Origin of the sequence: Steroidobacter sp. (assembly GCF_036402275.1) — a bacterium.
Lineage (GTDB): Bacteria > Pseudomonadota > Gammaproteobacteria > Steroidobacterales > Steroidobacteraceae > Steroidobacter.
Genome location: NZ_DASWTF010000036.1, coordinates 57,672 through 115,342 on the forward strand (window position 1 = coordinate 57,672; position 57,671 = coordinate 115,342).

Here is a 57,671-nt window from a genome sequence, read left to right on the forward strand (position 1 = left end):
CGGCGCGATCAAGCAGGTCGTCGGGCCAGATCGATATTCCGTGCTGCTGCCCGTGAATGAGTTCGAGCCGTTGCTGGTACTGGGGTTGCAGTTGCCCTCGGAACTGCTGCGCGACGGTGGGCGGTATGGAAATTTTCGCAGTGACGATTTCAAGCGCGCGCTGACGTTCTACGACAGCATGTTCGATCGCGGCTTTGCGCCACGCATGACCAACACTCAGATCTCCAACGTGTGGGATGAGTTCGGCCGCGGGTTCTTCTCGTTCTATATCTCCGGCCCCTGGAACATTGCCGAATTCAAGCGCCGGCTGCCGCCGTCGCTGCAGAACGAGTGGATGACGGCCACCATGCCCGGGCCGGACGGACCAGGGTTATCGAGTGCTGGCGGATCGAGTCTGGTCGTGTTCAAGAGCTCCCAAGCGAAGGCTGAGGCGTGGCTGCTCGCAGAATATCTATCGCGGCCGGCCGTACAGCAACGATTCTACGATCTCACGGGCGATATGCCTTCCCGGCGCAGTTCATGGGCGATGCCGGCGCTGGTCGAGTCGCCTTATGCGCGGGCGTTTCTTGCGCAGTTGGATCGGGTGCGCTCGCCGCCGAAAGTGCCAGAGTGGGAACGCATCGCCACCGAGATGCGCCTCGCTGGAGAGCGAGTGGTGCAGGGCGTGCAGACCGTCGATGAGGCGGTCATCGCGCTCGATCGCAAAACCGATGCGATCCTTGCGAAGCGGCGCTGGATGCTCGAGCGAAACACCTTGCCGGGGACGTCATGAAACGCTCGATGGCTGCCTGGTGGTTCGTCGGGCCGGCGCTGATGGTGCTCGGGGTGTTCTTCTTCGTGCCGGTCATCGGCGCGCTCTTGATGAGCCTGACCGATTTCGATCTGTACGCGCTCAGCGACTGGCGGAACCTGCGGTTCATCGGTTTTCAGAACTACGGGACGTTGCTGCAGGATCCGCTGTTCTGGAAGTCGCTGTGGAATACGCTGTACTTCGTCGTGCTCGGGGTGCCGCTGTCCATCGGCGCCTCACTGGGTGCGGCGCTGCTCGTCAATTCCAAGTTGGGTCGCTTCCGCAGCTTCTTTCGCACCGTGTACTTTGCCCCGGTGGTCACGACGCTCGTCGCAGTGGCGGTCGTGTGGCGCTACATCTTCCATACGCGTTATGGATTCTTGAATTACGCACTGAGCGGCGTGGGCATCGATCCGATCGATTGGATGGGCGATCCCCACTGGGCGATGCCTGCCATCGTCGTGCTCGCGGTGTGGAAGAACTTCGGCTACAACATGATCATTCTGCTGGCGGCGCTACAGAACATTCCTGAAGATCTCTACGAGGCGGCGCGTATCGACGGCGCTTCAGGCTGGCAGGTGTTTCGTCACATCACCATTCCAGGCATCGCGCCCGTGCTGCTCTTGGTCAGCATCCTCACCATGACCGGTTATTTCCAGCTCTTCGCCGAGCCCTACGTGATGACGGAAGGCGGTCCGCTGCAGAGCACGTTGAGCGTGCTGTATTTCATGTACGAGGAGGGGTTCAAGTGGTGGAGCCTAGGGCGGGCGTCGGCAGTCGCGTTCCTGCTCTTCGTGTTGATGTTCCTGGTGACGGCGTTTCAGTTGCGCCTTGGGCGGCAGAGGGGTGATCGATGAAGCGCACGGGCCCCGCGATCATCGTCAATCTGCTGCTGATCATGGGCGCCGTGCTCACGGCGTTCCCGCTGCTTTGGATGCTGTCGGTGTCGTTCATGCCGACGGGCGCTGCGAGCACCTATCCGCCGCCGCTGCTGCCGGCGGAGCCGACGTTGGAGAACTATCGGCAACTGTTCGCCAACCACAACGCCGGCCGCTACATGATGAACAGCGCCATCGTCGCGAGCCTGGGCACGCTGATCGCGCTCGTGCTCAACACGATGGCGGGCTACGCGTTCGCCAAGCTCAAATTCAAAGGACGCGAGCGCATCTTCCAGATCCTGTTGGGCGCTCTGGTGATTCCGGCGCAGGTCACGATGATTCCGCTGTTCGCTTTGGTCAAAGAGATGGGGCTCATCAGTACCTACGGCGGGGTGATCGTGCCCGTCATGGCGAGCGTCTTCGGCATCTTCCTGATCCGCCAGTACGCGCTGTCGTTGCCAGATGAGCTGCTGGAAGCGGCCAGGATAGATGGCGCGAGCGAGGCGAAGATCTTCTGGTCGCTGGTCGTGCCGCTTTTGCAGCCGATCCTGGTGACCTTGGCCATTCTCACGTTTCTTGCCACGTGGAACGATTTCATGTGGCCGCTCATCGTGCTGACCGATCAAAAACTACACACGCTGCCGGTGGCGCTCGCGGGATTGTCACGGGAGCACGTCCAGGATAACGAGCTGATGATGGCGGGCGCGGTCATCACGGTCGTGCCCGTGCTGGTGCTCTTCCTCGCCCTGCAGCGTTACTACATTGCCGGCATTCTGGCGGGGAGTGTGAAGGGATGAGGGCGTTTGCCTGGGCACTGCTGTTGTCGCCTCTGGTTGCGCTTGCGGCCGAGAAGGCGCCGCAGTTGGAGCAGCGGTATCTCGATGAGATGGAGAACGTGGTCGAATGGAAGTCACTGGCCTCCGATGGGGTCGATGCGTCGGTGCATGCCGCGAAGGGCGTGGATCGCAATGCACTCGTGCTCGAATACAACCTCAACAACACGGCCGGCTATGCGGCGGCGACTCGCAAGTTGCCGGTGACGCTACCGGAGGACTACGAGATCTCGTTCTGGATGCGCGGCGAAGCAGGCCGCAATCATTTCGAGATGAAGTTCGTCGATGCGTCGGGCGACAACGTGTGGTGGTTCCGACGCGCGAACTTCCAGGTGTCGGGGGAGTGGCAGCAGATTCGCATCAAGCGCCGGCAAGTGGAGTTCGCCTGGGGACCCACCACCGATCGCACGCTCAAATCGTTCGCCGGCATCGAATTCGTGATCGCGGCCGGCATGGACGGCGGCAAAGGCAGCCTCTGGTTCGATCGCCTCGCGATCAAGCCGATTCAGCGGCCCTCGCAGATTCCGAAGCCGACCTTGACTGCGACCTCGCAGGACGAGGACCACCTCGCCGCGCGAGCAATCGATGGTCAGGCGAAGACGAGCTGGCAGAGCGATGCGAGCGGCAACGATCAGAGTCTCACGTTGGATCTGCAGGCGCTGCAGGAATTCGGGGGACTCGAGATCGATTGGGCGCCGCAGCTGCATGCGCAGCGCTACACCATCGAGCTGTCCGCGGACAGCAAGAGTTGGAACAAAGTTCGCACCATCGAAGCTGGCAACGGCGGCCGAGACTCGCATTTGCTGCCGGAATCGGAAGCACGCTACATCCGGCTCTCGATGCCAAAACCCGGCGGCGCCGTCGGCGTCGCTGAGATTCACGTGCGCGATCTGCAGTTCGGCGCATCGCCGAATGCGTTCATCGAGTCGCTCGCGAAGAACGCACGCAATGGCTGCTATCCGCGAGCGTATTCAAACGAGCAAACGTACTGGACCATCGTCGGCGTCGATGGCGATAGCGAAGAGAGCATGCTTTCCGAAGATGGCGCGCTCGAAGTACGAAAAGGTAGCTTTTCCATCGAGCCGTTCATTCGCGTGCGCGATAAGTGGCTCACGTGGGCGGACATGTCGATTCGACACTCGCTCGCGGACAACTACCTGCCGATTCCAACCGTGGAGTGGAAGCATTCCGATGTGATGCTCGCAACCACGGCGTACGGCGTCGGCGAGCCGGGCAAGGCGCGCACCGAAGCGGTGTACACCGTTCGCAATCCCACCAAGAGCCGCCGCCAGTACACGTTGGCATTGACGGTCCGTCCGTTCCAGGTGAATCCGCCGGCGCAATTCCTCAACACCGCGGGCGGTGTCAGTCCGATTCAGGATCTGTCGTTCGAGAACGGCGCGGTCCACGTCGATAAAGTGGCCAGCGTGTTTCCGAAAACGCCGCCCCAATCCTTCCGTGCCGTGACCCTCGCCGCAGATACGCCTTGCGAGTGGCTCGCAGCCGCCAGCGGCCCGACCAAGATCACCGACGAGAGTGGCTTCGCTTCCGGCGCGTTGCTCTACACACTCGATTTGGGCGCGGGCGAGAGTCGCGAGATCGTGTTGGATCTGCCGCAGCACGCAGGTCCTGGCGGCACGCGCGGCGAAGGAATAATGGCTTCGCAGCAGCGACAGCTTGCGACCAGCTCGCAGTCGCCACAAACGAAGGCGGATGTCGAGCGGCAGTGGCGCGACAAGCTCAATCGCGTCGAGCTGGTCCTGCCCAAAGCAGAACAGGCGCTCTACGACACGCTTCGCACGTCGCTCGCACACGTGCTCATCAATCGCGATGGCCCGGCATTGCAGCCTGGCTCGCGTTCGTATGAGCGCTCGTGGATCCGCGATGGCGCGATGACATCCGAGATGCTTCTGCGCATGGGCCATGAGGACGTCGCCAAGGAGTTCCTTGCCTGGTACGCGCCGTTCCAGTTCGCCACCGGCAAAGTGCCCTGCTGCGTCGATCGTCGCGGCGCGGATCCCGTGCCGGAGAACGACAGCATGGGCGAGTTCCTGTTCCTGATCGATGAGATCTACCGCTACACCGCCGATGAACAGCTGCTGCGCTCGATGTGGCCAGCGGTGATCAAGACGGTCGAGTACATGGACAAGCTGCGGCTCTCCGAGCGTACGCCGGAAAACCAGCAGGCAGAGCGGGCGGCGTTCTATGGCCTGATGCCGGCGTCGATCAGTCACGAAGGCTATTCAGCCAAGCCCATGCATGCGTACTGGGACAACTTCTGGGCGCTGGGCGGCTATGAGGCGTCCATTCGCATTGCTCGCGCGCTGAACGAAAAGAAACAGATGGCTCGATTCATCGAGGCTCGCGATCAATTCCGCTCGGACCTGTATCGCTCGCTCAACACCGCCATGCGCGCACACAAGATCGATTACTTGCCCGGCGCGGCCGAGCTGGGCGACTTCGATGCGACCTCGACCACCATCGCGCTCACGCCCGTCGGCGAGACGCAAATGCTGCCGCCGAACGAATTGAATGCCACGTTCGAGCGGTATTGGAAACAGTTCGTCGCGCGTCGCACCGACACGAGCTGGGATGCGTACACGCCGTATGAGTGGCGCAACCTCGGCGCCTTCATACGACTTCGCTGGCGCGACCGCGGCGAGGAGCTGATCGAATTTTTCATGGACGACCGCCGTCCGGCCGAATGGAATCAGTGGGGCGAGGTCGTGGGGCGCGATGAGCGTGAGAGCCGCTTCATCGGCGATATGCCGCATGGCTGGGTCGCCTCCGATTACGGCCGTTCGCTGCTGGATATGTTCGCGTACGAGCGTCAGGCGGATGAGACATTGGTGCTGATGGCGGGCGTGCCGGAGGCGTGGACCAAGAAGGAGGGCTTCGAGGTGCGCAACCTGCGCACGCCGTTCGGGCCGCTCAACTATTCGCTGAAGATCGAAGGCGGGAAGGCTACGTTGCACGTCGAGCCGCTGAAACAAATGCCCGTCGGCGGCATCGCCATTTCCTGGCCGGGCGATGCGCCCCCCAAGAATCATTCGATTCAGCGCGGCTTCGGACGCTGGCTCGGCACGGACCTGCGCATCAACGAGCTGCCGTTCACCATCGTGTTTCCACGATGAAGCGGTTACTCAGCGAGCGCCGCGCCATTCGTGGCGATCACCTTCGAATAGAAATGCGCGCTCGCCTTGGGCGTCCGCTGCAACGTTTCGTAGTTCATGTGCACGATGCCGAAGCGCTTGGAGAAGCCGAAAGCCCATTCGAAGTTGTCGAACAGCGACCATGCGAAGTAGCCGCGGATGTCCGCGCCACGTTGCATGGCGTTGTACACGGCGGTGATGTGCTTGCGCAGGTAATCGATGCGCAGCGGATCTTCCAGCACGGGGCCTTCGACCTGGGGCGGATCGAAAAAGCAGGCGCCGTTCTCGGTAATGTAGACGGGCGGGTTGCCGTACTTGTCCTTGATCCACAGCAGCGTATCGGTGAGCCCTTGCGGGAAGACTTCCCAGCCGGTCTCCATATGCGTGTGCTGCTTTTGTTTCACCGTGGTGGATCCGAGTGGCCAGGCATTCGGATCGGCGCGCACGACAGCACGGGTGTAATAGTTCACGCCGATGTAGTCGACGGGTTGGCGGATCAGCTTCAGATCGGCCTCCGGCCACTGTGGCCAGGCTTCACCGTAAACCTCGATCAGCTCTTTGGGATACGAGCCGAGCAGCGCCGGTTCGAGATACTGCCGGTTCATATACGCTTCGGCGCGCCGCGTCGCTGCCAGGTCCGCGTCCGCTTGCGACGCCGGATACTTGGGCTCGATGTTGACCACCAGACCGATCTTGTTGCGTCCGCTCGCACGGTAAGCCTGTACCGCCGCGCCATGCGCCATCATGAGATGATGCGCGGCCCTCGGAGCCTCGAACACATTGCGATGACCAGGCGCCAACACACCATGCATGTAGCCGCCATCCACCACCACCCACGGTTCGTTCAAGGTCGTCCAGTATTTGACGCGATCATCGAGCCTGCGAAACACGATATCCGCATACTCTGCGAACCATTGCGCGATGTCGCGATTCAACCAGCCGCCGCGATCGTCCAATGCCGCCGGCAGGTCCCAGTGAAACAATGTCACCATGGGTTGAATGCCGCGTTCCAGCAGCCTGTCCACGAGGCGCTCGTAGAAATCCAGGCCCGCTTGGTTGATGCGCCCGGTCCCTTCGGGAAGCACGCGGCCCCAGGCGATGCTGAAACGATAGGAGTTCATGCCCAGCGAATGGATCAGGTCGACGTCGCTTTGCCAGCGCCGGTAGTGATCGCAGGTAACATCCGCGGTGTCTCCGTCCTGCACGCGACCCGGCGTGTGAGAGAAGCGATGCCACACGCTCGGGCCTGCGCCGTCGGCCAGCGGCGAGCCTTCGATTTGATATGCGGATGTGGCGCAGCCCCACAGGAAATCCTTGGGGAATTGGATGGGCGTGGTCATGCGAACAGTGTAGAGGAGCTTGGGCGCGCGTGGCAGCAGTAAAACTCAAAGCCGTACGTAAGGTTTACAGCAACGGCCACGTCGGCGTCGACAGCGCGTCGTTCGATATCGCCGATGGCGAGCTGCTGGTGCTGGTGGGGCCATCGGGCTGCGGCAAGAGCACTTTGCTGCGATTGATCGCCGGGCTCGAAGTGGCCACCAGCGGTTCCATTCATATCGGCGAGCGCGATGTGACTCATCTGGAGCCGCGCGATCGGGACATCGCCATGGTGTTTCAGAGCTATGCCCTGTATCCGCACATGACGGTGCGGGAAAACCTCGGCTTCGGCCTCAAGTTGCGAGGCCATTCGGAGGCGGAGGTTGCCGATCGGGTTCGAGATGCAGCCGATCGACTCGAGCTCGACTCCATGCTCGAGCGCTTGCCCAAGCAGCTCTCGGGTGGTCAGCGTCAGCGAGTCGCGCTCGGGCGCGCGTTGGTGCGGCATCCGCAGGTGTTCCTGCTCGATGAGCCGCTGTCGAATCTCGATGCCAAGCTTCGCTCGGCGATGCGTACTGAGATCGCGCGGCTGCATCGCTCGCTCAAGACCACGATGGTGTATGTGACGCACGATCAGGTCGAAGCGATGACGCTCGGCCAACGCATCGTCGTGCTCGATCGCGGCATCGTCCAGCAGATCGACACGCCCATGAACATCTATGAGCGGCCGGTGAATTTGTTCGTGGCCGGGTTCTTGGGCAATCCAGCGATGAATTTTTTTCGCGGCATTTTGCACGCGGCGGCGATGGGGCAGGGCTTGCTCAAGGGCGAGGGCGCAGAGCTTCCTGTACCCGCTGGGTTGCCTATTGGCCGCTCCGTCGTGGTCGGCGTTCGGCCGGAGGATTTGCATCGCGTGGATGGAGCGACGCCGCCCGGGAACATCCGGTTGAGCGTGCTGGTGGATTTGATCGAGACGGTCGGCAACGAAGCATTCATTCACGCAAGCGTGGGCTCGTGGCAAATCATCGTGAGGTCATCGCCGTATCACTTGCCGCCGCTCGGGTCGAACATCACGTTACAAGTGGCGCCGGATCGGCTGCACTTCTTCGATGCGGACAGCGGGGCGAGAATCAGGAACAACCCTTAGGCGTCGCGGCTCGGGTAGTCGCAGCCCCGGTGACGCGGTTGAATGAAGCAGCCACTGCGCGTGCCTTCTGCGCACGCACAGTAGCGCTGCTTCAGCGCGGTCTTCAACAGCATTCAAATACCTCATGCGCCGTACGGTCACTCAGCTCCGCTCGAATTCTTTTTGCCACGAAGCGCCGAGAGTGTATCGGCGTTGAAGCGGAACGTGAGCCCGAAGTAGACGGTGCCGCCCCACTTCTTCTCGGTCAATTGGTCCTCATCGAGCTCCTCCTGGATAATCTGACCGTTCCTGTACTTCCCGCGAAGTTCGGCCTGTTGCGTCACTGCGCCACCGAGCGTCACCATGATGTTGTCCCCATACAGGAGGCCGAGGCCCAAAAACACGGAGACGTTTTCGAAGTCGGTGCCGACCCCGAATGCCGGGACGATCCGGCAATCCAGACACCAGGCATGTTCTTTTTGATCGTCGGTGCGTCGCGAAAAGAAAATCGATGGAGCGAAATCGTATCCGTCGCTCGACCGACCCTTGGTGATGGCGAACGCACCTGCCGGATCTCCGACAGCCGTTGAAAAGTAGTCATCGTCCTTGTTTTGCACGAACGTAAAGCCGTATGAGATCAGCCATTCGCTGCCCGGCGTATAGAAGTTATAAGTGCTCACCACTGCCCCGTCTCGAACCACCTGGACCGAGATTTCGCGCCCCGCCTCGAGCGGGAATACGTTCATGACTTCGAAACTCGTGACTGCTCGCAGCGAGTCCACATGCGCCTTCTGTGCACTCTGAGAACAGCCTGCCTTGGTGAGATCCGCTGGCGCCGCGACCAGCGTGTCTTTCACTGCTTTTTCGCTTGCTGCGTCGAGCAGCTTTGCGCGTATGGCGTTTGACTTTGCCGTGCAGTCGTCGACGTCGCCTTTCGACCCGCCGAGAAAGGACTTCAGATCCAGCTCCGGCTCGAGTCTCATTCGCTCGACCACGCGAATTTCATACTTCACGCCTTCTTTGGGAATCAGATTCACGACTCTGAACTGCAACCAGGTCGGCGGGAGCGTGAGACTTTGCCCGTTGAGCGATGCATCGATCTGTTGTACCTGCGCAGCTGCGAGGGACGACGAATCAGCGGCGCAGGCCGCCCCTGACACGAAGATCATGACCGCCAATAAATGCTTGAACGATTTGTGCGGCTTCGGTTTCACAGTTGGGCCTCCGGTCTTTCAGACTTGCTAAGAATGACGTGCACGACTCGACGCGGATGGGGTTGCCCTCTCGCGTGAGCGCTGACTCAGGCCAGCTGATGACAACTCTTCGGTTTCTACCTTCTGCTGCGCTATCGCGTGTGAGCACGCTTGGCCAGTTCTCGCCGTAGCTCTCGACACCAACGCTGGCGCTCGGGATTCGCGCGCACAGAGCTATGGCTGTAGCGGTCGCACGTCGCCAGGCGAGGGCACAGTTGTCGCTCTCTTTTCCCACTCGATCCGCGTAGCCCTCCACGTAGAGGGTTCGTTTCAAAGAAGGTGCGGTCGGAGCGCTTTGCGTCAGCGCTTCTATCCCGAAGTGAAATTTCAACTCATCGAGAGCAACAGCATCCTCCGCCGAGAGGAACGGGTGGTCTGCGAAGGGATAGCCCGTTCGAAAGTAGATGGTGCGCTGTGCATCCCGAGGATTCCCGATCGGAGCGGAGCGATCCGCCAGCGCCGGCCCCGCCAATGGCGCGTCGAAGGGACCTGGTGGATCTTCACTCACTTCCAATCCGGGCAATTGTGGCGAATCGATCACGGATGCAGTGAAACTATCCTCCGGGGCCGAGAGGAATCGGGAAGCGCACGCCGCGTATGAGGCGATGACACGCCCTTCGTTGGACGACGGCGGGTCGGAGCTGAGATCGGACAGTAGAAAGGGCTTGGGTCCGGAGTAATCGGGCGGCGGATCCGTCGAGACTAACTTCGTAGGAACAATCGACCACCGCGGCAGGCGTTGTGTGCGGACGACCTCGTCGAACGTGGGCGAAAAGTCGCTCGTCATGGTCCCGAGCATCACGTGCTTGTCCGACACCCTCGGTGCGCCGGTTGCGAATTGTGCGACGAACGTGAATGCGTGATTGTCTGCCGGTGCGCCCGCCTGCGCGTCGAGAGCATCGAACTCCTTCTCGTTTTCACAATCCGCTCGCTCTCGGCACAGACATTTGGTCGTTGGATCGGTGAATCGGAGCGCGCAAGCAGACTCCTTGCCACATGCAACGCATTTCTGATGACGCGCGCCTAGCAGATGGCTCAGCTCATGTTCCAATGTGGTCGCGTTCCCGTTGAGAGCGTCGGAACGCACGAAAAAGAAGGACGAATAGAAGCTGGCTCGTATCGCTGCGGCCTGACCTCGATAACGTGGCAACTGCCCGGAGCCGACGACGAACGTGACGACATCGGCCTTCGTCAGTCGCCGCTCACGCACGAAGGCCGGCTCGAGCGCAGCATAGGCACGCCGGCGAGCGTCCAGTGAAAAGCCCGGCGGTGTCGACGCTGTCTCGTCGACTCGAAACTCGCAAAGTTGCTCACGCAGGTGGCATCCCTGCCTGGAGAAGATCAGATCCTTCGCCACGACATCCACCCACGTCGTATACTCTTTCTGATCCGGCGGTGGCAATGGAAACTCACTCACTGGGGCATCGAGCCCGACGATCTGAGTCACGTCGGCAAGGATCAGCTTGACCGGGATCGATTGCGCATCGAGCACTCCATTGATCAGCGTCAGTCTCGTTTGCAGGTATTCCTTGATCTGATCGCGCGCTGCCGAATCGGGCGTGTTGGGCGCCATTTCGCTTCTTGCCGCACTCGTGTAGCCGAACAGAAGTCGAAGCTGAATCGGGGAATCGGGCGAGAGTCCAGCAGGTATCTTCGGATCGGCCGGACATACCCTCTGGAATTCCGTGCCGTCGAGGTCGCGAAAGGCGTCTCCGAATTCCGTTTCATGAAGTTGCTGGGCTGCGCGCTCCTCCTCCGTCAGTCTGGCACGGTTGAAAGCGAGAGCGAGCGACTGTTCTGTCGCCATATCGATGTTGGCGCCAGCAGACGCGGATTCCGAATGAAGCGGAACCGTCGGCTCGACAGTTCTACTCGGTTCCCAGAGGTATGTGCCGTTCGATCCGTTTGCAACGGCGGGGGCGCTAGAGGCGGATCCCTGCGGCTGGAGCGAGTACGTTCGCGAACCCACATGCATCTCGCCGATGGTTATCCGCTCCGTTCGATGGATAATTCCGTTACCGAGGTTTTCAGATTCAAACCAGAGCTGGAATCCTCCGGGAGAAACGGTGACCTTCGTGATCTTTGCTTCAGCCGCTTTCCCTGTGCGCGGGTCGCTGACAACCACCTCCGTGTGCGGTTCCATCAGGGGCATCTCTGCGACCGAGATCGGCGCATCACCCGCTGCGGAATGGGGCAATCCTGTCACATAGTTGAACTGCGCATTTTTATCTGGACACAGGAGTGTTCGGGAATCGGTCCGTTCCCATGGCCAGCGAATGGTGTGGTCGGTGAGCGCGAACGGATAGCAGAGCCAATTCACCCTTGGAGCGACTTGTACGTCGTTACTGCTCAGGGTTGCCAGGCGACTCAGGCAGTCTTCCACCTGCCTGCCCGGCACTCGCCACACGCGCAGCCTGCGATCGGGGGATTCGTGCGACTGCGCCGCATCACATCGCATGCGTATTCGCTCAAGGTCCGTCTCGACCGAAGCGTTCGGAATCGACAACAGCAGTGCGTCGATCCGCCCGTCGTCAGGCTGTGGAAACAGAAACCAGAGAAGCGCGGCGCAGGTCAGGCCAAGCGCGACAATCCAGACAAAAATCGCAGGACGACCGCTTCGATCCGGCGGCGGCGCTTGTTTGCCAAGCTGTTGTTCTTCGTCCATGATCCCCACATCCAGAACCACGCACGCCTTACTTTATATATACAAGTCGCAGAGCGATATATAAGAACATCCCTGAGGCTGATGCAGAAGTTCGTAATAATGTTCGACAGTGCCACTTGCTCCGAGATCGAGGGCGGCTCGAAAAACGATCCGCAGGGCCTCACTTGATACAGAGCGGCGACAGTTGTCTTTTGCCGCGGTGCGCGGCCGCAGCGTTTAGAAAACATCGCCAACAGAACATATCTCCGGGCTTGCGCATGTAACAACAATACTGTTTGATCTGGGCAACTCCCCTGAGATCCTGAAACCACGCCGATGACAGGATATCGACCTTCCAGTAGCGCGCCCATGAGCTCCGCTCCGGGGCAAAAGGGGTCCCGTGAAGCGTTTCTGGGTTGTTTCAGCCCGAGCCATCGCCGGGAGCTCATTGAATTTGGCAAGCGCCTGAAGCACATCGAAGCCGATTATCTGCTCTTTCTGGCGAGAAAGTCGGTTTGCCTCTACGAATGCCTGGTCTGGCTCAAGCTGACGGAGCTACGCGGCACGCTGCTTTCCGACCGCGTTCTCGACATGGACCTGAGCTGGCTCAAAGGCAAGCGGGTTGCCGTCGTCGACGACACCGTGATCTTTGGATCGACGCTGGCCAGGATCATCGCCACGCTGCACGATGCCGGAGCGCATATCTCCAGCGTCATCGTCTTCTGCGTCAACGAAAGCAGTTGGCAGAAGGAACGCGTCATGCCGACGGAACCGTTCCTACGTCTGAACGAGCGGGAAGCGACCGGCTTCTGCGCGGACCTGGTCCGGGCCATCTCCGTCGTGCCCATGCCATACGCGGTCGACTACCCGCTGATTCGTCGCCTCCGGATTCCGGACAAAGATCTTCCCGTATTGCTGTGTATGCCCGGCTGGGGGACGCAGACACATACCACGCCGATTCAGCACTCGCACCGTGTCTGTACCCTGGTCTCCACCCCCACAGCTGCAAAATATGCTGAGATTTTTCCCGAAGCCGAAAGCGAACTACGGGATGTGTGCCGCCTGGTGAAAGTGAGACTCTACGGCAAACATATCGGGAAGCACGAGGCGACCTGGTTCATGGTCATGCCGGTAGCCGTGCTCGATCCGTTGACCACGGGCGATATCGATCGACTTTGGGAAGCCATCGTCAGCGGTTGCTCCACGCAGGAAGCCGACACTCTGCGCGCCAACTTCATTTCCGCCACGTCCAGGCTGCGCGCCATACAATTCGTCATCGCCGCCCGGCTCGCGGAGCACTGGATTCGGGACGCCCGTGTGCTGCTCGGACTTCGGGTATCGCCGCGCATTGATTCCAGCTTCGCTGGATTTTCATTCTCGCCGTCGACCGCCGCGTTGATCAGCAGAATAGCGGCTCGCGGCCTGAGCTTTTCAGCTGTCGGCCAGGTTCATGCCGCGACGGCAAACATATTGGAAATCGAGTTGCCCAGCGACCCGCCCGGCGTGAATCCCTGGAACCTGCAGGCAGCGCTGATCAAGCCCTTCTTGTATCTGCACAAGACCCGGGAAGTCCTGGCGCGGCAACTGCAACCTCGCCCCGACGAGCCGCCGGATCCGCTCCTGGATCGGCTCAACCAGGGGTTTTCATTGGCGCAACTTCGGCAGAGAGTCTCGGCCGTGCTCGCCGACGCACCCGGCGATGCGATCCTGTCGGAGTTCCTCGATCACGTCATTGATAGGGGCTTCGTAGTGCCGATTTCGGCTCACCACGGCAACGTGGTATTTCGAGCCTATCGATACGGCGAGGATGTGCTCGATGCGGAACAGTTCAGACAGCTGTGCGCGCGCTGTGCTCAGAAATTCCTCGAAACATCGGGTTTTCCGGCCATCTCCAGAACCTGGCTCGAGAAATTGATTGTGCTGTTGCTCCAGGAACTGCTGAATGAACGACTGGTCGATCCCACCGATCTGGCCTTGGGCAGTTCGGGAACCATCGGTGTTCGATACGCACTGCACGGCGCCGTGGTCAAAGAATCCGCACCGCATATCTATAGTCATTACGAAGGCATGTTCTATGTGGATGTACTGACGGACTACGGCTACTTCAAAAAATTGCCGAAAGCGGAGAAGCCTGCCGAGTCCGTGGTTGAGACAGCGGACGAACCGCCCGAGACGGGCGATTCGGCGGAAAGCTCGCAATCCGGCACACACTATCTCCCGGTCGTCAATGCCGACGTGCTTCCCGAAGCGGCCCGAGCAGTCGAGTCGGCCGAGCAACTGGGACTGCTCGTCGGAACGCTTGCCTGTCGCACCGACACTCCGCTCCTGACGATACATACGCTGACTTTGCTTGCGACGTGCGATTCACCGGCGTCGACGGCTGGGGCCTTGTCCGCGGAGATCGACATCATGCGCCGCTCCTGGCGATTCACTCGCCAGAAGATTGCCAACGGCGAATTGGTATCGCAGCAGGTGGTGCGCAACGAACGGTGGTTCACTGCGATCAACAGCGCGAGATTCAAGTATTCGAATTATCTGCTCGACGAGGCGGAGAAATCGCTCGGACGGATCGAAATGGAGTTGTCCAACGCCACTCAGTCCGATCGACGGTTCGCACTGGTGCACCTGAAGGCATTTCGCCGCACCCGGATGAGCAGAAACAAATATAGCGGCCAGGACCCGAGCTACACGCTGCTGCTGCAACTGGGCAGGTACATATTCGAACTCAACATCCTTGCCCGGCTGCTGCTGATGTCGCTGCCGAAAGCCGATCCGGACGCTATCGCCGAGCTGCAAACGGAGTTGGCCGTGCTCGTCACTCAGCACGATGGCCTGCTGGCCCGAGCCGGTGTAGCCGCGAAGCCCGAGCACAGAATCAGAGACCATCTCATCAGGGCGGTGCATCGAGTCAGCAGCCCCGACATCGATCGGACGGCTCTGTTTACCTGGACTGTCAAGCACCTGGGCAGCGAGGTGATTCATGCGAACGAACTGCTCGCTCGAGTGGATCATGTGATCGCGCGTGTCGGCTTGCCGAACCCCTTCGAAACCTTCCCGCACGTACTCGTGGTCGAGTGTCAGAACCCGAGGGAGACAAACCGCATCGAGTCCGCCCTGAACCGTGTGTGTCTTCAATGCACCAAGGAATTCAATGGTCGACTTTCGGGGTCGGGACGCGCCTATCCATATGTGTTCAGACCGGACGGCGAGAAGGCGCCCATCATCGCCGTCGGCTTTCGCGGCGACTCGTCTCGAGGACTGCTCGAGCGAGTGAGGGAACGCCTCCTGACGCCCGGGACTCACACGGGAATGAGCCGAATCTTCGGTTTTTACGATATCGGGCGCGAAGAGCAGCCGCTGAAATCCGACAGCTCATCCCGTTGCGTCGCCGGCGCGTTCTTCGAAAGAGTCGCGGCCTGTCGCATTCATCCCTCTTTGCAAAGCGGCGGCTTCTACAAACTGGAGCCGAATGAGGACCAACTGCAGTTCCAGGATCGTCTCGCGGCGAAGTCTTCGGACTCGAGCGTCGTCATCGCCGCGCCCACCGAGAAGCACTATCAAGTGAGTCACACGAACACGCGTCCCGCCAAAGCAACACAGAAATCCGTGACCAAAGCGGATATCGCCATAGTCTGCACGACCGCGTCGGAATTGCGGGCGGTGCGGGCATCCCTGTCCGGCCTGGCGGACTACAAGCAAGAAGAAAAATTCTTCTATTCCGCGACGCTACCCGGCAACGGATGCCGGTTCCGAGTTGTCATGACCTTTCTTCCGGATCCCGGGACCGTGACCGCCGCCACGACAGCTTCGGACTTCGTTCGGCGGTACCGGCCGAAGTTGCTGGTGTTGTTGGGGATGGCCGGCGCGATACACGAAGACGTGAAGTTACTCGACGTGGTGCTATCGACGCAGGTGATCTACTACGAGCCCAGAAAGGAAAGAGACGGTAAAGTTTCGAGCCGGCTGCAGGCCCTGCCCATTTCCTCGTTTCTCAAGCGCGCGGTTATCTCGTTCGTCGCCGACAAAGGAGCGCCAGCCGCACGCATTTCATATACCGAGCAGGACAGCGTTCACGACTTCGGGATCTTCGAAGGCCCGCTCGGCAGCGGCGACGCTGTAGTGGGCTCCACGAACAGCGCCGCCCGCGCCGTCGTGAAAGGATGCAACGACAAGGCATTGATCATGGAAACGGAGGCGTGGGGCGCACACAAAGCCGTCTTCGATCTGGGTGGCAGTGACTGTAAGCACGTGCTGACGATCAAAGGGGCGGCGGACAATGCGGACAGCGAGAAAGATGACTCGCGCCAGTACCGCGCCACCCGCAATGCATTCGAAACCTTCCGAGAGTTTTTGCTCACGTTATCTGTGCAGGACTTGCGGTAGACGGAAAGAGGCGCCAGTTCGTGAGTCCCGCACTAAGTGTGTTTCCGTGACGGAATCCTGGATGTTATCGATTATGGCTTCAGGGGAACCTATGTCACGGCCCTCGCGGGTAAAGAGATTCTGAAGCGCTATCACGGGAGCTCAGCGATCAAATCCTATCATCAGGGTTGCTCCGCCGCAGGGGCTCGTCATGGCCCAGCGATTTCCGTGGGTAATCGATGGAATCATCGCCGGATGCCCGGTACTGAGCTGGTCTGATCTGGCGATCCAGAGGGCCTGGGTCGCGCGAGCAACACGGGACGGCAACAATCAGCTCTTGCTCGACCAGGACAGCGTAACCCTTCTGCATGAAAAGGCGCTCAGTCAATGCGATGAGGATGATGGGCTGAAAGACGGGATCATTGGCAATCCCGCGACTTGCAAGTTCAATCCCGCGGGGCTCCAATGCAAAGTGGGTCAATCGGATCGCTGCCTCGATCCAGAGCAGGTTGCGGTGGCAAAGAAACTATATTCGCGGCCCGTGGATTCCGCCGGACAACCGATTGCTTCCACGGGTCTCACGCCGGGCTCCGAGCTGAGTGTGTTGGAGCCTGTCTCCACGCGCAATGCGGCGTCGGAAGAAGTGTTCCGCTATATGTATTTCATGCCGGCGCCAGGCGCCATCCTGGAAGATGGAGGATTTCGATTTCGACCGTGACCCGATGCGGTTCGGCCTTGAGTCGCTGTTTGGGGCCAGCAATCCTGATTTGCAGCAGTTCAAGTCCATGGGCGGAAATAATTTTCTATGGGGACTGGGACGCTGCGGGTACCAAGGGGGGGCCGCTCATCGATTACTATAAAGAAGTTGAATCAGTCGCAGGGGGCGAGCGGGAAGTAAGGACATTTGCTCGACTATTTCTAGTGCCGGGCATGGATCACTGCGGTTCTGGTGTACGCGGACCTTCGGATATCGACTATCTGACCTACCTGGAGAATTGGGCTGAAAAGGGACAAGCGCCGGATGTGCTTGTCGGCCGCCATGTCAGCAAACAAGAAAGTACGCCAGAATATCCGCGCCCGATTTTCGCCTATCCGATCGAAGCTCGTTACAAGGGATCAGGCAATGCAACTGAAGCATCGAGCTTCGTGCCCGTGGATCCTCGAGTTGGAAACGGTGAACGGCGGCGGCAACGTTGAACAGATCGCGTTTGCGCTGGTTTCAGAGTACCTGGCTCAACCGCCGAATGCCTTCGCGAATATCAGGCTCCCTCATGCGGGAGAAGCCCAGGATGAATCCGCTCCTGGCCGGCTTCGTCAGGTAGTAGGGCGAGATTCCATAAATTCCAACGCCACGCGAGCCGGCGGATTCGAGCGCGGCGGACTCCGCGATGCGTTTGTCAGGCCACAGAACAACGTGAGCACCGGCGCCATAGCCAGTCACCTGGACGCGGTCTCCAAGATATTTGTCGATGGCTTCGAGCAGCACTTTGCGACGCGAGGTGTTGCGGCGGCGGACGCGTCGCAGATGACGTTCGTACATGCCGCTGGCAATGAATTCGGCCAACGTTTCCTGTTCCAGCGTGGCTGTGTGCCGATCGCACAGCCATTTGGCCGAGGTGAACACTGCAGTGAGCGACTTCGGCACGATCAGATATCCGATGCGCAGCGCCGGGAAGATCGTACGCGAGAACGTACCGATATAAATCACGCGCCCGTCGGTATCCAGGCCTTGCAGCGATTGCAGCGGCTGCTCCTCGTAACGAAACTCGCCGTCGTAGTCATCCTCGACCACTAAAGCATCCGCTCGTCTCGCCCAATCGAGTAGCGCAAGGCGACGAGCCAGCGGAAGAATCGCACCCGTTGGAAACTGATGCGACGGCGTGACGAACGCAAGGCGCGCCCGCTCTGGAAGGCTGGCGGGATTCAAGCCATCTGCATCGACGGGAACTGGCAGCAAGCGTGCGCCGATATTGCGCAGGACCTCACGGGCGCCCTGATAACAAGGATTCTCCATCGCGACTCGGTCGCCGCGCTCCACCAATACCCGCGCAATCAGATCCAACGCTTGCTGGGAGCCGCTGACGATGATCACCTGTGAGGGATCGCAGACCACTGCCCGGGAGCGACGCAGGTGAGCCGTCAATGCCTCGCGAAGCGCCATGCTTCCGCCTGCCGGTGCGTAATCGAGCTCGCGCACCGGAGCCTTGCGTGCGTGGCGCAACAACATGCGGCGCCATGTTTCGAACGGAAACTGTTCGATATCGCTTCGGCCGTATTCGAAATCGTATCGCAGCGAGGTCGCGCGCCTCGCGGGTACTTCAATCTTCGGCGCAGCCTCGGCCACCGACCGAGCGAAGCGCGACAGTCGCACATTCGCGCGGCCAGCACGGGAGCTCGGTCGGCTGGCCTGCAGCCCTTGCGTCACATAGGTGCCCGATCCCGGCCGGCCGCGAACAAACCCTTCGGCGAGCAGCTGTTCGTACGCGAGCACAACCACGGTACGCGAAACATTCAAATGCTCGGCGAACTCCCGCGTCGAGGGCAGGCGCTCATCGCTCTTCATATCCCCGCGCAAGATTGCTTTCCGGAACCATAGGTAGATCTGCCGGGACAGCGGCTCGCCATCGTTCAAAAGTGGTATTACGAATGTCACGGAGAATGGACCTTTGAAAAGGCCACAGTCTACGGCACGCTCCACAGAATGAGCACGCCTTGTTGGAGGTCCACATGAGCTCGCACGGGAGCGTTCGCAGACAACTTCTTCTCGCGTGCGGCCTCACGCTGATGTGGCTGCCGTTGCACGCGATGGCTCAGCAAAGCTCGACGGCATCGGCAACGGACGCGCAACCTGCGGCCGAGAGGCGCGATGGGAGCCACGACTTCGACTTCGCGATCGGAACCTGGAAAACGAACTTGAAGCGCCTGGTCCGGCCGTTGACCGGTTCGACGACCTGGGTGGAGCTCGAGGGGACAACTGTCGTTCGAAAGGTTTGGGATGGCCGCGCCAACCTTGCCGAGCTCAAGTTGGATACCGCCAAGGGTCCCATCCATGTGCTCTCGCTGCGCCTGTACAACCCTCAATCCCGCCAGTGGAGCCTGAATTCCGCCAACGCCAGCAGCGGCACTCTGAGTGTGCCCACGGTCGGGGAGTTCAAGGATGGCCGCGGCGAGTTCTACGATCAGGAGGTCTTCGAGGGCAGAACCATCCTGGTTCGCAATATCTGGTCGGACATCACCGCGGACTCATGCCGTTTCGAGCAGTCTTTTTCGGACGACGGCGGCAAGACCTGGGAAGTCAACTGGATTGCCGTGGATACGCGTGTGAAGGATTGAGCATCCCCCACGACGCGTATTCCACGCAGATGGCTTATGCGTCCAGGCCCGGAACGGGGAACTGCTTGCAAAGCGCACGCACCTGCTCATGGAGGCCGTGCAGCTTCGTCTCATCCGTCGGTGAGCGAAGCGCTTCGACCATCCACGCGGCAACCTGTTTCATCTCGTCCTCCTTCATGCCGCGAGTTGTCAGCGCTGGCGTGCCCAAGCGGATGCCGCTGGGCTTGAGGGGAGGGCGAGGGTCGTCGGGGATGACTTGTTTGTTGACGGTGAGGCCGGCGAGATCGAGGGCCGTCTCCGCGACGCGGCCGTCGATGTCGAACGAGCGCACGGTATCGATGACGATGAGATGATTCTCCGTGCCGCCGGTAATGAGCGTGCAGCCTTGTTTCAACAGCTCATCCGCGAGCGCGCGAGCATTGCGCACCACCTGCGCCGCGTATTCTTTGAATGCAGGTTCGGCAGCAAGCTTCAACGTCACAGCGATGCCCGCGACGGCATTCATGTGCGGCCCACCTTGCATCCCGGGGAACACCGCCGAATCGATCTTCTGCGCAAGCGACGCCTTGGAAAGAATCATCCCACCTCGCGGACCCCGCAACGATTTGTGAGTGGTCGTCGTGACGATGTCGAAGCCCGCATCGAGCGGATTCGCCAACGCGCCGCCTGCGATCAAGCCGCCAACGTGTGAGACATCCGCCATGCATAGCGCACCCACATCATCTGCAATGGCCCGAAACCGCGCATAGTCCACTTCACGCGGATATGAGGAATGGCCGCAAAGCACGATCTTCGGCCGCACCTCGCGCGCCATTGCGAGCACCGCGTCGTAATCGATATAACCTGCAGGCGGAGACGTCTTGTAACGAACGAACTTGAAGATGCGCCCCATGCACGACACCGGCGCACCATGAGTGAGATGCCCGCCGTGCGACAGATCCATCGCCAGCACCGTATCGCCCGGCGCAAGACATGCCATGTAAACCGCTTGATTCATCGGCGAGCCGCTCAGCGGCTGCACGTTCGCATGCTCGGCGCGAAACAAACGCTTGGCGCGCTCGATCGCGAGCGACTCGATGCGGTCGGTGAACTGCTGCCCGCCGTAATAGCGGCGGCCGACATAACCTTCGGCGTACTTGTTGGCGAAGACCGAGCCGTTGGTGGCGTAAACCTCGGGAAAGGCATAGTTCTCGGACGGAATGAGTTCGAGCCCTTCGCGCTGGCGGCGTTCTTCGCCGACAACTGCCTCGAAGACATCGGGATCGGACGAACGAAGCAAGTCGAATGAGATCTGCATAGCGGCGCTCCAGTTGAGAGGAGGGTGGACTTGGAGCCCAGGCGAGCGGCCGCGGCAGGGAGACCCTGCGCGCATGCTTCCCGATGGTTTGTTCCATCTGACGCCAGTCACATGCGCGGAGCGGATGCTACGCCAAGCATTTCGACGTCTGCAAGCTGGCACCAAAAGTAATGTAGAGAAGGTCGGCGGTCATGGCGCGCCGGGAACGATTCAGTGACAATCGTCGTGTCGTCTTGCGAATCCTTCATGGAGCGGCCATGCCGATCGATTACGCCAAGCTGAAGAGCATGCAGTTCGAACCCATCCGCCATACCTACACGCGGCGGGACACCATGCTCTACGCGCTGGGCCTGGGCGTCGGTGCGAGCGATCCCACGGACACGGGCGATCTCAAATACGTTTACGAAAAGTCACTCGTCGCACTGCCCATGCAGGCAGTCACGCTCGCAGCCGCGCCGATGCTGCTTGCGCAACCCGAGTTCGGCATCAACTACAAGCTGCTGCTGCACGCGGAGCAGACGTTGCAGATTCACAAGCCGCTGCCGACCGAAGCCACGGTCATCGGCGAGACGTCGATCGATGAAATCTACGACAAGGGCGCGGAGAAGGGCGCCATCCTGTACCTGACGCGCAAGTTGTTCGATGCCGCCTCTGGCGATCTATTGGCGACCATGGGCAACGTTGCGTTCCTCCGCGGCGACGGCGGCTTCGGCGGCAAGAGCGAAGGCGCGCCGAAACCTCGCCCGGTTCCTGCAGACCGTGCAGCTGATCATTCAGTCGCGCTGACCAACATGCCGAATCAGGCGCTGATCTATCGCTTATCGGGCGACTACAACCCGCTGCACAGCGATCCGGAGATCGCCGCGATCGCAGGGTTCAATCGCCCGATCCTGCACGGGCTGTGTCATTACGGCATGGCCGGTCGCGCGTTGATCAAGACGCTGTGCGCCGATGATCCCTCTCGCTTGCAGCGTCTGGACACGCGCTTCACCAGTCCTGTGTATCCGGGCGAGCCGCTGCACGTGGAGATCTGGAACATCGCCGCGGGTGACGCGTCATTCCGGGTGGTAGCGAGCGAGCGCAACGTCATCGTTCAGGACTTTGGTCGCTGCGAAGTTCGCATCTGAATTCAGAAGGCTCTCATTCACTCATGTTCTCAGCCTGCGGCGTCATCACCCTCACCACCGATTTCGGTCCCCAAGGGCCCTTCGTCGCGACCATGAAAGGTCGCATCCTGGCGCGACTGCCCGAGGCGCGGATCATCGACGTGACCCACGACGTGCCGGTGTATTGGCCGGCGGAGGCGGGGTTCTGGCTGGCGCGGGCTTACAGCTACTTTCCCGATGGCTCGGTGCACGTCGCGGTGGTGGATCCGGGCGTCGGCACCAAGCGGGACATCATCGCCGTGGTCGCGAACGGCCATGCCTTCCTGGCCCCGGACAATGGGCTGCTGGCGCCCATCGTGACCAAGGTGCCCTCGGCCAAGATCTACCGCTTCGACGCCGTCCATGCCGGGGCCAAGTTCAAGCTGCCCCCGGCCAGCGCCACCTTCCATGGCCGGGACATTTTCGCCCCCCTGGCCGCGGACATCGCCGGCCGCCGGGCAAATCCCGCCGACCTGGGCCCGCAGACCCACGACATCGTGCCCTCCTGGGTGGATGAGCCCTCCGTGGCGGCCGACCAGGTGGCCGGGGTGGTCATGACCACCGACCATTTCGGCAACCTGATCACCAACATCGACGGCGCCCTGATCGAGGCGTTCAGCCGCCCCATGGTCAAGACCGGCGGCCACAGCTTTGCCCTCAGACGCACGTACGGGGACGTAAGCCCGGGGGAATTCCTGGCCCTCGTGAACTCCTTCGGCGTGGTCGAAATCGCCCGAGCGGAGCAGAGCGCGGCCGAGGCGCTGGGTTTGGGGAGGGGGGCGCCGGTCGTGGTCAGCAACGCTCCCTGAGCCTTCGTTTGCCGCGAAACCGGGGTCGAACTATTTGATTCGCCTGTCCTCCAAGCCATTGAAAACCGCCGCGCATCGTATATAGTCCGCAGGCTTCCGGCCTTGCCGGTTACCGATGTAGTTGATTTGGCTGGATTTTTCAGGAAAGCCCAATGGAGAGAGACGACGATCACTTCGATCTCGACGATGACTTCGTCGCCGAAAGCGACGAGGACCAGAATTACGAGAAGTTCATCGACGCCGGCGCCCGACGCGCCCGTCCGAACGCCGCCCAGGCGGCGAAAAAAGGCAAAGCGGCCTGGAGCAAACTCGAGGATGTACTGGCCGACCGGCGCCTGAAGAAAGAACTGAACGATTTCGAAGAAGAATAGTAAGGTGCCGCGCGGACTGCAGGTTTCGCGCCCCTACAGCTGTCGCTACTCCGGCAAAGCTCTAAGAGGCCGGAGCCAGGATGGTGCGCGCTGGCCCGCGAGCCCGATCCTTTTCCTCACACCTAAAGAGCTTACAAATGACGATGGCTGATTCCTCGCCCGCGGCGTCGCCGTGGGTGGTGCTCAAGTTCGGTGGCACGAGCGTTTCCTCGGTAGCTAACTGGAAAAACATCGCGGCCGTGGTGCGCGAGCGGTTGGCCGAGGGAATGCGTCCCGTCGTGATTCATTCGGCGTTGTCGGGCATTACCGATCGCCTCGAACAGCTGCTGGCCTTGTCGCTCGACACGCAGAGCAATGAAGCGCAGGCCGTGATGAATCAGATCGAGCAGCGCCATCGGGATCTGGCGCGCGATCTCGGTGTCACCCCCAGCCAGAATCTGGAAGAGCAGTTCAAACGTTTGCGACAGATCGCCGCCGGCATCGCGCTGGTGGGCGAGGTGAGCGAGCGCCTGCGGGCTCGCGTGATGGCGCAAGGCGAGTTGATGGCGACGCAACTCGGCGCCGCATTCCTCAAAGCCCAAGGGTTGGATGCGCACTGGGTCGACGCACGTACCGTGCTCAAGGCCGAGCAGCGGCGCAACGCCAATCTGCGCTCGAGCTATCTGTCGGCCACTTGTAACTACGAGCCGGATCAGGAGCTGCAACGTCGCTGGTCCTCGCAAGGCACGGTGTTCATTTCCCAGGGCTTCATCGCGAGCGACGAGCACGGCGACACCGTGTTGTTGGGTCGTGGCGGCTCGGACACCTCCGGAAGTTATTTCGCGGCCAAGCTGCAGGCGCGTCGTCTGGAGATCTGGACCGACGTGCCCGGCATGTTCAGCGCCAATCCGCGCTCGGTGCCGACGGCTCGCTTGCTCCGTGCACTCGAATACGATGAGGCGCAGGAAATCGCGAGCAGCGGCGCGAAGGTGCTGCATCCCCGTTGCATCATGCCGGTGAAGCAGTACGGCATTCCGCTCTACGTCTACGCAACGCAGACGCCGAAGCTCGAAGGCACGGTTATCACCACGCAGGGCGGCAACGTCGCGGCGCAAGTGAAAGCCGTCACCATCAAGAAGAACATCACGCTGGTGTCGATGGAGACCGTCGGCATGTGGCATTCGGTGGGCTTCCTCGCCGATGCGTTCCAGGTGTTCAAGGACCACGGCCTGTCGATCGATCTCGTATCGACGTCCGAGACCAGCGTCACCGTGTCGCTCGATCCGGCGGCCAATACGCTCGACAAGGCGACGCTCGATGCGCTCGTCGTCGATCTCGGCAAGCTGTGTCGCGTGGAGGTCATCGGACCGTGTGCGGCGGTGAGCCTCGTCGGAAGAAACATCCGCGCGATCCTGCATCGCCTGGGCGATGCGCTCGAGCTGTTCGAAGAGCAGAAGATCTATCTCGTGACTCAGGCGGCCAACGACCTGAACATCACGTTCGTGATCGATGAGGCGCAGGGCGATCGGCTGGTGTCGCGCCTGCACGATATCGCCATTCAGAAGATGACCGCCGATCGCGTGCTCGGCCCGACCTGGGAAGAGCTATATGGCCCGAAAGACAAGGGCGCCATCGACCTGCGGCAGTGGTGGCATGAGCGCCGCAACGATCTGATCAAGCTGGGACGCGAACACGGCGCAGCCTACGTCTACGACCGCGGGACCTTGACCGCGAAGGCCAAGGCACTGCGCGCGCTGCCCGGCATCGAAGGCGTGTTCTATGCGCTCAAGGCCAACTGGCATCCGGAGATCATCAAGCTGTTCGCGGAGCTGGGCCTGGGCTTCGAGTGCGTGTCGCGCTCCGAAGTCGAGCACGTGCTGAAGACGGTGCCGTCACTCAGCAAGCAGAAGATCCTGTTCACGCCGAACTTCGCGCCGCGCGCCGAATACGAGTGGGCCGTGGAGCAGGGCATCTGGGTGACGCTCGATAATCTGCATCCGCTCAAGGCGTGGCCGGAGCTGTTCAAGGGACGCGACGTCTTCATCCGCATCGACACGGGCTACGGCCGCGGCCATCACGACAAAGTGCGCACCGCTGGCGTGCATTCCAAGTTCGGCGTGCCGTTGTTCGAGATGGATGAGCTCGAGCGCCTGGTGAAGGCAGCCGGCGCAAAGGTCGTCGGTCTGCATGCGCACACCGGCAGTGGCGTGTTCAGCGTCGATAACTGGAAGTCGGTGGGCGACACGCTCACTGCGCTCACGCAGCGCTTCAACGACGTGCGTATCGTCGATCTGGGCGGCGGTCTCGGCGTGCCCGAGCGCTTGGGTCAGCAGGGCGTGGTGCTCTCCGAGTTTGGCGAGACGCTCGCCGCGCTGAAGGCGGCGCACCCGAAGCTCACGTTGTGGATCGAGCCCGGCCGTTATCTCGTTGCCGAAGCCGGCGTGCTGCTCGCGCAAGTGACGCAGCTGAAGGGCAAGGGCGAAGTGCACTACGTCGGTGTCGCAACCGGCATGAACTCGCTGATTCGCCCGGCGCTGTACGGCGCGCATCATGAGATCGTGAATCTGACGCGCTTGGACGATCTGCCGACCGAGGTCGTCAACGTCGTCGGCCCCATTTGCGAGTCGGGCGACACGTTAGGCACGGATCGCTTGCTGCCGCCGACACAGGAAGGCGATGTGCTGTTGCTGGCGACCGCGGGCGCGTACGGACGTGCGATGAGCTCGACGTATAACTTGCGTGAGCCGGCGATCGAAGTACTGATCTAGGAGTCCTCACAAAAGCAAAGCGGGCCTCGCGGGCCCGCTTCGCTTCGTCCTTCCTGCGATCGATTCCTTCAGACTCGCGGCGACTATTCGGCGTCGCTCGCCGTCATCTCCTTGCTATGGCCTTCGCGCCACTCCTGCGCCGTCAAGGATCCGTCACTGTCTGCGTCCATCTTGCTGAACATCTGCTTCGAGCCGGCAGCGTGCTCGGCCTCGCTCAGCTTGCCGTCGTTATTGGTGTCCATGGCGGCAATCTTCTGCTCGGAAGACATACCCTTGGGCATGGCTTTACCCTTGCCGGCCGGGTCATAGGCCTTCTTGTCTTCCATCCGCTCTCGATCCGGCGTGCCTTCGGTGCGCGCGGTCGCATGATCCTTGTGCATCGACGAATGAGCAGAGTCCATCTCCTGGGCGGTCACGCTGCCGTCCTTGTTGCTGTCCATCTTGGTGAACATCGCCCTTGCGCCTTCCGTATGCTCGGCGGCGGTCACCTTGCCGTCGCCGTTCTTGTCCATCATCGACAATTTGTCATCCTTTCCTCCGCCCGCGACAGCGACACCGCACAGGATGCTCGCGATCGCGACGGGAATGAGTCTTGGAGCCAAAGATTTCATGGCAAAACCCCCAACGGTTTGTGTACCCAATCAACGTAGCGCCTAAGCTCAAGTTCCTGAGCATCGACGCGCCTTCCGAGCGCTGGATGCCAGGATTTCGGAGGCCTCCCGACGGTGTGTCAGGAGAAGATCGTCACAACCTTGCCACGGGGTAATTTGCGCCGTGCGGTGGCGGACGGTACTCTCTCGCCGTGCGTAAATTCTGCTGGCAACGCTGGGCGCTGATGTTGCTGCTCGTGACCCGTCTGTTCATGGGCGAGCTCGGCCATGCCATGCCGATGGGCGCGATGGACGTTGCTGAACCAGCAATCTCCGCTATGGAAGGCGATTCCGCCGCGTGTCCCGAACACGATAGTGGCAGTGCTGAGATGCCGACGGCACATCACGCGGACGCAAGTGCAGATCATTCCTCTGCCAAGCAGGACTGCTGCGAGACAGGGAACTGCGAGTGTCCCTGCCTGCACGTGCCGTGTGCAGCACTCGATGCAATCATTCTGAATCCCGTTGCGGCGACCTCGCTGCTGATCTCGCACGGCACGAATGGCGTGATATCACAACGCCCGTCCGGATTATTCCGACCTCCCGCCTGACTCTCTTGATTCACGTTTGCTGAGTGGGCATGTGGCCTCGGCCGCGGCCCGCATGTCGACGTCTTGATTCAAGAGAGTTTCATGTCATCGATTCGATCATCGCGCGCGGGCCTGTCGCCGCTGTCGCGCAGAAGTTTTCTCCAGGCGGCGGGCGCCGGGTTGTTCGTGCTGGGCGCGCCACGTGGCGCTGGCTGGGCGCAGAGCCAGAGTCAGACCGTGCTCACCGGCTCGCATTTCGATTTGCAGATCGGTGAGGCGCCCTTCAATTTCACCGGCCACAAACGCGTCGGCACGGTCGTGAACGGACAGATTCCGGGGCCGCTGCTTCGCTGGCGGGAAGGCGATACGGTTACCCTGCGAGTTGCGAATCGACTCGGGACCCGCAGCTCCATTCATTGGCACGGCATGATCCTGCCGGCAGACATGGATGGCGTGCCGGGGCTGAGCTTCGACGGGATTTCCAGTGGTGGCGAGTATCTCTATCGCTTCAAAGTGAACCAGTCGGGCACGTACTGGTATCACGCGCACTCGCGCTTCCAGGAACAAACGGGTTTGTATGGGCCGATCGTGATCGAGCGGCGTGGCGGCGAGCGCTTCCCGACGCAGCGTGATTACGTGGTGATGTTGTCCGATTGGACGGACATCGATCCCGAACGCATCTTCTCGGTGCTGAAGAAGCACAGCGATTATTACAACTTCCGTCGCCGCACCGCTGGCGAATTCTTTGCGGATGTCCGCAAGAACGGCTGGAGCGAAACCCTCGCGGATCGTCGCATGTGGGGCGAGATGCGCATGAACCCCACCGACATGCTCGATGTGTCGGGCTATGCGTATACGTATCTCATGAACGGCGTGACGCCGACGGGCAACTGGACGGGTCTGTTCTCGCGAGGCGAGAAGGTTCGGTTGCGATTCATCAATGGCTCGTCGATGTCGTTCTTCGACGTGCGCATTCCGGGATTGAAGCTGACCGTTGTCGCGAGCGACGGTCAGGATGTCGAGCCCGTCTCCGTCGATGAGTTTCGGATCGGTGCGGCGGAGACGTACGACGTCATCGTCGAGCCGAAGGATGATCGTGCCTACACCATCTTCGCGCAGGCGATGGATCGGTCCGGCTATGCGCGCGGCACGTTGTCACCGAGTCCGGGACTCGAGGCGGAAATTCCGCCGCTGGATCCACGGCCGCTGCTGACGATGCGCGACATGGGGATGTCACATGGCGGCCATGGATCCGGCGAGATGAATCAGGATCAGATGGATCACAGCCAGATGAATCATGGACAGGCGGATGCTCACGCTGGCCACGGATCTGCCGCTCAGAGTGTCGATCACGCGGCCATGGGACATGGGCCGTCGCAATCATCCGGTCATCCGGCGACGGAGCGCACGCCGCTGATGGACATGCAAGTCGAGCAACCGAACGTCGGATTGGATGATCCTGGCGTGGGCTTGAGAAACAACGGTCGTCGCGTGCTGACGTACGCCGATCTGCGCACCATTGGCGGCCCGATCGATCGCCGTGAGCCCGGTCGCGAGATCGAATTGCATCTGACCGGCCACATGGAACGCTTCGTGTGGTCGTTCAATGGCCAGAAGTTCTCCGAAGCCAAGCCGCTCAAGTTCCAGCTCGGCGAGCGGCTGCGGATCACGCTGGTGAACGATTCCATGATGACGCATCCGATCCACCTGCACGGCATGTGGAGCGAGCTCGAGGATGCATCCGGCAACTTCCAGGCGCGCAAACACACGGTGAATGTGAATCCGGCGCAGAAGCTGAGCTATGCCGTGACGGCGGATGCGCCGGGGCGATGGGCCTATCACTGCCATCTGCTATATCACATGGAAGCGGGCATGTTCCGCGAGGTGCACGTCGAGTCAGGAGACGGTAGTGGGGTTGGCGGGCCCACCGGTGGTCACGGAGCTCACTCATGAGCTCACTGATCAAGTTTCATCTCGCGTTGACGCTCTGTCTGGCCGCGACGGCCGCCGCCGCTCAAGAAGAGCATCAACATCACGAGCACACTCAGCACGATTCTTCGCAGAGTCAGCAGGCCGAGCATCACGATCACGCGTCACACGGCGATCAACGCACCGAGAGCGAACGCGCCCACGTTCCTCCGCCACCGCCTCAGTACGTCATGCGCGACATGTCGGAAGAGCAAATGGCGGAAATGATGGCCATGGACGACACGGCGCTCTTCGGCATGGCGATGTTGGATCAGTTCGAATGGCGTGACACCGACGCGGGCGACACGTTGGGCTGGGATGGTCGCCTGTGGTACGGCAATGATTACGATAAGGCGCTGCTCAGAACAGAAGGCGAGCGTACCGACGGCGAATATGAGGGCTCGGCCGAATTGTTGTGGGATCACGTGATCTCGCGATGGTGGAGCGTGCAAGCCGGCGTTGCGCACGATTTCGGCGAAGGTCCGTCGCGGACCTGGGCAGCATTCGGCGTCCAGGGACTCGCGCCGTACTGGTTCGAGGTGGAGGCCACGGTCTATGCGGGCGAGGAGGGCCGCACGGCGGCCAGCCTCGAGGCGGAGTACGAAATGTTCCTGACGCAGCGGCTGGTCCTGCAGCCCAAGCTCGAGCTCGATCTCTACGGCAAGGATGACGTCGCGAACGGCATTGGCTCGGGCTTCAGCCATGCCGAGCTTGGGCTGAGACTGCGTTATGAAATTCGCCGCGAGTTCGCGCCATACATCGGCGTGTCGTGGTCGCGAAAGTTTGGTGAGACAGCCGACCTCGCCCGTGAGCACGGCGACGACGCCGATGAGGTTCAGTTTGTCGCCGGCGTCCGCGCCTGGTTTTAGTGAGGCACTTGCCAACCAGTTGAGAATCGTTATCATCTATGGCGCTCGTCGGCGACACCGGCGAGCCGCCAGCTCTCGGGCCAGCCAATAACAAAGTCCATAACGGACGAGAGCTTCCGCAACTGGCCTCTGCTCCCGTCGTTGTGGCTCCGTGCGTCCGACAATCAGGGAGTCTCGCCATGTTCGTTTCTTCTCGCGCATCAGCACCGCTGATGGTTCGTCGTGCCCTTCGGACTTGCAGCCTGGCTGCGGTGATTTCGGCAATGCTCGGCGTGGCTCACGGCGCGGAGAAGACCGAAGGCGCCCAATCGCTTCCGACCGGCGGCCACGCGGGCAACGCGTTCATTGGCTCGTGGGACGACGATGGCGACGGGCAAGTGTCGCGAGCCGAGTACGAGACTGTGCGCAAGTCGCGCTTCGCGACGACCGACGGCAACCGAGACGGCTCGCTCACGGTCGATGAGTACTTAAACGAATATTCGGTCCGACTGGATCGCGACATCGCAGATGAGCGCAACGCTTCGCTGAAGCAGGCCGACACGCGCTTCAAAGCGCTCGATAAGGACGAGGACAGATTCGTCAGCCGCGCCGAATACGATGCGTCCGGCGAACGCGCCTTTGTCCTTCTCGATCGCAACAAGGATGGCAGGATCACTCAGGATGACGCCGAGCCGAAGGCGGAAGAAACACCGCGGCGGCGCTCGATCATTGCCATGCCGACCAGCCACAACCTGGCGGGCATGCTCGAAATCTATGACGACGATGGCGATGACGTTCTGAGCCGCGCGCAATACGAGGCCCAGCGAGGGAAATCCTTCGCCGCGACCGATGTGAACAAGGATGGCAAGCTCGATCATGACGAGTATGTGAAGGAATTCGACGCTCGTCTCAACGATCGAATCGCCGATCGCCGCGAGGCGCAGTTGAAGCAGGGCCGCGTGCGCTTCAAAGCCATTGACGCCGATAGAAATGGCGGCATCAGCCGCGACGAATACTTCGCCATGAGCGCGCGCATGTTCGATCGCGCGGATACGAACAAAGACGGCGCGATCACTCAAGCGGATCCGCCGCCAGCGCGGGAACGCCGCACCGAGGAGGAGCGCGCGGTCACGAGCCAGGTGCAGACGCCGTAACGCGCGCGCTCTTCAAAACTCATCAAACATACGCCCAGTCAGCCGGACGCCAACCAGGCATCGCTATCCACGGATTCTGTCTGGAGTTTGTCATGCGTACCTCGAGTACCGTCCTGTCCCTGGCCATCGCCGCCACGCTGCTGTCGGCGATGCGTCTGAGCTATGCCGCCGAAGCGGATGAACAGGCACGGCAGCTGGATAAGATCAAAGTCACGGCCGAGGAAGAGGGCCGCTCAACGTTGGGCAACCGCACGGTGGTGGGCGTCGCCCAACTCGAAGAAGAACAGGCGCAGAACTTCGAGGATGCGATTCGTTACATTCCGGGCGTGAGCATCGTGGACATGGGCCGCTTCGGTGAGAACGGTTTCAATATTCGCGGGCTCGAAGGCGATCGGGTGGCATTGACCGTCGATGGACTTGCGTTCGCCGAAACGGTCGAGACGACGCCTGCCTATGAATTCTTCCGTTCTGGACGCGGCAGCGTCGATATCGATTCGCTCAAGAGCATCGAGGTGGTGAAGGGCGCCGACTCCATCACTGCTGGTAGCGGTGCGCTGGGCGGCGCGGTGATGTTTGTCACCAAGGACGCCTATGACTATCTGAATCCCGACGGGAACGACACGTACTTTCGCGTCAAGAGCGGCTACACCAGCAGCAGCGATGAGCTGATGACGACGGCCACCTTCGCGAACCGAACGGGGCGGGTGGAGTCCATGGTGCTGTACACGCGACGTCGCGGACATGAAACGGAGTCATGGTATGACTCAGAGCCCATCGCCACCGGCTCGGGGCGTCGCACGCCGGATCCGATGGATCGAGAGAGCGATGAGGTGCTCGCCAAGGTGGATTTCCTGATCGGCGATACGCAGCGCTTCGGCCTGGTCGGCGAATACAGCCGCGCTACGAACGAGATCGACAATCTGTCTCGCGTGGGCGGGCTCGGGTATCTCACACGCCGCGCTGATGATGACAACGACCGTGATCGCTACGGCGTGCGCTACTCATGGGACGACGCGGGTACCTTCTTCGACAGCCTTGAATGGACTGCGGATCGCGTGGAAACCAAATCTCGCGGCTTGACGACGATCCTGGCCGGTACGGGGTGCGCACAGAACGTCGTGCCCTGTCTTCGTAGTGAGGATCGTGCGACCGAGCAGGTGCTCGATCGAACGGCCTTGGATTTCACCAAGGACTGGAAAGGGAAGGACGCCGGCCATTCGTTGGTCTATGGGCTCGCCTGGCAGCAGCGTGAGGTGTCGTTCTCGGCGGTGGATACGCGCTACATCGGCACCACCAGCGCGACCAGTTCGGTCACGGTGGATCCGGATCAGATCCCCGAAACCGATGTGACTACTTACAGTGCGTATCTGCGCGACAGCGTGTATCTGCTGAACGATCGGCTGACCCTGCACGCAGGCGTTCGCTACGACCGCACCGATTATTCTCCGAACCTGGATGAGCAGTTTGTCGATGAGACGGGCTCCGTTCGCGACCTGGAATTCTCCTCACCCACCTGGCAAGCGGGCATCGACTTCAAGCTCACGGCCGAGCATTCGGTGTGGGGACAGGTGGGACGGGGTTTCCGCGCGCCAACCGTAGGTGAGCTGTATGCGCCGACGGCCACGAGCACCGCGACGGAGGTGGCCACGGGCAATGAGGTGACGCTCTGGGACGCAGCGTCGAACCCCGATCTCGACGCCGAGAAGAGCCTGAACACCGAGCTAGGATATCGCTGGCAGACCGAACGCTACTTGCTGGGCATCTCGGCGTATCGGGACAAGTACACCGACTTCATCGAGACCGTCGCTCGTATCCAGAATCCTGGCACGCAGTATCAAACGTGCACTGGGACGAATTGCACCATCACGGACGGCAATGCATACCTCACACCAGCGAACGTCGGCGACGTTGTCGTCAAAGGCGTGGAGGTCGAGGGCCGCTGGGTGATCAATCGGCAGTGGTCGACGCGGCTGGCTTGGTCTTATAGCGAAGGCGAGAAGCAGAACGGCGACCCGCTGCCCAGCATCGTTCCGGCGACGGGCGTCGTCGGCCTTCGCTACGACTCGCCGACGCAGCGCTGGTCGCTGACCGGCAACGTGTCGCATGCCGAGGCGAAGAAGCTCGAAGACGCCGCGCTCACTCAGACGGCGCCGAACGATTTCTTCACATCGCTCGTGCCTGACTATTTGAGCGATTCGTACACGGTGCTGGACCTGTTCGGTGAGATCGACATCACCAAGGACCTGCGCTTGAGCGCCGGCGTGTTCAACGTGTTCGATGAGAAGTATTACCTGTGGCCGCGCGTTCGGTTCGTCAACGAAGGGACGACGACCTTGTACGGCTATGTCACCGGCGACGGCATCGGCCGCTACAGCGAGCCGGGCCGCAATTTCCGCGTGTCGCTGGCGTGGCAGTTTTGATCATTGAGTGTTGGAGATCTATCGCATGTTGAATGTTCGCATCGCGGGTGCGCTTTCCCTCGGAGCTGTCTTGCTATGCTTCAGCAGCGCGCAGGCTCACTCGCCGTATCTGCTGCCGAATCTTTTCGATCTGGGCAAGCGGGATCACGTAACAGTACAGGGCAGCTTCACTGAGGAGTTCTTCGAGCCTGACGTGGCGATGAAGTCCGACCACTACCACGTGCTCACACCAACTGGCGCGAAGCTTGCGCTGACGCCCGTGTACACGCGAGACCTTGCAATCCTCGAAGCCGACACGAAGGAGCAGGGCACCTATCGCATCTCCACTGGCAAGCGCGGCGGCCGCACTTCCAAGGCAGCCTGGGTCGATGGCGACTGGAAGTTTCTCGCCCCCAAGGAAGCGCCACCTGCGGGCGCGAAGGCGTATGACGTCACCAGCATCACCATGGCCGACGTTTACGTCACTCGCGGCAAGCCTTCTGATTCCGCGCTCGCGCCACGCAATGCTGGGTTGGAGTATCGGGCCCTGTCACATCCGAACTCCGCCTTCGTCGGTGCCGAGATGAAGTTCGAGGTCCTCTTCGACGGCAAGCCGCTCGCCGGCCACACCGTGTCCGTGTACCGCGGGCAGCAGCGCTACTCGGATAAGAAGGCCTTCGCTGAAGTCATCACAGACAACGCCGGCTGCTTCAGCTTCAAGCCTGACAAGCCCGGCGTGTACCTCGCGATGTCCCGCCACCGCCCAACGCCGTCGCCGGAGAGTCAGCAGGGCGTGAGCTACACGTACTCGGTGGTGGTTGAAGCAACGGAGTAGGAAGGTTTTGCATGGAGGGAGGGGGCACCCTCCGTTTGCGCGCTTCAGTTTCGGACGGAATTTGACATTCGACGTTTCTGCGGAAACGTTTACTTCTTGGCAGCGTGCCGCCGCTCCAGTTCGGCGACGACGTGAGATAACGACAGCTGCCGGCTCTTGAGCAGCAACGTCAGATGAAACAATAGGTCGGCGGCTTCGCCGACCAGCTTGTCGTCGGGTTGAGTGACGGCGGCGAGGGCGACCTCGACGCCTTCCTCGCCGACCTTCTGCGCCATCCGAGTCTTGCCTTCAGCCCAAAGGCGGGCGGTGTAGCTGCCTTCGGGGCGTTCGGCGACGCGTTTCTCGATGACGGATTCGAGGCGGGAGAGGAAGGCGAGGTGAGTGGCGGTGCTGCCGATCTCATCGCCAAAGCAGCTGTCGGTGCCGTTGTGGCATGTCGGGCCATCGGGGCGGGCGGTGATGAGCAGCGTGTCGTTGTCACAATCGATCGCGGCATCGACCAGGTGCAGGAAATGACCGGAGGTCTCGCCCTTGGTCCAAAGCCGTTGTTTACTCCGGCTATAGAACGTCACACGCTTCTCGCCGAGCGTCTTGCGCAGTGACTCGCGGTTCATGTATCCGAGCATGAGCACCTTGCCGGTGCTCGCGTCCTGAACGACCGCGGGCAGCAGGCCGTCGCCCTTGCTCCAGTCGAACGACTCGATCTGCTCGAGCTTCATGGCCGAACCTCGATCGATGTCTCGCGCAAGTAGTTCTTCAAGTCAGGAATGGGCAGCGCTCCCGTGTGGAAGACGCTCGCAGCCAGCGCACCATCCACCCGAGCTTCGGTGAAGACGCTCGCGAAGTGTTCTTTCGCTCCTGCGCCACCCGAGGCAATCAACGGCACTCGGCACTGCGAGCGCACGGCGCTCAGCTGAGCGATGTCATAGCCCTTGCGCACGCCATCGCTTGCCATGCAATTGAGCACGATCTCGCCCGCGCCGCGTTCTTGCACCTCGCGTACCCAATCCAACGTCTTGCGTGCCGTGTTACGCGTCCGCTCGGGATCGCCGGTGAATTGATAGACCTGATAGTCGCCACCGACTGTCTGGCTATCGATGCCGACGACCACGCATTGCGCTCCGAAGCGGGCGCTCAAGCGGCTGATCAGCTCGGGATCCATGAGGGCAGGTGAGTTGATGGACACTTTCTCGGCGCCCTCGCCAAGCACCTCTTCGGCATCGGAAACGCTGCGAATGCCACCGGCGACACAAAAAGGAATATCCAGAATGCGTGCGATCCGGCGGATCCAGCTGCGATCCACCGTCCGGCCATCCGGGCTCGCCGTGATGTCGTAGAACACGAGCTCGTCCGCGCCCTCGTCGCGATAGCGCGTGGCCAGTTCCAGGATGTCGCCCACGACCACATGATCGCGGAAGCGCACGCCCTTGACGACCTGCCCGTCTCTTACATCGAGACAGGGGATGATGCGTTTGGCAAGAATGGCCGCAACTCCTGAGAAGAAATCTTGTTTTCCAGCAGCGCCTTGCCGCTGATCACGGCGGCGACGCCGCATTCGCGCAGGGCGATCAGGTCGCGGGCGGTGGCAACACCGCCGGACGCCTGCCACTGTAGCTCTGGAAATCTACGCACCGCTTCGGCGTACAGCTCGAAGTTCGGGCCGGTGAGAGCGCCGTCTCTTGCAACGTCCGTGCAAAGGACATGCGACACACCGACGCGGACGAAACGTTCGACCGCGGTCCACAACATCACGCCGCTGGTCTGCTGCCAACCATGCGTCGTGAGCATCGGCAGACCGGAATCATCGAGCCGCACGTCGAGCGCCAGCACGATGCGCGTCGGATCCACTTCCGACAACCAGGACACGACCACGTCGGGTGAATTGATGGCGACGCTGCCGATGACTGCGCGCTCAACCCCCGCATCCAACAGCGCTTTGACTCGATCGAGCGAGCGTAGCCCACCGCCGACTTGCAGCTTCACCGAATTGTCGCGCGCGAATTTGACGATGACATCGCGGTTCGCTTGCGTGCCGTCCTTCGCGCCGTCCAGATCGACGACATGAATGCGCCTCGCACCGAAGGCGCGATAGCGGTCGAGGATTTCGGCCGGATCGTTGGAATACACGGTCTCGGCGGCGAAATCGCCTTTGAACAGCCGCACGCAGCGGCCGTCTTTGAGATCGATGGCGGGAATCAGCTCCATGGATGAGTTCAGTGAGTCTGTTGCAGTTGCAGGAAATTACGCAGCAGCAGCGAGCCGATGCGCGCCGAGCGTTCCGGATGGAACTGTGCGCCAAACACGTTGCCGCTTTGAACCAACGCCGAGAACTGCTCGCCGTAAGTCGCCGTGGCGAGCGTCAGCGGGCCCACCGGCGCCGAATAGCTGTGCACGAAATAAACGTGATCGCCGGGATTGATGTCCTTGAGCAGGGGCGAGGCCGAATCGAACTCGAGTTGATTCCAGCCCATGTGCGGCACCGGCAGATCGTCGCGATCGGCGAAGCGTCGCACGCGGCCCGGCAGCAGGCCGAGGCAGGGCACTTCGCCTTCTTCGGAGGATTCAAACAACAGCTGCATACCGACGCAGATGCCGAGCATGGGCTGACGCAGTTTGCGAATGGTGTCCACGAGGCCCGGGATCTTCTGCAGGCGCCCCATGCAGTCCGCCGCAGCGCCCACGCCCGGCAGGATGACGTGCGAGGCGGCGCGAACCTTCTCCGGATCGGTGGTGAGCTCGGAGGCCACTCCGAGCCGGTCGATCGCGTAACGAAGGGACGCGATGTTGGCGCCGCCACTGTCGATGATCACGAGCTGCATTACAACGTGCCTTTGGTGCTCGGCAGTTCGGTATCCGTGATGCGAAATGCCTGGCGCAATGTGCGACCGACGCCTTTGAAACAAGCTTCGATCATGTGATGGGTGTTGTCACCCTGAACTTTCAGATTGATGGCCGCACCGAGCGTCTCGGCGAGCGACCGAAAGAAATGCGGCACGAGCTCGGTAGGCAACTGCCCGACGTGATCGCGGCCGAACTGGCCTTCGAACACGAAGTAGGGCCGCCCCGACAGATCGATGGCCACTTGAGCCAGCGCCTCATCCATCGGCAGCAGGAAGCCGTAGCGATGGATGCCACGCTTGTCGCCGAGCGCCTGTTTCAATGCCTGTCCGAGCGCCAGCGCGCAGTCCTCGACGGTGTGATGCTCGTCGATGTGCAGGTCGCCCTTGCAGGTGAGCTGCAGCGAGAAGCCGCCGTGCTTGGCGATCTGCTCCAGCATGTGATCGAAAAAGCCGAGGCCCGTCTCGATGTGAATCGGCGATTCGCGATCCAGGTTCACCTCGACCTTGATGTCGGTTTCCTTGGTCTTGCGGACCACGCTCGCAACGCGAGTCTGACTCGTCAGGCGGGCCACGATCTCGGGCCAGGTGTCGCCCGGTGTTTCCTCCGTGCGCACACGAATGCCTTGAATGCCGAGGTTGCGCGCGAGCTCCAGATCGGTCTCGCGATCGCCGATGACATAGCTGTGATTGCGATCGATAGGGTGATCGCGCAGGTAGTCATCGAGCAGCCCGGTCTTGGGCTTGCGGCAGTGGCAGTTGTCCACGGGCTTGTGCGGGCAGATGAACTCCTCACTAAAGCGAATGCCTTGCGAGGCCAGCAGCTCGCGCAGGAACTCATGCGGCTCACGGAAGGTCGGCTCAGGGAAGCTCTCGGTGCCGAGGCCATCCTGATTGCTCACCATGACGAGGGTGTAGCCCGCATCGCGCAAGCGCTGTAGACCTGCGATGACATCCGGCACCAGGCGAAACTTCAGCAGGCTGTCGATCTGCTTGTCCGCAGGCTCGACGATGATGGTGCCGTCGCGATCGATGAACAGAACGCGTTGACCGCTCATGCTGCAACTCCCGAGGCCCGGGCGACACCGCGCACGAGGCGATCGTTCTGCTCTGGGGTGCCGATCGAAATGCGCAAACAGCTGCCAAGACCGAGCTGCGAGCGCGGGTCGCGAATGATCAGCCCGGCCGCGAGGGCTGCGCGCAGCACGGCGTCCGCATCGTTACAGTCCACGAGAATGAAGTTGGAGTCGCTGGTCCACACTTTCTTGATCAGGGGCAGCGGCGTCAGCCGCTCGGCGAGTCGGGCGCGCTCGCTCAAGATCAAGGCGATGCGTTGCTTGGACTCGGCGACGTGCGCTGCATTGGTGAACTCCAACACCGCATCGATGGTGTGAGTCGGCAATGCGTACGGCGTGATCACGCGGGCCAACAAACTCACGATGTCTTCGTGCGCCAGCAAGGCGCCGCAGCGCGCGCCGGCCAACGCATACGCTTTTGACAGCGTGCGCAGGATGACGAGGTTCGGATAGCGTTTCAGCTCGGACACCATGCTCGGCACGCCGGCGAATTCGATGTAGGCCTCATCGACCACCACCAACGCCTTGTCGCTCAGCTGGGTGCACAGCGTTTCGATGGAGGCACGATCCAGCAGGTTGCCCGTGGGATTGTTGGGCGTGCACACGAAGACGAGCTTGACGTTCTCGTTGCATGCGGCGAGCACGGCCTGAACATCCAGCTCGAAACCACGCTCTTTGACGAGTGGCACTTCGATGACGCCCGCGCCTTGAATGCGAGCGGACACTTTGTACATGCCGAAGGTGGGCGGGCAGATCAGCACGCTATCGACGCCGGCGCGACAGAAAGCGCGCACCAGCAGATCAATGCCTTCATCGCTGCCGCGTCCGGCGATCACGCTCTTGGGCGCAACCCCATACAAGTGAGCGAGATGCTCGATGAGCGCATCGGGCTGCGGCTCGGGATAACGATTGAGCCCTGCGCCGGAGCGATCACCGTCCGCGCGCCAGGGCATTTCGTTCGCGTGCATGCGCTCGAGCGTCGGCTCCCACGCCGCGTGTTGATAGGGCTGCAGCGACAGGATGTCGGGCCGGGCAAGTTTGAGAATCGGGTTCATGAGGGGTTCGCGAGTTGGCGCAGGCGCACTTGCACTGCATTGGCGTGTGCGTCGAGGCCTTCGAGGCCAGCGATGGTGACGGCGGTGGGCCCCAGATCGCGCAGGCCGTCGGCAGTGAGCTCCTGCACGGTCATGCGCTTCTGGAAATCGACCAGCGACAGGCCGCTGTAAGCGCGGGCAAATCCATAGGTGGGCAACACATGATTCGTGCCGCTGCAGTAATCGCCCATGGTCTCGGGCGTCCAGGCGCCGAGAAACACAGAGCCGGCGTTACGGATGCTGGGCAACCAATCGCGAGCGTTCGCGACCTGCACGATCAGGTGCTCGGGTGCGTAGGCGTTGCTCAGCTCGAATGCGGACTGCAGGGATTCGACAAGAAACAATCGCGCATGATTGATGGACTCGCGCAAGGTGCTCTCGCGGCCGAGCCGGCGCATCTGCGCTTCCAATTGATCGATTGTCGCTTCGGCAAGCTTGCGAGAGGTCGTTACGAGAATGGCCTGTGCGTCGGCGCTGTGCTCGGCCTGGGCCAGCAGATCCGCGGCGACGAATTCGGCGTTCGCGCGCTCATCGGCAATGACCAGCACTTCAGAAGGACCCGCGGGCAGATCGAGCGCTGCGCCATCAGGATCGTTCGCGGCGAGAATCTTTGCAGCCGTGACCCAGGAGTTGCCCGGACCGAGCACTTTGTCGACCTTCGGAATGGCCTCGGTGCCATAGGCCATGGCGGCGACCGCCTGCGCGCCGCCGACCTTGAACACGCGATCGACGCCGCACAGCTTCGCGACGACCAGCACCGCAGGATCGGCGGAGCCGTCCTTGCGCGGTGGTGTGCAGATGATGCGTGTGGGGCAGCCGGCGATGCTTGCGGGCACAGCCAGCATGATGGCGGCGGAGGGCAGGGGAGCGACGCCCGCGGGGACATACAAGCCGACGGCGTCGATGGCGCGAAAGTGACGCTCGCAAACCACGCCGGGCGATGTTTCTACGCGCAGCGGATTGCCGAGCTGCGCCTCGTGGAAACGACGCACGTTGCTGATGGCTCGTTCGAGCGCGGCGCGCTGTTCACTGCTCAATGCGCTTTCGGCGGCCGCGAATTCAGCGGCGCTGACTTCGAGCGATAGAAGCTTCACGCCATCGAAGCGCTCGGTGAATTCGAGGACCGCTCGATCGCCGCGAGCGCGAACGTCCTTGATGATCTCGCTGACGCGTCGATGCAGGGCCTCGCTATCCGCCTGTGCGGGCCGCCGCAAGGCAGCTCGCCGCTCATCCGCGGAAAGATTCGACCATTCAAGCAGCGCCAGACTCACAGTGGACCTCGTCACGCCAACATCTTCTCGACGGGCAACACCAGGATGGCGCTCGCGCCTGCGGCTTTGAGGCTCTCGAGCGTCTCCCAGAACACGTTCTCGCGACACACCGCATGCACAGCGACTTTGTCGCCGGTGCCATCGAGCGGCACGATGGTGGGCGACTCGCTGCCGGGCAGGAGTTTGCGAATGTCCGCAAGCTTCGAGCGCGGGGCGTGCAGCATGATGTATTTGCTTTCCTTCACCTGCTGCACACCGTCGATGCGCATGGTCAGGCGATGGATCCAGTCCTGCTTTTCGGCCGAGACCGGCACCGGCGTCGTGATGATCGCGGCCTGGCTTTCCAGAATGGTCTCGGCCTCCCACAGGTGGTTCGCGAGCAGCGTCGAGCCGGTCGAGACGAGATCACAAATGAAATCGGCGCGACCCAGGCGAGGCGCGATCTCCACCGCGCCAGACAACGTCACGATCTCCGCCTGCACGTCCCGCTGGCGCAGATAGCGGGCAAGAATGTTTGGATACGTCGTCGCGATGCGCTTGCCATGCAGTGAGCGCGCATCTTTGTATTCGACGCCATCGGGCACGGCGATGGACAGACGACACTTGCCGTAGTCGAGCGTCATCAACTGTTCGAACAGCGGCTGCACGCCCTTGGCCTGGAAGGCGAGGCGTTTCTCTTCGATCACGTTCAAGCCGACGATGCCGAGATCGCAAACATCCTGCTGCACCAGGTCCGGAATGTCGTCATCGCGCACGAACAGCAGATCGAGCGGCATGTTCTCGCCATAGCACATCAGCTGGTCCTTGCCGCGGCTGTACTTCAAGCCGCAACGGACCATCAGGTCCAGCGAGTTCTCGGTGAGGCGCCCGGACTTCTGCAGGGCCACTTTGAGGCGGGTAGCTTTGTCGATCATGGTCGGGCGCGCCCAGTATCCTGTGAACGAGAGTCGGAAGAATCTTTCATGCGTTCGGCGGCGAGCGTGTAGCCGCCGTTGCCGTTGAGCAGGTAGCGTGCGACGCGTCCGATCGTGGTCACGCTGACACCGGTCTGCTTGTGAATTTCCCGATACGGCACGCCCTGCTGGAGCAGGGCGACCACGGCCCAGCGATCAGCCAGCGCCTGCAACTCGGCCGGCGTGCACAGATCGCGAAAGAACGCGCGGCATTCCTCGACGCTGCGCAAAGTCAGGATGGCGCCAAACAGCGCCCGTTCCGCTAACGCCTCCTGGCGCGGCGTCAATGCCCGATGCTCTTTCATACGGTCCCGAACCCCACCGAGGGTCTGTGGTCTGTACCAGTGTATTAGTACGTTAATACATTAGTGCGGCTCAGGGCAACCCGACCTTCGGCCAGGGCGCGCTAAGACGAAGAAATGCCGGCGGTTTTTTCGTGACCCGGTCGGCAACCCACGAGGAGTTTCTTGACCGAATCCGGCCGTGACCCTTAGACTCGCCGGTGCTCATCGAGACCGGCTGAGGGTCAGGCCCTTTGAAGCCGGGGCAACCGTCGAGACTAACCATCTCGAAAAGGTGCCAACTCCTGCGGGTGTCGCCCCATGTCATGAACATGGTGGCAGACACACCCGACAGATGAGTTGCTGTGAAGCTGCTGAGGCTCTGGCTCGGCGGTCGGTCACGGCGACCCGCCTCTACGGACCTCCGTGGGGTTTCTGCGATGTGCGAAACCTGTCCGGCCCCGGCCTTCCGCCGCGGTGCTGGAGTCGATACGGAGTGTTCGATTCATGAATGCTGTGCCCGAGCGCACCCCCGTGGCCGTCCACGAGGGCGTGCTGGAGCTTGAACGAGGCTTGTCGCTGCACTTTGGCGGCCGGCTCGCGTCTGTCCGCGTCGCGTGGCGACTGGTCGGAGATCCAGACGCGCCCGTCATCGCCGCGCTCGGCGGCATCTCCGCTGGTCGAAGCGTCATCGAAGCGGGCGGTGAGAAAGGCTGGTGGAGTGACATCGTCGGCCCCGGCAAGGCGCTCGACAGCAGCCGCTACCGCATCTTGGGGATCGACTTCTTAGGGGGCAGCGGCGGCACGACGGGCCCGAAGGCCGGCCAGAACGATTTCCCTTCCATCGCCTCGCAGGACCAGGCTGAAATTCTCCGGCAGGTCGTGGCGCACTTGAGGCTGCCGCCGCTGGAGGCAATCGTCGGCGCCTCTTATGGCGGCATGGTCGCACTGGCCTTCGCGGAGCGATGGCCGGAACTCGTCAAGCGCATCATCGTGATCAGCGCCGCGCATCGGCCGCACCCGATGGCGACTGCCTGGCGCAGCGTGCAACGCGCGGTCGTGCGTTTCGCCGCTCAAAGCGGGCAGGGCTCTGAAGGCTTGCGGCTCGCCCGTGCGCTCGCCATGGCGACGTATCGCAGCCCCGCTGAATTCGAACAGCGTTTCGCCGGCCCGGCGACACATGTCGACGGACGCTTTCAATTCCCCGTCGAGTCTTATTTGCTGTCGCGTGGCGATGCCTACGCCGCGGCCTACATTCCCGAAGCTTTCGTGTGCCTGTCGGAGTCCATCGATCTGCATCAGGTCGATCCGGCCAAGGTGCGTGTGCCGACGTGGCTGGTCGCAGTCGTCGAGGATCAGCTCGTGCCGCTCTCAGACATGCGTGCGCTCATGCACTCACTGGGCGGCCCGGCGCATCTGGCCGAGCTTTCATCCTTGTATGGCCACGATGCCTTCCTGAAAGAGACGCAGGCGCTGCGTGATGTGTTCACGCGCGCACTATCGCCTGCTGGAGATGTGAAATGACCTGGCGCCCCTCGGCCGCGACTCGCGCAGTCCGTGCCGCTCTCGATTCGGATCCTCACCACGGCGCAGTGGTGCCGCCGCTGCATCTCACATCGACATTCTCGTTCAAGTGCTTTGGCGAGAAGCGCACCTACGATTACACGCGCTCCGGCAATCCGACGCGCGATGCTCTGGCCGAGGCGATCGCGTCGCTGGAGGGCGGGGCAGGCGCGGTGGTCACGGCGTCCGGCATGGCGGCGGTTCACCTCGCGTGCCAGTTGCTGTCACCCGATGATCTCTTGGTCGCTCCGCACGACTGTTACGGCGGCAGCTATCGCTTATTCAGCAACCTCGCGCGTCGTGGTTTGTTTCGGGTCGAATTCGTCGATCAGACCGATGAAGCCGCCGTCTCGGCGGCGATCGCTCGCAAGCCCAAGCTCGTGTGGGTCGAAACGCCGAGCAACCCGCTGCTGCGCGTGGTCGACATTCGCAAGCTCGCCGATCAGGCCCACGCCGTCGGCGCGCTGCTCCTCGCGGACAACACTTTCCTGTCGCCGGTGTGGCAGCAGCCACTGTCGCTCGGCGCGGATTTCGTTCTGCATTCGACCACGAAATATCTGAACGGCCACAGCGATGTCGTGGGCGGCGCCATCGTCTCCGCCACGTCCGAGCTGCACGAGCGCATGGTGTGGTGGGCGAACTGCATCGGCGTCACGGGCGCGCCGTTCGACAGCTTCATGACGCTGCGAGGCATCCGCACGCTGCATGCACGCCTGAAAGTGCATGGTGAGAACGCACTGAAGATCGCGAACGCGCTGAACGATCATCCTGCAGTGAAGAAGGTGTATTACCCGGGCTTGCCATCCCATCCTCAGCACGAGCTGGCCAAGCGCCAGCAGTCGGGTTTCGGCGCGATGGTCAGCTTCGAACTGCGTGGCGGGATTCCGAACGTGTGCGCCTTCCTGGAAGGGCTGCAAACATTCTCACTGGCGGAATCGTTGGGCGGCGTCGAGAGTCTCGTTGCTCATCCCGCATCGATGACGCACGCCGCGATGGATGCTGAAGCCCAGCGCGCAGCGGGCATCGGTGAGACGCTGCTGCGATTGTCGATCGGCATCGAAGCGGTCGAGGACCTGCTGCAAGATCTGCGTGCCGGACTGGATCGCGCGGTCGCAGTGAAATAAACAGGCGACCTCGGTACTCTTGGTCCTTTCCTTCGGAAGGGACCCAGTACCGCATGAGAACCAGAGTCACTGAGCTGCTCGGCACGCGCTATCCCATCATTCAAGGCGGCATGCAGTGGGTCGGCACGGCCGAGCTGGCCTCCGCCGTGTCCAACGCTGGCGCACTCGGCATTCTCACCGCGCTCACGCAGCCCACGCCCGAGGACCTTCGCAAGGAAATCGAGCGCTGCCGGACCATGACCGATCAGCCGTTCGGCGTGAATCTCACGATTCTCCCAGCGATCACGCCGCCGCCGTACGCCGAGTATCTGCAGGTGATCATGGAAAGCGGCGTGAAGATTCTCGAGACGGCCGGCAACAACCCCAAGGACTTCATCGGCAAGGTCAAGGAGCGCGGCATCAAGGTCGTGCACAAGTGCACGTCGGTGCGACATGCGCTTTCTGCAGAGCGCGCCGGCGTGGACGCCGTGAGCATCGATGGCTTCGAATGCGCGGGTCACCCCGGCGAAGATGACATTCCAAATCTGATCCTGATTCCCGCAGCGGTGCGTGCGCTGAAGATCCCCGTGATTGCGTCTGGCGGAATCGGCGATGGCCGCGGCATGGCCGCCGCCTTCGCGCTCGGCGCTCATGGCATCAACATGGGCACGCGTTTCATGACGACGAAGGAAGCGCCGATCCACGACAACATCAAACAAGCGCTCATCAAGGGCAGCGAGCGGGACACCAACCTGATCTTCCGGACCATGCACAACACCGCGCGGGTGTTCAAGAACGCCATTTCCAATGAAGTGGTGGCGATGGAACGCAAGGGCGCGAAGTTCGAAGAAGTGCGCCCGCTGGTCGCCGGCGTGCGCGGCAAACAGGCGCTCAAGGAAGGAAACATCGATGGCGGCGTCGTGAGCGCCGGCATGGTCATCGGCTTGATCGACGATGTGCCGAGCTGCGCGGAGCTCATCGAGCGCATCGTCGCCGAGTGCCGCGCGCATCTGCGTGCCGCGTCGGAATTGGTCGCCGCCTATCCGGCTCGCCTCTGAGAAAGCCCGGATCGGCTTCGTATTCGGAAAAATCGGCATCGTGCCCGAGGCCTGCTCGAGCTGGTTCTTGCCGCGCATCGTCGGGATGCAGCAGGCGCTGGAATGGGTCTACACGGCGGACATTTTCGATGCGCAGGCGGCGCTGCAAGGCCCGTCTGGTCAAGGCGGTTTATCCGCCCGAGCAGCTCCTGGCGGAGGCCCGCCGGCTGGCGCGCCGGATCGTGGATAACCGCTCGCCCGTGGCCATCGCCTTGGCGAGGCAGATGATGTACCGAAATTTCGCTCAATCGCAGCCAGTCGCGGCGCATCGAATCGACTGGCTGGCCATGTTCTACACGAGCATTGGCGACGGGAAGGAGGGAGTTCGATCCTTCCTGGAGAAGCGCGATCCCGCCTTCCAGAGTGCAGTTGGCCGGAATTTGCCGCCGTTCTATGCCGAATGGGCGCGTTCGCCCGAATGAGCCGAGCGCGGAGGGGCGGCTGGGGAGCGTAAAATCTGTAGATAAAAACAGGCCGGCGCTAGGCCGGCCTGGGATGTGGCAACTTAAGACTTGCTGTCGTGGCGGCACCGGTTTGAGCCGACGCCGACCTTGGGGACTAACCCGACACGAGTCCCGTTTCCACCAAAGACACCTCGACCGTGGTGGTCGAGACATGGAGATTTGCCCGAAGGCGGAAGCGCCGGAAGAGATCGAATCCGTCGCTTGGGACAGATCATAACCGGTTCGGCCGGATTGTGGTCAAGATTATTCTGCGGTCGGATAAATTTCTTATCGCTCCAGAAAAATCAAAGACTTACAAAATCAGCCCAGGATTTTTGCCAGGACCGCGTCGCCCGCCTGGGCGGTGGTCGCGGCCGGCAAGCCTGCGGCGATATCGGCCGTCCGAACCCCCTCGGCGATGACCTGCTGAACCGCCTTTTCGACCGCCTGAGCCTCCTTCGGCAGGTCCAGCGAATGCCGCAGCAGCATGGCGACGCTGAGGATGGTGCCGAACGGATTGGCGATGCCTTTGCCGGCGATGTCGGGCGCCGACCCATGAATCGGTTCATACAAACCCAGTTTGCCCGCGCCGAGTGAAGCAGAAGGCAACAACCCGAGCGAGCCTGCGAGCATCGAGGCTTCATCGGTGAGAATGTCACCAAACATGTTTTCGGTGAGGATCACGTCGAAGTGAGCGGGCTTGCGGATCAGCAGCATCGCCGCCGAGTCCACCAGCTGATGCTCGTACTTCACGTCCGGGAACTCTTCGGTCAGCACTTTCTCGACGGTGCTGCGCCACAGGCGGGATGTTTCCAGCACGTTGGCTTTATCGACCGAGGTGATGAATTTGCGTCGGCCCCGCGCGAGATTGCCGGCAGCGCGCGTCACGCGAGTGATCTCTTCGACCGTATAAGTGCACAGATCGCTCGCCGAGTCTGCGGTGCGCTTCTTCTCGCCGAAGTAGATGCCGCCGGTCAGCTCGCGCACCACCATGATGTCGGTGCCTTTGAGCACCTCGGGCTTCAAGGGCGAGGCGTCGAGCAGTTCAGTGTGCAGCGAGACCGGACGCAGGTTCGCGAACAAACCGAGCGCCTTGCGGATCGCGAGCAACCCTTGTTCGGGGCGCACCTTGGCGCTGGGATCGGACCACTTCGGACCGCCGACCGCGCCGAGCAACACCGCGTCAGCCGTGCCGCACGCGGAGGTCGTCTGCGCCGGCAGAGCGCTTTGCGTCGCGTCGATCGCAGCGCCACCGATCAGGTGATGCGCGAACTTGAAATCGTGTCCGTAACGGCTGGCGATCGCTTCCAGCACGCGCACACCCTGTTGAGTGACTTCGGGGCCGATGCCGTCGCCGCCGAGTACAACGATGCTTGCCGTGGTCATAGCAGTGAGATTCTTCAGTGAGAGATCAGAAGGGGCGGGCGGACTCGTAACGCTCGATGGCCGGTGCTTGTTGCAGCAGGAAGCCGAGCTCATCGACGCCGTTCATGAGACACACGCGAGCGAAGCCTTCGATCGGAAACTTCGCGGTCGCGCCCGTAGGTAGCGTGAGCGTCGTGGTTTCAAGATCGATCTTCACATTCGCGCCCGGATTGTTCATCAGCCACTCGTGCGTTTTTTCATCCACGACGATGGGCAGCAGGCCGTTCTTCAGCGAGTTGTTGCGGAAGATGTCCGCGATCTCGGTGCTGATGACGGCGCGAAAGCCGAAGTCGAGCAGGGCCCACGGCGCGTGCTCGCGAGAGGAGCCACAGCCGAAGTTGCGACCGGCCACCAGGATCGTGGCGCCGGCAATTTCAGGCTTGTTCAAGATGAAGTCGCTTTTGACCGCACCGTTCGCGTCATAGCGCCAATCGGCAAAAGCCTGTTTGCCAAGCCCCTCGCGCGTCGTCGTCGTGAGGAAGCGGGCGGGGATGATCTGGTCGGTGTCGATGTTCGTCACCGGAATGACGACGGTGCGAGACTCGATCGTGCGGATGGGTTGCATGGTCGGGCTCTTCAGTGAGGAAGGAAGGCGCGGGGATCGGCGATCTTGCCCGCGATCGCGGCAGCGGCAGCGGTTGCAGGGCTCGCCAGCAGCGTGCGTGCGCCTGCGCCCTGTCGGCCTTCGAAATTTCGATTGCTGGTGCTCACGGCATATTGGCCGCGGCCTGCGGTGTCGCCGTTCATGCCGATGCACATGGAACATCCGGACTCGCGCCACTCGGCGCCCGCTTCGGTGAAGATCTTGTCGAGGCCGAGGCGCTCGGCTTCACGCTTCACCTGTTGCGAGCCTGGCACCACGAGCATGCGCACGCCGCCTGCGACCTTGTGTCCCTTGAGCACGCCAGCGGCGAGCTCGAGATCCGACAGACGGCCGTTGGTGCAGCTGCCGATGAAGACCACCTGGATGGGCTTGCCCACCATCGGTTCGCCGCCGTGCAGGCCCATGTAGTTGAGCGCCTTCGCGTGCACCGGATCGTTGGCGACCTCGGGCACTTTGCCGGTGATCGGAACGACCATGCCGGGATGCGTGCCGTAGCTGATCATGGGCTCGAGCTTGTTGGCATCGATGGTGACTACGCGATCGAACTTCGCGCCCGGATCGGTTTTCAGCTCACGCCAGCGTGCGACGGCCTTGTCCCACTCAGCGCCTTGAGGCGCGAAGCGACGGCCCTTCAGATACGCGAACGTGGTTTCGTCCGGCGCGACCATGCCGGCGCGCGCGCCCGCTTCGATGGACATGTTGCACACGGTCATGCGCTCTTCCATCGACAGGGCTTCGATGGCGGAGCCGCGATATTCGATGACGTGGCCAGTGCCGCCGGACACGCCGATCTCACCGATGATGGCGAGGATCAGATCTTTCGCGGTGACGCCGGGGCGCAGCTTGCCAGTGACTTCGATGGCGAGCGTCTTTGGGCGACGCTGTAGCAAACATTGGGTCGCGAGCACGTGACCGACTTCAGTCGTGCCGATGCCGAAGGCGAGGGCGCCGAACGCGCCATGCGTCGCGGTATGGCTGTCACCGCAGACGATGGTCTTGCCGGGCTGCGTCGCGCCGAGCTCGGGGCCGATGACGTGCACGATGCCGCGATATTCGCTGCCCAACCCCAAGAGCTCGATGCCGAACTCACGACAGTTCTTCTCGAACTCCTTCACCTGCTTCGCGGCGGATTCCACCTTGATCGGCACCCGACCGAACACCTCGTCGGGATCCGTCGGGGTGGAGTGATCCATCGTCGCCAGCACCCGCTCGGGCCGCCGCACTTTCAGGTTCTGCGAGCGCAGGACGGAGAAGGCCTGGGGCGAGGTGACCTCGTGTACGAGGTGCAGATCGATGTACAGCACGGCCGGCGTGTCGGCGCTTTCCGGTACGACCTGGTGCTGTTCCCAGACTTTTTCGAACAGGGTCTTGGCAGTCATGAGGCTGGACCATTTGAAATGGTGGAGCGTCAAGGATGCCAGGGGAGGCGGAGCCGAGGGATGACGATTCCTGAAGGGGGCATCGTCGGAAGCGATGGAGCGCCGCCCTTGCGGCGGCGCTCCCTGGGTCAGATCAAGGTGGGGATCAGCCGGCGGCGGCAGCCTTCCTGGCCGAGCCGTCCTCGCAAAGCTCCAGCCAGCCCCACTTGTCCTGGGTCTTGCCCGTGAACAAGCCGAAGAACGCCGTCTGAATGGCCTCGGTGATGGGCCCGCGCTTGCCGGCGCCGATGGTGACCTTGTCCACCGAGCGCACCGGCGTGACTTCCGCCGCCGTGCCCGTCATGAACATCTCATCGGCCAGATACAGGAACTCACGCGGAATCGCCTGTTCACGCACTTCGAAGCCGTGAGCACGCGCGAGCGTGATGACGGTGTCGCGAGTGATGCCCTGGAGAATCGAGTTCGCAAGGCCCGGCGTATAGATCACGCCATCGCGAATGACGAACAGGTTCTCACCGGCGCCTTCGCTGACCGAGCCGTCCACGCCCAGGCCGATGCCTTCAGCAAAACCAAGCCGTTTGGCTTCCATGCTGATGAGCTGGCTCGAAAGGTAGTTGCCCGCCGCCTTGCCCAGGGCCGGAATGGTGTTCGGCGCGAGGCGCTGCCACGAGGACACCATCACGTCGATGCCGTTCTCGAGGCCCTCGGCGCCCAGATACGCACCCCATTCGAACGCCGCGATCACGGTGTCGATGGGCGGAGAAACCTTCGGCGCGACGCCAATTTCGCCATAGCCGCGAAACGCGAACGGCCGCAGGTATGCACCCTTGGTGAGGCCGTTGACGTTGATGATCTCCTTGCACGCGGCGCTGATCTGTTCCTGCGTGTAAGGAATTTCCATGTGATAAATCTTGGCCGAGTCGAACAGGCGGCGGGTGTGATCCTTCAGACGGAAAATCACCGGGCCGTTCGGCGTCGGATAGGCGCGTTCGCCTTCGAATACAGTCGAGCCATAGTGCAGCGCGTGGGCCAGTACGTGCACTTGGGCTTTGTCCCAGGGCACGAGCTTGCCGTTGTACCAGATGTGTTTCGCGGCATTGATGGGCATCTGAGGCTCCTGTTTCGAGACTTTCGCAGCCCGACGCCGGCTCCGAAAAACTTCGGAGCCGACGCCGATCTCGCGTTGACTAAGGCAGGTTACGCGCGCTCTTCCTGCAACCAGGGCATGCGCTCACGCAGCTTCGCGCCGACCTTTTCGATCTTGTGCTTCAGGTCCGCGTTCATGAGCTTGTTGTACTTCTTGCGGCCGCTCTTGGTCTCGGCGATCCACTGACGGGCGAACTTGCCGTCCTGGATTTCCTTGAGCACCTTCTTCATTTCCTTCTTGGTGTTCTTGTTCACGATGCGCGGGCCGCGGGTGAGATCGCCGTACTTGGCGGTCTCGCTGATGAACTGGTGCATCTTGGTCATGCCGCCTTCGTGCAGCAGATCGACGATCAGCTTCAGCTCGTGCAAGCACTCGTAGTAGGCGACTTCAGGCTGATACCCGGCTTCCACCAGCGTCTCGAAGCCCTTCACCACCAGCTCGGTCGCGCCACCGCACAGCACGGCCTGCTCGCCGAACAGATCGGTCTCGGTCTCTTCGGCGAAGGTCGTGGTCAGCACGCCGCCGCGGGTGCCGCCGATGCCGTCGGCGTAGGCGAGGGCGACGTCTTTCGCCTTCTTGCCGCCCTGGAACACGGCCAACAGGGACGGCACGCCGCGACCCTGCTGATACTGACGACGCACCAGGTCGCCGGGGCCCTTCGGCGCGATCAGCACCACTTCCAGATCCTTGCGAGGCTTGATCTGTTTGAAGTGGATGTTGAAGCCGTGCGCGAACAGGATGGTCGCGCCCTGCTTGATGTTGCCGATGACTTCGGCGTAGAGATCTTTCTGCGTGAGGTCGGGGGTGAGGAACGCGATCAGATCGGCGTTCTTCACGGCCTCGGCGGGCTCGGCGACTTCCAGGCCGTCCTTCTTCGCCTTGGCGAAGCTGGCGCCGGACTTGCGCACGCCGACCACGACGTCATAGCCGCTGTCCTTCAGGTTCAGCGCATGAGCCCGGCCCTGGCTGCCATAGCCGAGGATGGCGATGCGGGCGTTGGCCAGCGCCTTCTTGTTGACGTCCTTCTGCGAGTAGATCTGCGGCATTTCGCTCTCTCCGAATTAAAAGCTTTGCGAGCTTGTGTACAAAACGTGTGTGTCAAAAACGAACGAACCCCGCCTCGGGCTGGCCGGTGCGGGGTTCGTGTGGCGAATCTCTATCCTGTGGTGATCAGACGCCGGTCCCGCACCCAGCCCGCCGCAGCAGGCCGGAGACGACTACACGCTCTACTACAATGATCGCGTCGATCATTGCGAGGCCGAACAGATCGGCGGAAGCGTGCGTGGCTGCGGACATGGCCTAACGACAAATGAGCGGTTTAAAAAAGGGTGCGCGCGTCAGATTGTGTGCAATAAAGCCCGCGAATGGCACCATAGGGCTGCGTTGCTTGTCAAGCTGCGATACTCTTGTGAGCGCTGCGTCACGATCGTGCGCGGCGCGTGAACAACCAAGCCCTCACGTTGCAAAGGGGCTGATGCGGCCATGACTGCCTCCAACTCCAACCACCCCTCGATCCCGTTGAAGCTGCTGCACGAAGAGGATTTCGAGCAGTGGCGCGCGGCTCAAGAAGAGCCGGTACGCAACTGGGCCGCGACTCACGGCTTCAAGGCCGAACGAAACAAACTGCTGCTGGTGCCTGGACCGCAAGGCCGGCCGGTCGCGGCGATCGTCGGTCTCGGCAAGAACAATCCGCGCGAAGAAATGAGCTTTTGGCTGGGCGCGGCGGTCGCGGATCGACTGCCGGATGGTCACTACCATCTCGCTCATGGCTTGCCCGCGAACGCCGCGACTCAATTCGCCGCGGGCTGGGCCTACGGACAATATCGCTTCGAGCGCTACAAGCGCGGCGGTCCGCAGCGCTCGGTTCAGCTGCAGTTGCCTGAAGGGGCGAATGCGTCCGAGGTGGAAAGATTGCGTTCGGCCACGACGCTTGCGCGCGATCTGGTGAACACGCCGGCGAACGACATGTCGCCCGAGGCGCTCGCGAACGCGGCGGTCGAAGTCGCGCGTCGTTATGGCGCGAGACATCGGGTCATCATCGGTGATGACCTGTTGAAGGAGCGCCTGCCTGCCGTCCATGCTGTGGGTCGCGCGGCCGCCGTGGCGCCGAGACTCGTCGATATCGAATGGGGCGACGCGTCGAATCCAAAAGTGACATTGGTGGGCAAGGGGGTGTGCTTCGACACCGGCGGTCTCGACATCAAGCCCGGCGCCTCCATGCTGCTCATGAAGAAGGACATGGGTGGCGCAGCCGTTGCGCTCGCGCTCGCGCAAATCATCATGGATGCGAAGTTGCCGGTGCGCCTGCGTGTGTTGCTGCCCATGGTTGAAAACTCGATCGCGGGCAATGCGTTTCGTCCGGGCGACGTGCTCGGCACACGCAAGGGACTTACGGTCGAGGTGGGCAATACCGACGCCGAAGGACGACTCATTCTCTGTGACGCGTTGGCGCTTGCCGACGAAGAGCAGCCGGACCTGCTCATCGACACGGCTACGTTGACCGGCGCGGCGCGCGTTGCGTTGGGCCCGGAATTGCCGGCGCTCTTCAGTGATGACGACGCCGCGGCGGAAGAAGTGCTGCGCGCAGGCGCGGCCGAAGCCGATCCGCTGTGGCGCATGCCCTTGTGGTCGGGTTATGACGACGAGTTGTCGAGCAAAATCGCCGACGTGAACAACGTATCCACGTCGGGCTTCTCCGGCTCCATCATCGCCGCCTTGTTCCTGCGTCGCTTCGTCAGCAACGCCCGCACGTGGCTGCACCTCGATCTGTACTCCTGGAACGGCAAGGAGCGGCCGGGCCGACCGGTGGGTGCGGAACCGCAGACGGTTCGTGCGTTATATGCATTCCTCAAGCAGCGATATGCGCGTTGATTGATGGTTGCAAGCTCTACCAGCGTCGCGGACGCCACTTCGATCGCCCCCAAGCATCTGGTCCTGCTGGTGCTGATGAATCTGGTGTGGGGAGCGAACCTGATCGCCTCCAAGATCGGCGTCGCTCAGCTCCCGCCCATTCTGTTCACGGCATTACGCTTCGGCTCTCTGGCGCTGTTCCTGCTGCCGCTGCTGAAAATACATCGCGGCCAGATGGGTAATTTGTTCCTGGCCGCGCTGCTGACCGGGCCGGCCGCGTTCTCGTTGCTGTTCCTGGGGGTGTATCACGCGGAAGACGCGGCGACGGTCGCCATCGCGAGCCAGATGGGCGTGCCGATGTCGACGCTGCTCTCGATCTGGCTGCTGGGCGAGACCATCCGCTGGCGCCGTACGCTCGGCATCACGCTCGCGTTCGGCGGCATGGTGATCATCAGCTTCGATCCGCGCGTGTTTGCATACTGGGAAGGTATGGCGTTGGTCGTCGCATCGACGTTCTTTGCGTCGCTCGGCACGATCTTCGTCAAACGCCTGCACAACATTCGGGCGCTCGAACTGCAGGCGTGGATCGCCATGGCGGGCGGGTCGGTGCTGATGCTGCTGAGCCTGATGTTCGAGTCGGGTCAATGGGAGGCGATCCAGGCGGCGGACTGGAAGGCGTGGACGGCGCTCGCGTTCACGACCCTGATGTCGAGCCTGCTCGCGCACACGGCCTGGTATTACCTGATCAGCAAATATCCGGTGACGAGCCTGTCGCCCATTACGCTCTTGTCGCCGCTGTTCGGTATTTTCTTCGGCGTGACGTTGCTGAACGATCAGCTCACGACGCGGATGCTGCTCGGGGGCGCCGTGACCCTGATCGGCGTGTTCATCGTCGTGATCCGCGAGAAGAAGCTGGTCGATACCGGGACGTGATCGCCTTCATGAAGGCCTGAACCTCGCGGGCATCCACGCTCCGCGATTCTCCCGGCGCGAGTCCTTCCACCGTCCAGGGGCCGACGGACCAGCGAATCAATCTCAACGTCGGCAAGTTCACGGCCGCGGTCATGCGCCGGACCTGACGATTGCGACCTTCGCGTATCGTGAGCTTGAGCCAGTTCGTCGGAATGGCTTTGCGGAAACGAATCGGCGGATCGCGCGGCCAGAGCCACTCAGGCTCGTCCATGCGCTCGGCCTCGGCCGGCAGCGTCATGCCATCGTTCAACTTCACGCCGCGACGTAGTTGCGAGAGTGCGTCCTCGCCGATTTCACCTTCAACCTGCACCAGATAGGTCTTTTCCTGCTTCCAGCGCGGATCGGCGAGCTTGGTTTGTAGCTGGCCCGAGTTGGTCAGCAGCACGAGGCCCTCGCTGTCGTAGTCGAGTCGTCCCGCTGGCCGCATGCCGGGGGCGTGCACGTAATCGCGCAGCGTCGCCTTGCCATCCTCGCTCGTGAACTGAGTGAGGACGCGATAGGGCTTGTTGAGCAACAGGAGGGCAGGAGCGTCCATCGAATCAAATATTGTCGGCGGCGCTGCGCACGAGATCGAGGAAGCGTTGCACGGCCGCAGAGTTTTCGCCATGGCGGCACGCTAGAATCAAGGGCGCGGTGAGTTGCGGCATATCCTCGAGCTTGCGATACACGATGCCGTCCATCTGTAGTCGCTGCAGCGATGCCGGAACGATCGAGACGCCAATGCCGGCGGCAACCAGGTTCAACGTCGAGATGATACGTGGCGCTTCCTGGCCCACGCGTGGGCTGAATCCGGCGCTCCTGCAAGCGGCAATGATGGTGTCGTAGAGGCCCGGGCCGCCGGGACGCTTGTAGAGCACGAAGGTTTCTTTCGCGAGCTCAGAGAGCGGCAGCAACACGCTTCGACTGAAGCTGCTGCGCCGGGCGAAGATGTGGCCGGTGGGTAAGGCCACCAGCATCTTCTCTTCCAGCAGCGGGCGCACGGTGAGGCCCACGACGTCGGCCACGGGCGAGCGGATGAAGGCCGCGTCGATCTCTTCGTTATGAAGTCCCTGCACCAACTCGCTGCTGCCGCTTTCTTCCAATACGAGTGAGACCAGGGGCGCAGCTTCGCGAAACGCACGCAAGACGCGAGGCACGAACGGGTGAAAGGGAGCAGAGCTGGTGAAACCCACGACCACGCGACCCTCTTCACCGCGTGCCGTTCTGCGGGTCGTCGCCACCGCCCGATCCACCTGATCGAGGATGATCCGGGCCCGATCCAGGAAGGCCAGGCCCGCCTCGGTCAGCTCGACCCCGCGCGGCTGGCGGCGGAAAAGTTGGGCGTCGAGCTCCTGTTCCAGGGCTCGGATCTGCATGCTGAGCGGGGGCTGCTGAATCCCGAGCCGTTCGGCGGCTCGGGTCATGTGCTTTTCTTCAGCAACAGCAATGAAGTAGCGCAAATGTCTCAGTTCCATGCTGAGATATGTATCAGATATCGGTTTCTAACTCACCATATATTTTACCCGCAGGCAGGAAATCATTAAGGTTTGCCCTGACGGCCAACTCGGCCGATGGGGAGACGAGTGAGTGGCGACCAATCCTGCGGTGACTTCGACCGGCGGAGTCGAGATTCGGGGCGCGATGCAGCCCGGTTACGAGACCGTTTTGACCCCGGCCGCGCTCGAATTCGTCGCCGATCTGACCCGTCGCTTCGGAGATCGCGTGCCCGCGTTGCTCGATGCACGGGCCGCTCGCCAGAGGCAGTTGGATGCGGGCGTGTTGCCTGACTTCCTGGCCGAGACTCGTCACATTCGTGAAGGGCAGTGGCGTGTGACGACCATTCCTGCCGATCTGCAGGACCGTCGCGTCGAGATCACCGGTCCCACCGATCGCAAGATGATCATCAACGCGCTGAACTCGGGCGCGAAGGTGTTCATGGCGGACTGCGAAGACTCGCTGACGCCGACCTGGGACAACGTCGTGCAAGGTCAGATCAACCTGCGCGATGCCGTCGATCGCAGCATCTCTTTCAGTAATCCGGATGGCAAACAGTATCGCCTCCATCCGCAGATCGCGACGTTGATCGTGCGGCCACGCGGCTGGCATCTGTACGAGAAACATATCTATGTGGACGGCCGCCCCGCGCCGGGCGCGTTCGTCGATTTCGGTCTTTATCTGTTTCACAACCACGCGGCGCTGAAGGCGCATGGCACAGGGCCCTATTTCTATTTGCCCAAGCTCGAAAGCCGTCACGAAGCGCGGCTGTGGGCGGAAGTGTTGCGACATGCGGAGGAGGCGCTGCGCTTGCCGGCGCAGACCCTCAAGGTCACGGTGCTGATCGAGACCATCCTCGCCGCCTTCGAAATGGATGAAATCCTGTTCGAGCTCAAGGACTACATCGTCGGGCTCAATTGCGGCCGCTGGGATTACATCTTCAGCTTCATCAAGAAGTTCAGCCGCCGGCCGGACTTCGTGCTGCCGGATCGTCAGCAGGTGACCATGACCACGCACTTCCTGCGCTCGTATTCGAAGCTGCTGATCCGCACCTGCCATCGTCGCGGCGCGTTCGCGATGGGCGGCATGGCGCCGCAGATCCCGATCAAGAACGACGCGAAGGCCAATGAAGAAGCGCTGGCCAAGGTGCGCGCCGACAAGGAGCGCGAGGCGGGCGATGGTCACGATGGAACGTGGGTCGCGCATCCCGGTCTCGTGCCCGTGGCGATGGAAGTGTTCGATCGGCTGATGCCTGGGCCGAATCAGTTGAACAAGCTGCCGGACGTGGAAGTCACGGCGCGGGATCTACTGCAGATCCCGCAGGGCACGATCACGGAAGCGGGGCTGCGAAGCAACGTCAGCGTGTCGATTCAATATCTCGCGGCGTGGCTCGGCGGCCTGGGTTGTGTGCCGATCAATAATCTGATGGAGGACGCCGCCACCGCGGAAATCTCACGAGCGCAGATCTGGCAGTGGATCAAACATCCCGCTGGCGTGCTTGAGGATAGTCGCAAAGTGACGGCCGAGCTGTTCCGAGCCGTCATGCGCGAGGAGCTGGGCAAGTTGCGCGCTGCAGTGGGTGAAAAAGCCTTCGTCAGCGGCAACTTCGAGCGCGCCGCTGCGTTGATCGATGAGATCACCACCGCGCCCGACTTCGAGACG

Annotated in this window: 47 protein-coding genes, 1 pseudogene and 2 riboswitches (2 of these 50 cut by a window edge); of the genes and pseudogenes, 26 read left to right on the top strand and 22 right to left on the bottom strand. The window is 61.8% G+C overall.

The window, feature by feature from the left end; genetic code table 11:
* The 4 genes in view from VGD45_RS19690 to VGD45_RS19705 are tightly spaced (each overlapping or abutting the next) and all read left to right on the top strand, a layout consistent with a single transcriptional unit that may run on beyond the window.
* Nucleotides 1–772, top strand: the 3' portion of a protein-coding gene (locus VGD45_RS19690; protein WP_331157052.1) for a sugar ABC transporter substrate-binding protein. Its footprint begins 509 nt before the window's first position; only the last 772 of its 1,281 coding nucleotides appear in the window; its start codon lies off the left edge, out of view; the stop codon is at nt 770–772.
* Nucleotides 769–1,647 carry a sugar ABC transporter permease gene (locus VGD45_RS19695; RefSeq protein ID WP_331157053.1) on the top strand — a complete coding sequence of 293 codons (879 nt, stop codon included), beginning with the start codon at nt 769–771 and terminating at the stop codon, nt 1,645–1,647. Before VGD45_RS19690 ends, VGD45_RS19695 begins: the two co-directional genes overlap by 4 nt.
* Entirely contained in the window at nt 1,644–2,465 is an 822-nt protein-coding gene (locus VGD45_RS19700) for a carbohydrate ABC transporter permease (RefSeq protein WP_331157054.1), read from the top strand. Before VGD45_RS19695 ends, VGD45_RS19700 begins: the two co-directional genes overlap by 4 nt.
* Nucleotides 2,462–5,635: a discoidin domain-containing protein gene (locus VGD45_RS19705; RefSeq protein WP_331157055.1), complete on the top strand. Its 3,174-nt coding sequence runs from the start codon at nt 2,462–2,464 to the stop codon at nt 5,633–5,635. Before VGD45_RS19700 ends, VGD45_RS19705 begins: the two co-directional genes overlap by 4 nt.
* 5 nt (nt 5,636–5,640) lie before the next feature.
* Here VGD45_RS19705 and VGD45_RS19710 read toward each other — a convergent pair whose 3' ends face one another.
* The gene (locus VGD45_RS19710; RefSeq protein WP_331157056.1) at nt 5,641–6,993 is read right to left on the bottom strand and encodes a GH1 family beta-glucosidase; all 1,353 of its coding nucleotides are present in this window, start codon (nt 6,991–6,993) and stop codon (nt 5,641–5,643) included.
* A 29-nt stretch (nt 6,994–7,022) separates the two neighbouring features.
* Between VGD45_RS19710 and VGD45_RS19715 the strand changes: the two genes are divergently transcribed.
* A complete protein-coding gene (locus tag VGD45_RS19715) occupies nt 7,023–8,117 on the top strand; it encodes a sn-glycerol-3-phosphate ABC transporter ATP-binding protein UgpC (RefSeq protein WP_331157057.1) in 1,095 nt (364 codons plus the stop codon).
* A gap of 137 nt (nt 8,118–8,254) precedes the next feature.
* On the opposite strand, the gene VGD45_RS19720 is transcribed toward VGD45_RS19715, so the two are convergent.
* Nucleotides 8,255–9,265, bottom strand: a complete 1,011-nt coding sequence (locus VGD45_RS19720; RefSeq protein WP_331157058.1) for a hypothetical protein — start codon at nt 9,263–9,265, stop codon at nt 8,255–8,257.
* Nucleotides 9,231–12,014: a hypothetical protein gene (locus VGD45_RS19725; RefSeq protein WP_331157059.1), complete on the bottom strand. Its 2,784-nt coding sequence runs from the start codon at nt 12,012–12,014 to the stop codon at nt 9,231–9,233. The genes VGD45_RS19720 and VGD45_RS19725 overlap by 35 nt, the downstream gene beginning before the upstream one ends.
* Before the next feature lie 348 nt (nt 12,015–12,362).
* Between VGD45_RS19725 and VGD45_RS19730 the strand changes: the two genes are divergently transcribed.
* From VGD45_RS19730 to VGD45_RS19740, 3 genes are all read left to right on the top strand, one after another.
* A complete protein-coding gene (locus VGD45_RS19730; protein WP_331157060.1) occupies nt 12,363–16,376 on the top strand; it encodes a hypothetical protein in 4,014 nt (1,337 codons plus the stop codon).
* Nucleotides 16,377–16,566: 190 nt separating this feature from the next.
* Nucleotides 16,567–17,073 carry a tannase/feruloyl esterase family alpha/beta hydrolase gene (locus VGD45_RS19735; RefSeq protein ID WP_331157061.1) on the top strand — a complete coding sequence of 169 codons (507 nt, stop codon included), beginning with the start codon at nt 16,567–16,569 and terminating at the stop codon, nt 17,071–17,073.
* Nucleotides 17,074–17,102: 29 nt separating this feature from the next.
* Nucleotides 17,103–17,552: a tannase/feruloyl esterase family alpha/beta hydrolase gene (locus VGD45_RS19740; protein WP_331157062.1), complete on the top strand. Its 450-nt coding sequence runs from the start codon at nt 17,103–17,105 to the stop codon at nt 17,550–17,552.
* Nucleotides 17,553–17,574: 22 nt separating this feature from the next.
* Here the strand turns inward: VGD45_RS19740 and VGD45_RS19745 are convergent, their stop codons facing one another.
* Nucleotides 17,575–19,053: a PLP-dependent aminotransferase family protein gene (locus VGD45_RS19745; protein ID WP_331157063.1), complete on the bottom strand. Its 1,479-nt coding sequence runs from the start codon at nt 19,051–19,053 to the stop codon at nt 17,575–17,577.
* A 29-nt stretch (nt 19,054–19,082) separates the two neighbouring features.
* Between VGD45_RS19745 and VGD45_RS19750 the strand changes: the two genes are divergently transcribed.
* Complete coding sequence (locus tag VGD45_RS19750; RefSeq protein ID WP_331157064.1) at nt 19,083–19,688, top strand: hypothetical protein; 606 nt, start codon at nt 19,083–19,085, stop codon at nt 19,686–19,688.
* A 34-nt stretch (nt 19,689–19,722) separates the two neighbouring features.
* Here VGD45_RS19750 and glyA read toward each other — a convergent pair whose 3' ends face one another.
* Entirely contained in the window at nt 19,723–20,985 is a 1,263-nt protein-coding gene (gene glyA, locus VGD45_RS19755) for a serine hydroxymethyltransferase (protein ID WP_331157065.1), read from the bottom strand.
* Nucleotides 20,986–21,013: 28 nt separating this feature from the next.
* Nucleotides 21,014–21,106: riboswitch (ZMP/ZTP riboswitch) on the bottom strand.
* Between the two features lie 136 nt (nt 21,107–21,242).
* On the opposite strand from glyA, the gene VGD45_RS19760 reads away from it, so the two are divergent.
* The 4 genes from VGD45_RS19760 to VGD45_RS19775 all read left to right on the top strand — a co-directional run bounded on the left by VGD45_RS19760 (nt 21,243) and on the right by VGD45_RS19775 (nt 26,057).
* Nucleotides 21,243–22,112, top strand: a complete 870-nt coding sequence (locus VGD45_RS19760) for a MaoC/PaaZ C-terminal domain-containing protein (protein WP_331157066.1) — start codon at nt 21,243–21,245, stop codon at nt 22,110–22,112.
* A gap of 23 nt (nt 22,113–22,135) precedes the next feature.
* Nucleotides 22,136–22,939: an SAM-dependent chlorinase/fluorinase gene (locus VGD45_RS19765; RefSeq protein WP_331157067.1), complete on the top strand. Its 804-nt coding sequence runs from the start codon at nt 22,136–22,138 to the stop codon at nt 22,937–22,939.
* Between the two features lie 152 nt (nt 22,940–23,091).
* The gene (locus VGD45_RS19770) at nt 23,092–23,310 is read left to right on the top strand and encodes a hypothetical protein (protein ID WP_331157068.1); all 219 of its coding nucleotides are present in this window, start codon (nt 23,092–23,094) and stop codon (nt 23,308–23,310) included.
* A gap of 137 nt (nt 23,311–23,447) precedes the next feature.
* Nucleotides 23,448–26,057 (top strand): bifunctional aspartate kinase/diaminopimelate decarboxylase, encoded by a 2,610-nt coding sequence (locus tag VGD45_RS19775; RefSeq protein WP_331157069.1) that lies wholly within the window; start codon nt 23,448–23,450, stop codon nt 26,055–26,057.
* A gap of 83 nt (nt 26,058–26,140) precedes the next feature.
* On the opposite strand, the gene VGD45_RS19780 is transcribed toward VGD45_RS19775, so the two are convergent.
* Nucleotides 26,141–26,698, bottom strand: coding sequence for a hypothetical protein (locus VGD45_RS19780; protein WP_331157070.1), 558 nt, complete (start codon nt 26,696–26,698; stop codon nt 26,141–26,143).
* A gap of 194 nt (nt 26,699–26,892) precedes the next feature.
* Here VGD45_RS19780 and VGD45_RS19785 point away from each other — a divergent pair, with 194 nt between their 5' ends.
* The 6 genes from VGD45_RS19785 (at nt 26,893) to VGD45_RS19810 (ending at nt 34,441) form a co-directional block, all read left to right on the top strand.
* Entirely contained in the window at nt 26,893–27,258 is a 366-nt protein-coding gene (locus VGD45_RS19785) for a CopL family metal-binding regulatory protein (protein ID WP_331157071.1), read from the top strand.
* An 81-nt stretch (nt 27,259–27,339) separates the two neighbouring features.
* Nucleotides 27,340–29,190 (top strand): copper resistance system multicopper oxidase, encoded by a 1,851-nt coding sequence (locus VGD45_RS19790; RefSeq protein WP_331157072.1) that lies wholly within the window; start codon nt 27,340–27,342, stop codon nt 29,188–29,190.
* On the top strand, nt 29,187–30,074 hold the full coding sequence (locus VGD45_RS19795; RefSeq protein WP_331157073.1) for a copper resistance protein B: 888 nt from the start codon (nt 29,187–29,189) through the stop codon (nt 30,072–30,074). The genes VGD45_RS19790 and VGD45_RS19795 overlap by 4 nt, the downstream gene beginning before the upstream one ends.
* A 179-nt stretch (nt 30,075–30,253) precedes the next feature.
* Nucleotides 30,254–31,207, top strand: a complete 954-nt coding sequence (locus tag VGD45_RS19800; RefSeq protein WP_331157074.1) for a hypothetical protein — start codon at nt 30,254–30,256, stop codon at nt 31,205–31,207.
* A 92-nt stretch (nt 31,208–31,299) separates the two neighbouring features.
* The gene (locus tag VGD45_RS19805) at nt 31,300–33,627 is read left to right on the top strand and encodes a TonB-dependent hemoglobin/transferrin/lactoferrin family receptor (RefSeq protein ID WP_331157075.1); all 2,328 of its coding nucleotides are present in this window, start codon (nt 31,300–31,302) and stop codon (nt 33,625–33,627) included.
* 25 nt (nt 33,628–33,652) lie between these two features.
* The gene (locus VGD45_RS19810) at nt 33,653–34,441 is read left to right on the top strand and encodes a DUF4198 domain-containing protein (RefSeq protein ID WP_331157076.1); all 789 of its coding nucleotides are present in this window, start codon (nt 33,653–33,655) and stop codon (nt 34,439–34,441) included.
* An 89-nt stretch (nt 34,442–34,530) separates the two neighbouring features.
* On the opposite strand, the gene hisIE is transcribed toward VGD45_RS19810, so the two are convergent.
* The 9 genes from hisIE to VGD45_RS19855 are packed head-to-tail and all read right to left on the bottom strand — an operon-like array spanning nt 34,531 to nt 41,977.
* Nucleotides 34,531–35,160 carry a bifunctional phosphoribosyl-AMP cyclohydrolase/phosphoribosyl-ATP diphosphatase HisIE gene (gene hisIE, locus VGD45_RS19815; RefSeq protein WP_331157077.1) on the bottom strand — a complete coding sequence of 210 codons (630 nt, stop codon included), beginning with the start codon at nt 35,158–35,160 and terminating at the stop codon, nt 34,531–34,533.
* On the bottom strand, nt 35,157–35,924 hold the full coding sequence (hisF, locus tag VGD45_RS19820; protein ID WP_349263323.1) for an imidazole glycerol phosphate synthase subunit HisF: 768 nt from the start codon (nt 35,922–35,924) through the stop codon (nt 35,157–35,159). Before hisF ends, hisIE begins: the two co-directional genes overlap by 4 nt.
* Nucleotides 35,888–36,646: a 1-(5-phosphoribosyl)-5-[(5-phosphoribosylamino)methylideneamino]imidazole-4-carboxamide isomerase gene (gene hisA, locus VGD45_RS19825; RefSeq protein WP_331157079.1), complete on the bottom strand. Its 759-nt coding sequence runs from the start codon at nt 36,644–36,646 to the stop codon at nt 35,888–35,890. Before hisA ends, hisF begins: the two co-directional genes overlap by 37 nt.
* A gap of 8 nt (nt 36,647–36,654) precedes the next feature.
* On the bottom strand, nt 36,655–37,260 hold the full coding sequence (gene hisH, locus VGD45_RS19830) for an imidazole glycerol phosphate synthase subunit HisH (protein WP_331157080.1): 606 nt from the start codon (nt 37,258–37,260) through the stop codon (nt 36,655–36,657).
* Nucleotides 37,260–38,336 (bottom strand): bifunctional histidinol-phosphatase/imidazoleglycerol-phosphate dehydratase HisB, encoded by a 1,077-nt coding sequence (gene hisB / locus VGD45_RS19835; RefSeq protein ID WP_331157081.1) that lies wholly within the window; start codon nt 38,334–38,336, stop codon nt 37,260–37,262. Before hisB ends, hisH begins: the two co-directional genes overlap by 1 nt.
* Nucleotides 38,333–39,409, bottom strand: coding sequence for a histidinol-phosphate transaminase (gene hisC, locus VGD45_RS19840; protein WP_331157082.1), 1,077 nt, complete (start codon nt 39,407–39,409; stop codon nt 38,333–38,335). The genes hisB and hisC overlap by 4 nt, the downstream gene beginning before the upstream one ends.
* Nucleotides 39,406–40,734 (bottom strand): histidinol dehydrogenase, encoded by a 1,329-nt coding sequence (gene hisD / locus VGD45_RS19845; RefSeq protein ID WP_331157083.1) that lies wholly within the window; start codon nt 40,732–40,734, stop codon nt 39,406–39,408. Before hisD ends, hisC begins: the two co-directional genes overlap by 4 nt.
* Nucleotides 40,731–41,630, bottom strand: coding sequence for an ATP phosphoribosyltransferase (gene hisG / locus VGD45_RS19850; RefSeq protein ID WP_414717593.1), 900 nt, complete (start codon nt 41,628–41,630; stop codon nt 40,731–40,733). The genes hisD and hisG overlap by 4 nt, the downstream gene beginning before the upstream one ends.
* A complete protein-coding gene (locus tag VGD45_RS19855; RefSeq protein WP_331157085.1) occupies nt 41,630–41,977 on the bottom strand; it encodes a YerC/YecD family TrpR-related protein in 348 nt (115 codons plus the stop codon). Before VGD45_RS19855 ends, hisG begins: the two co-directional genes overlap by 1 nt.
* 198 nt (nt 41,978–42,175) lie before the next feature.
* Nucleotides 42,176–42,315, top strand: a riboswitch (SAM riboswitch).
* A 145-nt stretch (nt 42,316–42,460) separates the two neighbouring features.
* Here VGD45_RS19855 and metX point away from each other — a divergent pair.
* From metX to VGD45_RS19875, 4 genes and pseudogenes are all read left to right on the top strand, one after another.
* Nucleotides 42,461–43,477, top strand: coding sequence for a homoserine O-succinyltransferase MetX (metX, locus tag VGD45_RS19860; RefSeq protein ID WP_331157086.1), 1,017 nt, complete (start codon nt 42,461–42,463; stop codon nt 43,475–43,477).
* Nucleotides 43,474–44,640 carry a cystathionine gamma-synthase gene (gene metB, locus VGD45_RS19865; protein WP_331157087.1) on the top strand — a complete coding sequence of 389 codons (1,167 nt, stop codon included), beginning with the start codon at nt 43,474–43,476 and terminating at the stop codon, nt 44,638–44,640. The genes metX and metB overlap by 4 nt, the downstream gene beginning before the upstream one ends.
* 53 nt (nt 44,641–44,693) lie before the next feature.
* Nucleotides 44,694–45,677, top strand: coding sequence for a nitronate monooxygenase family protein (locus tag VGD45_RS19870; RefSeq protein ID WP_331157088.1), 984 nt, complete (start codon nt 44,694–44,696; stop codon nt 45,675–45,677).
* Nucleotides 45,661–46,138 (top strand): annotated as a pseudogene (locus VGD45_RS19875) (enoyl-CoA hydratase-related protein); the annotation flags it as partial. The gene VGD45_RS19870 and the pseudogene VGD45_RS19875, both read left to right, overlap by 17 nt.
* Nucleotides 46,139–46,480: 342 nt before the next feature.
* Here the strand turns inward: VGD45_RS19875 and leuB are convergent.
* From leuB to ilvC, 5 genes are all read right to left on the bottom strand, one after another.
* The gene (gene leuB, locus VGD45_RS19880) at nt 46,481–47,545 is read right to left on the bottom strand and encodes a 3-isopropylmalate dehydrogenase (RefSeq protein WP_331157090.1); all 1,065 of its coding nucleotides are present in this window, start codon (nt 47,543–47,545) and stop codon (nt 46,481–46,483) included.
* 25 nt (nt 47,546–47,570) lie between these two features.
* On the bottom strand, nt 47,571–48,149 hold the full coding sequence (gene leuD / locus VGD45_RS19885; protein ID WP_331157091.1) for a 3-isopropylmalate dehydratase small subunit: 579 nt from the start codon (nt 48,147–48,149) through the stop codon (nt 47,571–47,573).
* Nucleotides 48,150–48,160: 11 nt separating this feature from the next.
* Complete coding sequence (gene leuC, locus VGD45_RS19890) at nt 48,161–49,567, bottom strand: 3-isopropylmalate dehydratase large subunit (RefSeq protein ID WP_331157092.1); 1,407 nt, start codon at nt 49,565–49,567, stop codon at nt 48,161–48,163.
* Nucleotides 49,568–49,712: 145 nt separating this feature from the next.
* A complete protein-coding gene (locus VGD45_RS19895; protein ID WP_331157093.1) occupies nt 49,713–50,675 on the bottom strand; it encodes a branched-chain amino acid transaminase in 963 nt (320 codons plus the stop codon).
* Between the two features lie 89 nt (nt 50,676–50,764).
* Nucleotides 50,765–51,760 carry a ketol-acid reductoisomerase gene (gene ilvC, locus VGD45_RS19900; RefSeq protein WP_331157094.1) on the bottom strand — a complete coding sequence of 332 codons (996 nt, stop codon included), beginning with the start codon at nt 51,758–51,760 and terminating at the stop codon, nt 50,765–50,767.
* A 436-nt stretch (nt 51,761–52,196) separates the two neighbouring features.
* Between ilvC and VGD45_RS19905 the strand changes: the two genes are divergently transcribed.
* Together VGD45_RS19905 and VGD45_RS19910 are read left to right on the top strand one after the other, a co-directional pair.
* Nucleotides 52,197–53,585, top strand: coding sequence for a leucyl aminopeptidase family protein (locus tag VGD45_RS19905; protein WP_331157095.1), 1,389 nt, complete (start codon nt 52,197–52,199; stop codon nt 53,583–53,585).
* Nucleotides 53,586–53,588: 3 nt separating this feature from the next.
* Nucleotides 53,589–54,497 carry a DMT family transporter gene (locus tag VGD45_RS19910; RefSeq protein ID WP_331157096.1) on the top strand — a complete coding sequence of 303 codons (909 nt, stop codon included), beginning with the start codon at nt 53,589–53,591 and terminating at the stop codon, nt 54,495–54,497.
* Here the strand turns inward: VGD45_RS19910 and VGD45_RS19915 are convergent.
* Nucleotides 54,451–55,143, bottom strand: a complete 693-nt coding sequence (locus VGD45_RS19915) for a pseudouridine synthase (protein ID WP_414717589.1) — start codon at nt 55,141–55,143, stop codon at nt 54,451–54,453. The genes VGD45_RS19910 and VGD45_RS19915 overlap by 47 nt on opposite strands.
* Entirely contained in the window at nt 55,076–55,990 is a 915-nt protein-coding gene (locus VGD45_RS19920; protein WP_331157098.1) for a LysR family transcriptional regulator, read from the bottom strand. The genes VGD45_RS19915 and VGD45_RS19920 overlap by 68 nt, the downstream gene beginning before the upstream one ends.
* A 112-nt stretch (nt 55,991–56,102) precedes the next feature.
* Here VGD45_RS19920 and aceB point away from each other — a divergent pair, with 112 nt between their 5' ends.
* Nucleotides 56,103–57,671 carry the 5' portion of a malate synthase A gene (gene aceB / locus VGD45_RS19925; RefSeq protein ID WP_331157099.1) on the top strand. 36 nt of this gene lie beyond the right edge of the window, so 1,569 of the gene's 1,605 nt are visible here — the first part of the coding sequence; it begins with the start codon at nt 56,103–56,105; the stop codon falls past the right edge of the window.

What these genes read in the sequence shown, in the direction of transcription:
- VGD45_RS19730 (WP_331157060.1), top strand. Translation starts at nt 12,363, where the DNA reads ATGAGCTCCGCTCCGGGGCAAAAGGGGTCCCGTGAAGCGTTTCTGGGT.
- VGD45_RS19855 (WP_331157085.1), bottom strand. Translation starts at nt 41,977, where the DNA reads ATGAAAGAGCATCGGGCATTGACGCCGCGCCAGGAGGCGTTAGCGGAA.
- VGD45_RS19720 (WP_331157058.1), bottom strand. Translation starts at nt 9,265, where the DNA reads ATGATCTTCGTGTCAGGGGCGGCCTGCGCCGCTGATTCGTCGTCCCTC.
- VGD45_RS19775 (WP_331157069.1), top strand. Translation starts at nt 23,448, where the DNA reads ATGACGATGGCTGATTCCTCGCCCGCGGCGTCGCCGTGGGTGGTGCTC.
- VGD45_RS19795 (WP_331157073.1), top strand. Translation starts at nt 29,187, where the DNA reads ATGAGCTCACTGATCAAGTTTCATCTCGCGTTGACGCTCTGTCTGGCC.
- glyA (WP_331157065.1), bottom strand. Translation starts at nt 20,985, where the DNA reads ATGCAGATCTCATTCGACTTGCTTCGTTCGTCCGATCCCGATGTCTTC.
- VGD45_RS19760 (WP_331157066.1), top strand. Translation starts at nt 21,243, where the DNA reads ATGCCGATCGATTACGCCAAGCTGAAGAGCATGCAGTTCGAACCCATC.
- VGD45_RS19765 (WP_331157067.1), top strand. Translation starts at nt 22,136, where the DNA reads ATGTTCTCAGCCTGCGGCGTCATCACCCTCACCACCGATTTCGGTCCC.
- VGD45_RS19870 (WP_331157088.1), top strand. Translation starts at nt 44,694, where the DNA reads ATGAGAACCAGAGTCACTGAGCTGCTCGGCACGCGCTATCCCATCATT.
- VGD45_RS19710 (WP_331157056.1), bottom strand. Translation starts at nt 6,993, where the DNA reads ATGACCACGCCCATCCAATTCCCCAAGGATTTCCTGTGGGGCTGCGCC.
- leuC (WP_331157092.1), bottom strand. Translation starts at nt 49,567, where the DNA reads ATGACTGCCAAGACCCTGTTCGAAAAAGTCTGGGAACAGCACCAGGTC.
- VGD45_RS19920 (WP_331157098.1), bottom strand. Translation starts at nt 55,990, where the DNA reads ATGGAACTGAGACATTTGCGCTACTTCATTGCTGTTGCTGAAGAAAAG.
- VGD45_RS19750 (WP_331157064.1), top strand. Translation starts at nt 19,083, where the DNA reads ATGAGCTCGCACGGGAGCGTTCGCAGACAACTTCTTCTCGCGTGCGGC.
- VGD45_RS19895 (WP_331157093.1), bottom strand. Translation starts at nt 50,675, where the DNA reads ATGCCCATCAATGCCGCGAAACACATCTGGTACAACGGCAAGCTCGTG.
- VGD45_RS19910 (WP_331157096.1), top strand. Translation starts at nt 53,589, where the DNA reads ATGGTTGCAAGCTCTACCAGCGTCGCGGACGCCACTTCGATCGCCCCC.
- ilvC (WP_331157094.1), bottom strand. Translation starts at nt 51,760, where the DNA reads ATGCCGCAGATCTACTCGCAGAAGGACGTCAACAAGAAGGCGCTGGCC.
- VGD45_RS19805 (WP_331157075.1), top strand. Translation starts at nt 31,300, where the DNA reads ATGCGTACCTCGAGTACCGTCCTGTCCCTGGCCATCGCCGCCACGCTG.
- VGD45_RS19770 (WP_331157068.1), top strand. Translation starts at nt 23,092, where the DNA reads ATGGAGAGAGACGACGATCACTTCGATCTCGACGATGACTTCGTCGCC.
- hisH (WP_331157080.1), bottom strand. Translation starts at nt 37,260, where the DNA reads ATGCAGCTCGTGATCATCGACAGTGGCGGCGCCAACATCGCGTCCCTT.
- VGD45_RS19800 (WP_331157074.1), top strand. Translation starts at nt 30,254, where the DNA reads ATGTTCGTTTCTTCTCGCGCATCAGCACCGCTGATGGTTCGTCGTGCC.
- hisC (WP_331157082.1), bottom strand. Translation starts at nt 39,409, where the DNA reads ATGAACCCGATTCTCAAACTTGCCCGGCCCGACATCCTGTCGCTGCAG.
- VGD45_RS19735 (WP_331157061.1), top strand. Translation starts at nt 16,567, where the DNA reads ATGGCCCAGCGATTTCCGTGGGTAATCGATGGAATCATCGCCGGATGC.
- VGD45_RS19700 (WP_331157054.1), top strand. Translation starts at nt 1,644, where the DNA reads ATGAAGCGCACGGGCCCCGCGATCATCGTCAATCTGCTGCTGATCATG.
- VGD45_RS19790 (WP_331157072.1), top strand. Translation starts at nt 27,340, where the DNA reads ATGTCATCGATTCGATCATCGCGCGCGGGCCTGTCGCCGCTGTCGCGC.
- leuD (WP_331157091.1), bottom strand. Translation starts at nt 48,149, where the DNA reads ATGCAACCCATCCGCACGATCGAGTCTCGCACCGTCGTCATTCCGGTG.
- VGD45_RS19915 (WP_414717589.1), bottom strand. Translation starts at nt 55,143, where the DNA reads ATGGCGAAAACTCTGCGGCCGTGCAACGCTTCCTCGATCTCGTGCGCA.
- hisIE (WP_331157077.1), bottom strand. Translation starts at nt 35,160, where the DNA reads ATGAAGCTCGAGCAGATCGAGTCGTTCGACTGGAGCAAGGGCGACGGC.
- VGD45_RS19705 (WP_331157055.1), top strand. Translation starts at nt 2,462, where the DNA reads ATGAGGGCGTTTGCCTGGGCACTGCTGTTGTCGCCTCTGGTTGCGCTT.
- VGD45_RS19905 (WP_331157095.1), top strand. Translation starts at nt 52,197, where the DNA reads ATGACTGCCTCCAACTCCAACCACCCCTCGATCCCGTTGAAGCTGCTG.
- hisB (WP_331157081.1), bottom strand. Translation starts at nt 38,336, where the DNA reads ATGAGCGGTCAACGCGTTCTGTTCATCGATCGCGACGGCACCATCATC.
- VGD45_RS19785 (WP_331157071.1), top strand. Translation starts at nt 26,893, where the DNA reads ATGTTGCTGCTCGTGACCCGTCTGTTCATGGGCGAGCTCGGCCATGCC.
- metB (WP_331157087.1), top strand. Translation starts at nt 43,474, where the DNA reads ATGACCTGGCGCCCCTCGGCCGCGACTCGCGCAGTCCGTGCCGCTCTC.
- leuB (WP_331157090.1), bottom strand. Translation starts at nt 47,545, where the DNA reads ATGACCACGGCAAGCATCGTTGTACTCGGCGGCGACGGCATCGGCCCC.
- VGD45_RS19725 (WP_331157059.1), bottom strand. Translation starts at nt 12,014, where the DNA reads ATGGACGAAGAACAACAGCTTGGCAAACAAGCGCCGCCGCCGGATCGA.
- VGD45_RS19810 (WP_331157076.1), top strand. Translation starts at nt 33,653, where the DNA reads ATGTTGAATGTTCGCATCGCGGGTGCGCTTTCCCTCGGAGCTGTCTTG.
- metX (WP_331157086.1), top strand. Translation starts at nt 42,461, where the DNA reads ATGAATGCTGTGCCCGAGCGCACCCCCGTGGCCGTCCACGAGGGCGTG.
- VGD45_RS19695 (WP_331157053.1), top strand. Translation starts at nt 769, where the DNA reads ATGAAACGCTCGATGGCTGCCTGGTGGTTCGTCGGGCCGGCGCTGATG.
- hisA (WP_331157079.1), bottom strand. Translation starts at nt 36,646, where the DNA reads ATGGAGCTGATTCCCGCCATCGATCTCAAAGACGGCCGCTGCGTGCGG.